We start from the raw sequence: 56,781 nt of genomic DNA, 5'->3' as shown, positions 1-56,781 counted from the left end.
GTATAGAAATTAGGGGTGAAATTGTGAAATTTCTGCGTGTCATCCCTATGCCAGATGTTTAAAGTCAAAAGTCAATCAATTTTGGATTTTGGAATTGCGGATTTTGGATTTGTTCCACCCACATTCGCTTTCTTGGCACATTCGCGGTAGCGTCTGGTAAAGAAGTGCGGGGCATCAACCGAAATAATTTTTAATCTAAAATCTAAAATCTAAAATCTAAAATTGGCACGGTCAAGGGAACACTTAAAACTGTAAACTGTATAAGGCTAGGCAGGGATCGCTATAACCTTACATTAAACTGGTTTTTGAAAAACACTTTATTTGAGATTTCCCTATGGATGCTAGGGCACTTTGGCAACGATACCAAAACTGGTTGTATTTCCACGAGGGATTGGGACTGTACTTAGACATAAGTCGGATGCGGTTCGATGATGCCTTTGTGGATTCGTTGCGGCCGAAGTTTGACAAGGCGTTTGCAGATATGGCTCAACTAGAGAAGGGTGCGATTGCAAATCCTGACGAGAACCGCATGGTTGGACATTACTGGCTGCGAAATCCTGATTTAGCGCCAGCTCCAGAACTTACACAAGAAATAGTTCAAACTCTAGAACAAATCGAAGCCTTTGCGGAAAAAGTCCAAACAGGTGCTATTCATCCTCCTAGAGCAAGCCGCTTCACGGATATTATCTCCATCGGCATTGGTGGTTCCGCTCTCGGCCCCCAATTCGTCGCAGAAGCTCTCGCTCCTGATTTTCCGCCCCTGAAAATTCATTTTATCGATAACAACGATCCCGCAGGTATCGATCGCGTTCTCAATCATCTACGGAATAGCCTCGCCAGCACTTTGGTATTGGTAATCTCCAAATCTGGGGGAACACCAGAACCCCGTAACGGCATGATTGAAGTTAAAAAAGCTTACGCCGGACACAATTTGGAGTTTGCCCAGTATGCGGTAGCAATTACCAGCGTTGATAGCAACCTCGATAAGCTGGCCAAAGAAGAAGGCTGGCTGGCCAGATTTCCGATGTATGACTGGGTAGGAGGACGCACCTCAGAAATGTCTGCTGTGGGGCTAGTACCAGCAGCATTACAAGGCATTGATGTTCGCGCTATGCTAGATGGCGCCAAAGAGATGGATGATGCTACCCGCGTCCCAGATATAAAAAATAACCCAGCAGCCTTGCTTGCTTTGTCTTGGTACTTTGCAGGTAACGGAAAAGGCGAAAAAGATATGGTTGTTCTACCTTACAAGGACAGCTTATTTTTATTCAGTCGCTATTTGCAACAGCTGGTGATGGAATCCTTGGGTAAGGAAAAAGACTTAGATGGCAACGTTGTTCATCAAGGTATTGCCGTTTACGGCAACAAAGGCTCAACAGATCAACACGCTTATGTCCAGCAGTTACGCGAGGGTGTAGCGAATTTCTTTGCTACCTTCATCGAAGTGTTGGAAGATCGTCAAGGCCCATCCACTGAAATAGATCCAGGAGTTACATCAGGCGATTATCTTTCCGGTTTTCTCCAAGGAACCCGACAAGCGCTTTATGAAAATCACCGCGATTCGATTACAGTCACGATTCCCCAAGTTAATCCTCGAATTGTAGGGGCATTAATTGCTTTGTATGAGCGTGCTGTTGGTTTATATGGTAGTTTGGTCAACGTCAACGCCTATCATCAACCAGGCGTAGAAGCTGGCAAAAAAGCTGCTGCTTCCATTCTTGATTTACAAACACGAGTGATAGCAGTGCTACAAAAAGAAAAAACTCCCCTTACTCTTGACGAACTCGCCGAGAAAGCAGGCGCATCAGACCAAGTTGAAGCAATTTACAAGATTTTGCGTCACATCCATGCCAATCAGCGGGGTGTAGTTTTACAAGGCAATCTTCAGAAACCCGGTAGTTTGACCGTTTCTGCTAGCTGATAGCTCTAATCTAAATCTTAGATTTTGTCTAGAATTGTTGTTGAGACAACAATTTTTTATTGTGAAGCATCCTAAATAGAAGATATATCTTCTGTCTAGGATGCTTCACCGTATAATTCGTAATACTTCTCTACGAGAGGCTGCGCCAACGGCTACGCTCAGTACAAGTTCGTAATTCGTAATTAAGTTTTATCGCTCAATACCGTTTCGTCTAAGTGTTGCTTTCTTCTCTTCCTTTGCCTAATTACGAATTATTTTAATTATGAATTGCCATCAGGCGTTGATTAAAGTAACTCTTGGGTAAAAAACAGCGATCGGGTAAAAAAGGATTGTTGAGATTTTGACATAAGAAAGTGCTGGGTTTATCCCGATGACAAAATGGTGGCACGATTCCCCAATGTTCTGCTAGCCAAATCCAGTATCCTGTTTCAATTCTGCCGTAGCTTGATACTGTGAGAATTTCTCCAACGCTGTTGTTAATAGATACTAAATCTGATGATGATTTGATGTCAATTAGCAGCCAAGCTAACTCATCAGCAGAAAAGTAATAGCCATTTTCGGCAGCAATATCGACGAATTGCTGCGGATCTTTAGCTATTAGTAATTCTTCTTTGAGAGATGGCGTTTTTTGGGCAACATCGAAAAGATCCCAAATCTGTCTTCTCGTAACTAGAAACCAGCCAAGTTCTTCTGCGGTCAAATTATAACCGTTTTCTCTTGCTAATTTGAGAAATGGCTCAAGGCTATCGGTTTCTGCTAGTTGACTTTTCAACTGGAAAGTTTGCTCTACTAGTGACAAGAAATCAATAATCTTTTGCCATGTCACTTTGTCAAAGTTTTTGTTAACTTTTATTTTTTCTTTCCAATAGATGTATTTATCTTCTTTAAGAAAGAAATTCCAAATTTGATAATACATGGGTCATCTTGCCTAAGTTGTAAACTTGGTAGAGGTTTATGATTAATGAACACCAGTGTAGTAAGTATAATGTGTTTCTTCGACAGTACTAAATCTGTAAATGAAATTACACAGTGGTTAAGTATGAACTTATTGTAAAGTTTGTCACCATAAATAATATTTACTGAGGGAAACATGAAAGATTACGATGCCTTGGGGCGGTCTGCAACTAAGATTTTTATTGCTTCTCATAAAATAAAATTAAGTCAAGAGATAGTATTAATTATTCATGAAGCAATTAATTGTAAAGCAATCTGTACTTTAGTTATTTTGAAGCGAATCAGATATTCCTACGGGGAAGAAAGCTAAGTATAGCATCTTGTAGAAAAAAGATTAAGTATATTTTAAATTTATGTACAGGTATAATTACATAGATAAATCAAGCGTTCGCCTTTGTCTTCCTCTAAAATAAAGTTAAGGCAGCATTAAAAAATGGGATTATTGAATTATCAGGCTGTGTATATTAACTTTGAGATAAATAGAATCGCGATCGCTCAAACTTCAGTTATTTTTAAACGAATCGCCTACTCCTACGGAGAAGCAAGCTAGCAAGAGCGTCTCGTAGAGAAGACGCAGAGAACTTAGAGGGAAGAAAAGAGATATATTGTACTATTTTTAGTTAATAAGTAAATCGCGGAGAAAGTAAAAGCGATCGCTATTCCCACTACTACCTTTAATTCGCCCCAAGTAACCTGTTAAAGGTGAGGAAAGTTCTATCAGTAAATCGTGAACAACTTCATCATTTAGGCGGGGATTATGAGTAGCATTGTAATGAACACGAATTTCTGTAACTGTGAAACTTGGATGTGTAGCTTTTGAAGTTTCGTTGTCTTGTTCAGAGAGTTCTTTGGCTGCTGTGATGATCTGCGATCGCAATTTAATCTCTCTCTCAGCTTTATCAATATATTCATCAATTTTATAGTCAATTTGCCCAGGTTCTAGATATTGCTGTAATTCGACTAAGTTAATAGCACCTGGATATTTTGCTTTTAATTCAACGAGTTTTTGTAAAGTCATAGCATTTATAATACTTACTTCCCATTCTTTAGCAGCTTTTAGTGTATCTGTCGATGGATTACCAGGGCCAATTACTAACTTAGCTGAAGTTAATACTTGAGTTTTACCTAAGTGCATTCCACCAAGTTTGAGTAATTCCTCAACAGTACGACTCGGAATAAGCTTACCCGCTTTACACTCACAAACAATAGCGTAAGGTTTTGAACAATATAAATCTAAGCCTCCAGCGCCACCTTTGAAAGCACTTTCAACTTTGAAGCCTAAAAACTCCAGGCTTTGACGTGCGATGTTTTCAAAATCTGTACCAGCTTGGTAGTTGCTTTTTTTCTCATCTTGTTCGATACTGCGATCGCCTAATTTTGCAATATTATCTATCCAAGCTAAATCTGGATCGGGTTGTTTAATTAACTTGTCACTACTCCAACCTAAAAATACTTTGATATCATCATCTAATTGTTTAGCTGCTGGTTTACTAATGGTTAACGAGGCGATCGCACTCTGCAATTCTTCTAATTCAGGATGCAGCGGGGGTTCTAGCTTTTCTAATTGGCGTTTGCGTTGGGCGAAGGTGCGATCGTTTAATATTGGTTTGGTATCAGTAACATCAATAAACTGTGGTAAAGGAATAAATTGGCTGTTTGAATTTATGGCAATTTCAATTGATTTAGGTAAATTATATACTCGCAGATATGCCAAAAAAATATTTTGACGTTGCGTTAGTATTTGCTGTAAACCTTCTTTTGTCCAAATAGTTAGCTGTGATAAATAAGCTAAAGATTCAGCATTATTCAAAATTTGGCACAGTTCACATTTTGCCCAAGCTTTTATCAAGGCTGTTTTATAAGCTAGAAGGGGCAGTTTTAACTGTTCCTCATCTGGAAGTAAGTTTATTTGCTGAGGTTGCATTAAAACACCCTGAATATTTAGCTGTGTGAATGCACTTTGGGCAATTGGTAAAAAACTTGGGCGATAGTACTGCTCAACTGGTAGTAAATTAGTTGATGAATCTGCTGGACAAAGGGCGAATTTCCGCCCTAGAGTAATAAATTTATTAGGCATTACTGCAATTATTCTTCCTTGCAACAATGCCTCAATTTCTGATGCTGGTAAACGTAACGCGGTATTAATCATTATCCCTGAAATAAATCATCTGCACTAATCTTTACAGTATTTTTAATCTCTGAACGAGTGACTTTGCTACCCTCAATTTCTTCATTAATAGCATCTTGAGGGACTTGCCCTGATGGATCGCTGAGAATTTCACGAATAAGATAATTATCAACTGCTATTTTGTTTTCGTAAATAAAATCAAGTATTTCTTCTTCACTCAATTCATAATCTTCACGTGCATAAAAAACTAATAAAATAGCTAAAAGTGGTTTTATATCCTCGCTTTTCAGCAATACCCATTCTCCACCAAGTTTAGGTGATAATAGTTGACTTAGGTATTCTTGAGCTTTAGCAGCACCTTTATTAACTTGCTTAGAACGAACTAAACATCCACGAGTCAAATCAAATTTTTTATAATCAATTAATCGCTTCAATGTTGCCTGAACGAACATTCCACCTGATTCTTGTAATACGGCTACTCCAATTTTGATTGTTTTACCGTTTTCTTTGCCAACTATTTTGAAGTCTATGTACCCTTTATCAGCTGCTTTAGCTGTAATTTCTGTAATATCTTCAATTTGAAATTTTTCTATAGTTTCTCCAATTAGTGCAGAAAAGCCTAACCATAGTGAATCAGCAAGCACAACTTTATCATCCATGTAATCTTGTATAGTGCTTGCAAGTCCTTCTAATTCTTTGATGTAAGCAGATTCTACTGGATTCTTGGATGATATTGAAGGTTGTGGCTCTGTGGGGACTTTAAAATTTTCAGCACACCACTTTAACACTCGTCTAACAATAGGTCTTTCTTTTCCTAGCTCTCTCAGTTTATCTTCGTCAAAAGGATATACTAGATGCGGCGGTGTTAGTCCTTTTTGATCGTAAAAATCTTTTAGCCACGTAGAAACTAAAGTTACAACATCATCAGAGTTGAGATATTTTAACTCCAGAACTTTCTCACCAATCCGATCTACTACTGCTTCGGCATAAGATAAAACTTTGACTTGATGAACCCATGTTTCAGCATACATAGCTGTTAGCAAAACACCACTTTTAATACTGTTGTACAAATCCTTAGCTATACCAGCAACAACTTGGGCTTTAGTAAAACCTGCTTCATTACATTCTGGTACATCTAATTCATCAAAACAAATTACTATTGGTTTATAGCGACCTATTAAATCAAGAATTTGACGAATAGTAGTAAAAGATTCTGCTTCTTTATCTTGGTTACTAGGATTTGCTAAACCCAGTTCGTCAGCTTTTGATTGTGCTAAGTTCCTTCCAGACAACCAGTTGATAGCAAAAGATTCATGACCGGAATCGGGAGAAAGTGTCCAGATAATAGCTGTAAGAATGTCAGGGTTTTCAATATCAGGCTTGATCGATAGTATCTTATCTCTCAAAATGTCAATCACTCGTGGATTTCTTGCCAAAGCTCCTGGAAATTGATTAACCAATTGTTGGGGTGTATGGTTTTTGTTAAAAGCTTCGTTAATCAGAGCGGTTGCTAATTCTCGCCATTGACTTACACCTTGACTACCAATTTGTTTAAGGCTATTAGCAAGGTTTCGCAAAAATTCAGTTTTAATTCGGTTTAAGTCAGCGCACTCACTCATATAGACAAACAATGCAGTCCCATCAGCCTGAAGGCGATGTCTAATCCTGCTAATGAGGTGGCTTTTGCCTAATCCTTTCTCAGCAGTAATGGTGACACCAAAGATGTGGCGCTGTCCAAGGCGAACTTTCTCAATAGCTTCAAAAATAGTATCTGAAACCTGAGCATTTAAAGAAGGTACATCAGGAAAACCCTTTCCCCAAACATCTTGACTCCTAACTACTAAAGGTCTATCAAAAGGATTTTGGCTTGCAATGGCATTAGTGATGTCTGTAATTGCAGATGAGGAACTATTCATAAATTCGGTGTGAGGCAGATATTAAATGGGGATAAGTCAAGAATCAAAAGTATTCAGAAAGTTGAGTTTATGAGTTCAAACGTTTGGCGTAGCAGCGCAATCCACTTACTTCTGTGGTGATAGAATCTTCTATCTGTGCTGGATCATTGTCTGGTAAGCTACCGCCTTGTAGTTGCAAAATATCGTTAGCCTGCATTTCTAGCAACCATTCATTGAAATTAGAACGACTAATGCGATCGCTTATTTCTCTCCTGATACGATAAATTGGTACCAGATCATCTAGGTTATAGTTTTGGTTCAGCTTGTCGTAGACTTCTAACGCCACAGATTTAAACTCGTCATAAGAAGCGATTCCTTTGGAAAGCTGCGCTAACGCACCCTTCCCATTAACTGGTACATCTGCACCAACTACCGCAACATCTATCTGACTAATCCACTTCAGCAACGCATTCGCCGCCCAAGTTCCGACAATCGTCCCTTCAAACTTAAACTTGCCACTCCTCAAACCCTCACCCAATACCTCTAAACCTTTGCCAGATGTCAGAGAATATCCCTTTTTGGAAATTGCGATCGCACCCTGCTTCTGTAATTCCTCGAATATGCCCTGATAATCTGCTACCCTCTGGCTTTTGGCTACAATTCGCTTAGTGAGTTGACTTTTCTTAACTTCCTGCTGCGTTCCTCCCAAATCCCACAAAGCCAAAAGAAGACGAGTGCTAGTATTTTTTGATGTCATATTGAGTGTACTTTTTGACAAAAAGCATCATAGTAACTGTATCTTTGTAAATTATTTATGCACAAAAAATAACCGAGAAATTGCTGAATATTTCAGCTAAATAGATTAATAAAGAATCAACAATATATTTCCTTAGGATGAATGCAGTTTCTCTCAAAGGCGGGATGGAATACTTGAGAAAATCGCCGATTATGAACAGAGAAACGCTGTAGCTGCGCAGTTGTAAATTGAGTGGTATATGTTTTTTCAATTCCCAGGGAAATAACAGGAATTCCAACTTTGTTTTTGCAACAGCAAGGCTTTTAGCAAATACAGGTGAGAACGAAATCCAATGAACACAATATATAAAGAACGTAAAATAGTTTCGCGTCTATTTGCAGTGCTGCTTTCGGCATTGCTAATGGTTCCCTTGCTGAGTAGCTGCGGAGGCGGTTCCCAAAAAGCTAATGTACCACCACCTGTTGATGATACCGTCGGTAGAACAGTGAGCGATCGCCAAACCGAAGCAAAGAAAGGCTTGTCTACAGGACAGAAAGTTGCTATTTTGGCGGGTGCTGCGGGACTTTATTACCTCTACAACCAACATAAAAATGCTCCCCAAGATGGAGCGCAAGGTAAGTACTATCTTTCCAAGAACGGGCGTGTATATTACCGTGATGCTGAACATCGCGCTCACTGGGTAACGCCACCAGCAGAAGGAATTCGAGTACCAGAATCTGAAGCACAAAAGTATCGGGAATTCCAAGGCTATAACCGGAGTGCTACAGGTCGCGATCTAACTGGTATAACTTCATCCGCAGCTCCAGCACTCTAGATCGGTGAAGCGTGTGTATAAAGCGGGTTTCCCGGAGGATAACGCCGATCGCGCCCGTCGGAAACACGAACTTAAATCAGGAGACAGATTATGGTAAATGAATTTTTCCGAAAGGCGAAAGACTTACTTTTGGGATCGAACAGCGAGCAAGCCGATCAAGATGCCGAATTCCGCGATCGCAATGTACGTCCAGCTAGCGAAGATCCCTACGGCGATCCCGCAGACCCCGGCATCTTACGGCAATGTTCGCCCAGCTAGTGAAGACCCTTACGGCGACCCCGCAGATATCGCATCTTACGGCAATGTTCGCCCAGCTAGCGAAGACCCTTATGGCGATCCCGCAGATATTGCGTCTTACGGCAATGTTCGCCCAGCTAGCGAAGACCCTTACGGCGACCCCGCAGACACAGGGGAGTTTGGTGATGTCCGCCCAGCCAGCGAAGACCCCTACGGCGACCCCGCAGATCAGGATTACCGCCGTTAACGCAAAACCAATCTGGTGATATTGGTTTTCATAAGGTTTGGAATAACAAATAAGGCAGTGGGATTAGAACCTACTGTCTTTTATTTTGGCTGCTATTTATACAAATTACGAATTACGAATGATTTCTTGCGATCGCTCAATATTTTGACGCACAGATCGAGCCGAAGTATGCAAACCCTCTCTTTCTTCATCAGTCAGCGTCAATACCAAAATACTCTCAATTCCACCGCATCCCAACCGACAAGGAACGCCAATTACAACATCTTCTAAACCGTATTCACCTTGCAGATACGCCGCCACAGGCAACAACCGCGACTGATTTAATAAATAAGATGCGATTTTTCTCAGCAATAATTCAGGAGTCAGAATAAATGCTGAATTCTGACTTCTGACTCCTGAATTCTTTTTACTTATTTAAACTCTTCGAGTTGATCCACACGTAACCAAATATTAGGTGTTGGCACTTTCCCAAACTTAATCAAGGCGTAATCACCTTTAATATCGACAATTTCGCCCTTGGTTTCAAACAAATATGAAGGAAAGCGAGCATCACTGGCTTTAGCCTCCAGACTGTTTTCTAGTTTCTCGCGCACAGCGCGAACCATATCTCCTTTTTTAACTGCCATAAGTTCCTCTCTCAAATTAACGTCTTTCACCTGCATTTTAAAAGAGTTCCGAGTTAGAATTCTTAACTCTTGTAAAGACCCGATTAATCGCGTCTCTTGTACAGACGCGATTAATCGCGTCTCCTAACTCCCCCTAGCGTTTGACACTCAAAGCAAAAATGACTAGATCGCCCAGCTAACCTGATCCGTTGAATTGCTGTACCACAAACTCGACAGGGTTCTCCAGCGCGGTTATAAACCCAGGCTACACCACCATAATTGCCATTAGTACCTTTAACATTCAAAAAATTACTAAATGTCGTACCACCAGCCTCAATGCTGGTTTCTAACACCTGAATTATCGCTGTTCGCAAACGTTCAATTTGCTTTAGCTGCAAATCTATACACAAGGTTTCAGGTAAAATTCCACTCTTAAATAATGCTTCATCAGCATAGATGTTACCTAATCCCGCCACCACGGATTGATCTAGTAGCGCAGTCTTAATCGGACGGCGACGGTTTTGGAGTTTGTTTGCTAGATATTCAACAGTAAATTCTGATGAAAATGGATCTGCTGCCAGTTTTGCCAAACCAGTGATAATGCTTTCTACAGCAACACCAGGCGGAACCCACCATATTTTACCGAAGGTTCGCTGGTCAACAAAGCGTAATTCTTGCCGATCCCCAAAGAATAATCTAACCCGCGTGTGCTTGTGTAATGGTTCATCTCTATCCAGCCATAATAGTTGACCGGTCATTCGCAAATGAACCCCTAGCCAGCCGGAAGACGAGGAGAGTTCGGCGAGGAGATATTTACCGCGACGATGCCAAGTAGCGATGGCTGCGCCAACCCCTCCGGGGTACGCATTATTTTTAATTCCATTAACAAACTCACCAACAGAAAACGGGTAGGCGATGGTGCGATCGAGCAACACATCTCCTCCCGTGATTTCTTGGTTGAGGGTCAATTGATTTAGACCTCTTCGGACTGTTTCAACTTCAGGCAGTTCGGGCATTCAAGCTGAGTTAAGCAAGCAATTGTGATTTATTTGAGGGTTCGAGGAAGAAGAGATGGGGTAGTAACTTACATAGCCGTAGATGGCTCGTATTACTACCCAAAAGAAACCGTAAATACCCGCAGGGCGGCTCTCGTAGATTAGGGTAGGCTAGGACAAAGAATGAATGAACTGAAATTTTCAGACTTCATACTTCAGACTTAAGACTACCCTTCATCATCGCATCAAACAACCCCCTTGTAGCTTTGCTGCTATTTTTTCGGTGCTTTAGCCTTTGGTGCTTCAACCTCGACTAATTCATCCTGGGCAAAGTTGTTGGTATTGATACCAGAGTAATTGACCTTTTCAAAGCGGACAATTACAGGGTATTTGATGCCGCTTTGGTCGATGGAAGCCACAGTTCCTAGATCCTGAAACCAGTAGGATTCAGGGCGGAGAATACGTACTTTAGAACCACGTTGAACCATGATTATTTTCCCTTTTAGTTATCAATCGCCAATCTAGAGGGCTAATTGATTTCACTCTACAACCTCAAGGTCGCAGCAAGAGTCTTTGTTAAGTTATTTGTCTGAATTGAGGAGTGGGCATTGGATTAGGGGAGAGGTTACAGGTGAAAGGTGATAGGGAATAATCTGTACCCTGTAACCTGTACCCTATTCCCTTCTTCACTCCCGACTCCATACCACATCCAAAATTACAAAAGGTATTAAACCATACTTGACAAGGTAAACGTTATAGTGTACCTTCATTCGCAAATAGCTATTTTGTAAAAGCTTATGTTTTAGTTAAGACAAACACACTTCCCTCATTACCTCTGCCGATCCGTAGGTCGTTATCTATATAAGTGATATCTAACCAGCCTTGCTGTTTGTCACTGTTTATGGCAACATCAATTCCGGGAAATTTTCTACCTGCTTCAATTTGTTGGATAAAAGTTACCGGAGAATTGTATTCTATTAAACGTTGTAAGCCGATAATAGAACGCTCAAATTTTACTTGGACACGCCGACCTGAAACTGGCTCAAATTTAGCAGCAACGCTGACTAATCCTTCTAAATAAGGTAAGCCATAAATCTCAGCTATGTTGTAAACACTGGTAGTATCTACCCGGATATACTGATAGATTTGACCTAGTTTACATAAAGGTAAACGATCTAAGTTTAAAAGAGCCTTGCTATTGGTGTATAGTAATCGCCAATTGCCATCTAGCAAATTACTAGCTTCCACCGGACGGGGTGTAGGATTAAAGTCTTCTAAATAGGCGATCGCGATTAAGATAGCCTGTTTCTGTTCTTCGGTCGCCAGTAAACCGCGATTAGTAAGTGCGATCGCATCCATAAGAGCCGCTTTTGGCATCATCGCCTGTCACCTCAAAAATCACTCACTTTCCATCAGCATAAACAAGATATTAATGACATATATGTACAGCCATAAAAATTACTAAGAATCGCTTGACTTAAGCCTTATGCTTATTAAATAAAAAAATTTCTATCTGAATGCGGATTTATCAACTAAAGGGTTGAAAAGATAACTAAATTAATCCGTGTCAAGTGATAGACTCTAAATGTCAACTTACGTAAACCTTTTCTTGTCCTCACTCGATATGTTGAACTCTCCATTACGTGAAGAACCCCGTAACCAGCGAGCCGATGTCATCCCCCTAAAGCCAGAATCTTCTTTGTTGGACTGGTTACAAAATAACGGTCGCATCATCGCGCGTGACCTTCACGAACCGGATTTTCAAGCTGACGAAGAAGGAATAGACTCCTTAATGGGTGTAGAAGATGGAATTGGCTACGACCTCGATGATGATGAAGATGATGATATAGGAATCGCTGAGAATTAGCCTTTTCAGGCTATGGAATTGGTAGTATCCCTAGTTAATGGTATTCAATTTTATAAGTGTGGAGTGAAGGGAAACTTCTGTGGACGCTAAATTATCTCCTGAGCAAGGATTAAACATTTCTGGAATCGCTCTAGCCTCTTTATTAGCCGTAGGGTTAGGTACAACAGCATTTTTCTTGGATTCGATGGCCAATCGGCTACCTTGGCAAAGTATGTCGTTAACCCTGCCATTACTGTTGTGTGCATTGGGTTCAGGTGTGGTGGGCTATTGGGTAATACCTTTACTTCAAGCACTTAAAACTGGACAAATAATTCGTGAAGATGGACCTCAAGCTCATCTCAAAAAGGCAGGCACTCCCACAATGGGTGGTATATTCTTTATACCTGTATCTGTGTTGCTTGCCTGCATATTGTCTAACTTTTCTAAAGAGGTGCTTGCAGTTTCGGCTTTGACCATCAGCTATGGATTGATTGGCTGGCTCGACGATTGGCAAATTCTGCGCCGGAAATCAAATAAAGGTATATCTCCACAAACAAAACTGGCTTTGCAGGTGAGTTTTGCGGCTATGTTTTGTCTATGGCTGATGTTTAATCAACCTTCTAATATTACAAATATTGCTTTGCCTTGGGTGAGCTTCACACTACCATTAGGATTTCTATTTTGGCCTTTAGCAGGTTTTGTGCTAGTTGCAGAAAGTAATGCGACGAATTTAACAGATGGTATTGATGGCTTGGCAGCAGGAACAGTAGCGATCGCACTTTTGGCATTAGGTGCTTTAGTCGCACCAACAGCACCAGGATTGATGGTTTTCTGTGCTGCTTTAAGTGGCGGGTGTTTAGGTTTCTTAGCCCATAATCGCAACCCAGCCCGCGTTTTCATGGGAGATACTGGTTCCCTGGCATTGGGAGGAGCTTTAGCTGCTGTAGCACTATTAACAAATACCTTAGTAGGGGTCTGTTTATTCTCAGTGGTATCTTCTTTGTAGAAACCCTTTCGGTGATGGCACAGGTAACTTATTACAAAGCCACGAAGGGCCCCGATGGCAAAGGCAAACGCCTCTTTAAAATGGCACCTTTACACCATCATTTAGAACTTACTGGCTGGTCAGAATTACAAGTGGTTGGAGTATTTTATATAATCGCTGCTATTTTGGCTACTATTTGTTTAGCGATCGCTCCATTCTAAATGTTTTAAAAACTGCTTGAATATAAAAAACAACTCCCACATCTTCAGGGAGTTGTTTTTTTATAGGCAAATTTATAAGTTTCTGATTTCTATGCCAACACAAGCGCAAAGGATAGTTATAGAGTCAATCGAAAATCTAAAATCTAAAACCTAAAATTGTTTGACTGCTTGCGGTATTCTAAATTCTTTATTCTTCAATTATAGGTATTTATATATTCTCTAACTCGATTCTTTCCTGTTCGCTTTGCCTCAAGCATCGCTTGATTTGCCCGATTTAGAAAATCTTTAACCGTAATTCCTGGTTCTGATACAGCTATTCCAAAAGAAGCGGTGATGCTTTCGAGGAGCCGATCGCCGTCCTTCAATTGCATTTGTTCAATATCTACCCTTAATTGTTCTACTCGCTTTCTGAGCGTTTCCAGTGTCATATTAGGCATGACAATCACAAACTCTTCACCACCCCATCTGCAAGCAATGTCAAAGGAGCGAATAGATTTTAACAGTAACTTTGCTAATCCCTGGAGAACAATGTTGGCAGTCACGTGTCCGTAGCGCGAATTGTAAGATTTAAAGTTATCGATATCAAGAAAAATAATACTAAGAGGTTGTCCCGATCGTTCTGCTTCAGCTAACCTTTGTTCCGTTATGGTTTCCATATAGCTTTGATTGAATAGTTGGGTCATCCCATCCCGCAAGTTTTCATAGGTTAGACGTTGTTTGATCGATAGATTATTCAGTGCAATGCCTAATGTTCTAGCAATAATCTCAGAAGTTTGTCGCTCTTCTGGACTGATTTCTTCAAGCGCATCGAGGTGTAAACTGCCAACTACTTCGCCTTGTGCAAACAATGGAATGCACAAATGTGTGCCGCTAACAGGCTGTATTAAGTGACTGCACATTAGTCCTGAATTACGAGGCGATAAAAGATTTAATTTTCCTCTCCGCAAAGCCCAACAATCAGATAGTGAAAATATTTCTTTACTTCTTCTTTCACCTCCCCAAAAACTATTCATCTGAACATAATTTTTAGAATTAGCAATTATATAAATAGAACCACTCATATTCGGAAATAGCTTGGAACACGTTAAAGCAACTACTTGATACACCTCATCTTCAGACTCGCAGGAATAAAGCATCTCCGCCATATCTGAGAGATATATAAGTTCTCGTTTTTTTGCTTCCAATTTCAGTGTCTTTTCTTCTAGCTGCCGATTTAAGTCAGTTAGCGATCGCTGTACTTCTATGGATTCTGTAATATCAATACTGATTCCCCCAATCCGGTAAGCACCCGTTGCATAATCGCTAAACGGAAACTTAAACGATAGCCAGTAACACGGCTGATTGTTACTAGATACTTTTACCTCTTCAATTAGCTTCAAAGGACGTAGAGTCTTCAAAACAACTCGATCGTTCTCCATAACCTGCCGCCCCTCTTCTGGATCTGGCAAGAATTCACTATCAGTTTTTCCCAACCATTCTTGTGAATCTACAGAAAATCTAGACTGTATTTCCTGGTTGTAGTAAAGCACTCTAGATTGTTCATCTTTGATATATGCTGCAAATGGCCCCTGATCTAGGAATAGCCGTTGCATCTGCTGGCTACGTTGCAGTTCGCGGGTATCTTCTTGATATCTGGCGATCGCCTCTACAATTTGATAAGCGGTTGGCATTAGGTAGAGTAAAGCAGATAAAGAAATAAATGCCATTACATCAAGCACACCTAAGTGCAGCAGGGGACACTGCCATATGTGGCTCGAAGATCGTCAGAAGGTGATGAAATCCGCAAAATAGTACGAATCCACCTGATAAGAAAAAGGCTAGCCAAAACTTAGGAGGGATAGTTGCCTTAGTTTTGGCAAAGAAAACCCCTATGATTATGGGGATACCAAAGTATGAAAATGCAGTAATGCTATGAGCAATTATGCAATTCCAGTAAATAGGTTCCATTGCTGACCTGATATTAAAATTTCATCCGTTTCACTATAATTCTGGGTAGTCTCAAGGTGTAAGTGGATAAAGGATGATTTCAGTGCTTCATACCTAAATTTTATGGTAGCTTTCTGAAAGGTTGCTCATTTCAACCCTTACAAACCTGACTTACCAGGTGAGTGAGTTCGGGTAAAATCAGTTTTTCCATCGCCAGTCGCACAGCATTACTGGAACCAGGAAGCGAGAAAATTAATTTATCTTGATAAACACCAGCAACAGCGCGAGAAGCGATCGCCCGCGAACCAATTTCTTGATAACTTAAAAAACGAAATAACTCACCAAATCCCGGCAAAGTTTTCTCTAGTAACTTCTCAATAGCATCATAGGTGGTATCTCTTGGTGCAATACCTGTACCACCATTAAAAATTACAGCATCCAAATTTGCGCTTTTGCCCAGATTTTCTATCTGCTCTTGAATTTGTGTCGGTTCATCTTTGATAATCGTGTAGGCTCCTACAGCATGGTTAGCACCAAGGAGTAACTGCTGAATTAGCTGGCCACTTTTGTCTGTTTCCAAAGTGCGTGTATCGCTGACAGTAACCACAGCACAAGTTACTAAAACTCCAGGCGAGTCTGGATGGGGTTGTGGCATTATATGTCACTCATGAACTTTTAATAATGAATAATTGGGCATGGTAAATGACGCATTGACAGTTACCAATGCCCGATGCCCGATGCCCTATGCCCTATGCCCTATGCCCTATGCCTCATTTTTACTCAATCCCAGATCGTTTTCTTCAGCATACCGCTCCATGAAGCGCATAAAGCGATCCCATTCTTGGGCAGATTTCATTATGTAAAGTGCTTCTAATTCTTCCGGTTTCCCGTTAATAAATTTAGCTTTAACTTCACGGGTAATTATCTCGCCTTCTTCGTCAATCAAGTACATTCCGGTAATATCTTCGGTAGTACCTTGATCTAAAATTTTCGGATTCGTAAAAATAAAGGTCGCTGTACCACTATCTCCAGTACGCGATCGCGTTAAGCGCACATCTGGAATTACCTCTTCGTCAAGACCTCTAGAAAACTGGATTTTCGCCATGATGAATGAATTTAAACTTTGGTGATGGTTAATTTAATATTCTCTCATCAATTAGAACACCACGGTCTAGAAGCTACTGTGATTCAGTTTTTAGTGTATATACTTAAATTGCTTCTTTTTCAAGTAACAAAGTTACGGGGCCATCGTTTTCAATGATAACTTGCATCATTGCACCAAATTTACCAGTTTCTACCTGCAACCCGCTAGCTCTTAACTTGATAACAAAACGATTATACAAATCTTCTGCCGATTGGGGAGCGGCTGAACGGTCAAAAGAAGGACGGCGACCTTTGCGACAGTCACCATAAAGGGTAAATTGACTGACTACTAACAAATCGCCGCCAATTTCTTGTACAGATTTTTGCCAACGGTCGTCTCCTCCTTCGTCAGGAAACAGCCGCAACTCTAAGCACTTACGCACCATCCAGTCAATTTCAGCATCAGTATCGGTATTGGCTATACCTACGAGCAAATTTAGCCCCCGCCCAATTTTACCGACAATTTCATCATTCACTGTAACTTGAGATGATTTGACTCGCTGGATAACAACGCGCATTTTAATCAGAACATTTATCAACGTTTTGATTTTAGAGCAATATATACAGTAGGGAATAGGGAATAGGGAACAGGGAACATGGAATAGGGAATGGGGAATAAGGTTTCAAGTCTCTTGGTATATGACTTTTTTATGAAATTTTGTACCTCATTTCCCTGAAATCTGCTGTAAAAACAACGAGTGTCTACCACCCGATAAAAATTCTTAATGTTCGATAAAACTTGTGAGTTTCTTGCTGAAACTTTCTGTATTCAGAAAGCGATCGCTATTCTCTCATTTTACTTAAAATTGATGGCGGAGCCATTGAGAATACATTCCCAGGTTCCACCTGGGAACGAGTAGTAAGTTTCTAACTTCTAACTTTTATTTGCCAAACCCTTTACCGCGAGAGGTTGAAGGTAGACAAATGCAGTTTTCGAGTTGACTAATTAAAGTCTCACGATCCAAATTTTGACCAATCAGTACTAACTGGTTTTTCAGTTGGCCTTTCCATTCATCATCATCCAAGGTGAAGCGTTTACCACAAAGGTGGAAAATATGACGCTTCGGGCTTTCATCAAACCACATAATCCCCTTGGCTCGGAAGATATTTGAGGGTAGCTGATTATCTAAGAAATACTGAAACTTCCTAATAGAAAAAGGCTTGTCACTTTGGAAAGAGATGGAAGTAAAACCATCATTTTCTAAATGGTGAGAATGATGGTGATGGCCGTGATGGTCATGGTCATGGTCATGGTCATGGTCGTGATGATCGTGACCGCATGTTGAGTGGTCATGGTCATGGTCATGGTCGTGACGATCGTGATGGTCGTGTTCATCCACCACTGTGTCAAAATATTTATCAGACTCAAACAGACCAACACTCAAAATTAAAGGAAGTGGCACTTGCGATCGCGTCGCGCGGATAATTCTTGCTCCTTCCTTGACTTCGTTAATTTTTCTTTCTAACTGGTTCAAAGTGGCTTCATCAACCAAATCTGCCTTGTTCAGCACAATTACATCACCATAAGCAATTTGGCTGTATGCTGCTTCCGAGTTAAATAAATCTAGGCTGTAATTAGCCGCGTCTACCACGGTAATAATTGAATCCAAGCGAGTTAAATCTCGCAATTCTGTGCCGAGAAATGTTAAAGCTACTGGTAGCGGATCTGCCAATCCAGTTGTTTCCACTACTAGATAATCTAGATTTTCTTGGCGTTCTAAAACTTTGTAAACTGCATCTACCAAATCATTATTAATAGTGCAGCAGATACAACCATTATTTAGCTCCACCATGTTCTCACCAGTGGAAACAATTAGCTCGTTGTCGATGCCAATTTCGCCAAATTCATTCACTAGAACAGCGGTTTTTAAACCCTGTTGGTTGTTGAGGATATGATTGAGTAAAGTCGTCTTGCCGCTACCGAGGAAACCCGTAATAATTGTTACTGGCATTCCTTGTTTGGGCGTATCCATTGCCGAAGATTCGGGTGTAACTGCTGATTGCATAGCGCTGTTATCAAATAGTCAAAAAAGAGTAATGTAGCGCAGATAGTCCAGAAAACACTAGCGCCGCTACGCAGAATTCACGCATTCAAAATTCAAAATTCAAAAACTCTTGATTTATGAGCTTTCGAGATTTTGTCCAATAGTATGTTGATTTCCGCCGTGACGTACTAGCATAAGGATGCTGGACTGTCATCCCAGCTGCTTTACCTTATTATTGCTTATCTCCCTATTCAGGATTACATCTGTTAAGCTGTTTCACCTTTGACTTCCACACAGTCAGCAGCCAGAATGCCCGCCAATAAGTGGTTTTCCATTTTGAATTTTGAATTTTGAATTTTGAATTGATATATGACCCTAACCCTTTACAATACCCTCACCCGTCGTCAAGAACCGTTTGAAACAGTCGAAACAGGCAAGGTTAAGATGTATTACTGCGGCGTGACGGTATATGACTACTGCCATTTGGGTCATGCTAGAGCTTGCATCGTTTGGGACGTAGTACGCCGATACCTCCAGTTTATCGGTTATGAAGTCCGATATATCCAAAATTTTACTGATATTGATGACAAGATTCTTAATCGAGCCTGTGTTGAACATTCATCAATGGATATGATAGCCGATCGCTTTATCAAAGCATATTTTGAGGATATGGCGCGGTTGGGGATTAAAGAAGCCGATGAGTATCCCCGCGCTACTCACACGATGAATGGCATTCAACGGTTAATTCATGAGTTGGAAAATAAAGGTTTTGCTTACCCATCTGAAGGCGATGTGTATTATGCAGTACGGCAGTTTGCTGAGTATGGCAAGCTTTCTGGACGCAAGTTAGAGGATATGCAAGCTGGGAAAAGCGAGCGCGTCAATGTAGAAGATCCAGAGTACCAGAAAAAGAAAGACCCCTTTGATTTTGCTTTGTGGAAAGCAGCAAGACCAGGAGAGCCAGCTTGGGAATCACCTTGGGGTGCAGGTCGTCCGGGGTGGCATATAGAATGCTCGGCAATGGTGCGCGATCGCTTGGGTGATACCATCGATATTCATGCTGGTGGTGCTGACTTAATTTTTCCTCACCACGAAAATGAAATTGCCCAATCTGAGGCTGTAACAGGAAAACCCTTAGCGCGTTACTGGTTGCATAACGGCATGGTGAAGGTAGATGGTGAAAAAATGTCCAAATCTTTGGGCAACTTTACCACTATTAGAGACTTACTGGATCGAGGAGTTGACCCGATGGCAGTACGGTTGTTCGTGCTGACCGCTCAATATCGCACACCAATTGATTTTACCGACGAAGCGATCGCCGCAGCAACCAATGGCTGGCACACCATTAAAGAAGGTTTACTCTTCGGCCACCAATACGGTGAAAAACTAGGATGGGGAGTGGAGACTACCTCACTACTTCCTGAAACTGTTGAACGCTTTCAAGAAACCGTAAATAACGACTTTAATTTTCCTGGTGGGTTAACAGTGCTGTTTGAATTAGCCAAAGAACTGCGCCGTGAGGGAAATATTCTTGTGCATGAAGGGAAAACCGAAACTTCCCCTGATGAGTTACAGCGTCAATGGCAAACTCTCGTCACTTTAGCTGGAGTCTTGGGTTTAGAAGCCGAGATAGAAGCCGAAACTCAAACAACTAATGGTTTAAGCGATGTAGAAATTGAGGCGAAAATTCAGCAAAGGCAAGAAGCACGTAAAGGCAAAAATTTTGCCGAAAGCGATCGCATTCGTGACGAACTTCAAGCACAAGGTATTACGCTAATTGATAGTCGTGATGGCACGCGCTGGCATCGGAATTAGGGAGAGTGGAGAGTAGGAGTAGGAGGGAAATATCCTCTCCTTTGTACCATTCCCCATGCCCCATGCCCCATTCCCCATTCCCATTCTTTATTCTTTATTCTTTATTCCCCATTCTTTATGTGGTCTGAACTCAAAAAAGCGATCGCTAGTTTCGATATTCCCGCAGATTGGATTGGTATTAGAGCCGTAAAGGAGACTTCTACTACCCGTTCAGTCCGTGACGCCTTACCCCAACTAAACGGCAAATCCTTCACTGTCGGAGCTATGCTGGAAGTTTTGGTGAATGGCTGTCTGGGTTACGCAGCTACTAACTCCCTAGAATTATCTTCCCTGCAAACTGCTGCTCAAACAGCCTATAACCAGGCACTAGCAGCCAGTGAATGGTGGATACATCCCTTCCGTGAAAGTGAGCGCCCTAAAGTCGTTGGTGAATATAAATCTCCCTTTCTTAAGCCATTGGATGCTCTAAGTCCAGGGGAAATCAACGATTTACTGGTTCGTATTTGCCAAACGCTCAAAGTTGACGACAAAATTGTGCAAACCATAGCTAGTGCTAGCACAACTGAGCGAGAATCTTGGTTTATTAGCAGTAACGGCTCAGAAGTCTATCAAAAAATCCTATCTATAGGCACGAATTACGGAGCTACTGCCCAAGATGGAGCGGTTGTACAACAGCGCAGCAACAACGGCTCGCAAGCAAACTGTTACCAAGGCGGACTCGAACTCTTAAAACAAGAAAACTTATGGCATCGGGTGCGGCAAATAGGCGAACAAGCAGTAGAACTATTGACAGCAGAAGAATGCCCAACCACCCGTACCAATTTAGTTTTAGCCCCAGATCAAATGATGCTGCAAATCCATGAAAGTGTTGGGCATCCCCTAGAAATTGACCGAATTTTGGGAGATGAGCGTAACTATGCTGGGGGCAGCTTTGTTAATAAAAGTGATTTTGGCAACCTCGTATATGGTTCGCCGTTGATGAACATTACCTTTGATCCTACCGTGGCTGGTGAATTTTCTAGCTACGGCTTTGATGATACCGGTGCTGTAGCAACGCGGGAGTATTTGGTTAAAGAAGGTGTACTGCAACGGGGTTTAGGCAGTCTGGAAAGTCAAGCAAGAGCAGGTGTAGCAGGAGTTGCCTGTGCCCGTGCTTGCTCATGGAATCGACCAGCGATCGATCGCATGGGTAACTTGAATTTAGAGCCTTTAAACGGCACTTTTGAAGACATTATTGGCGAGATAGAACACGGCGTTTACATGGAATCTAACCGTTCTTGGTCAATTGACGATCGCCGCTACAAATTCCAATTTGGTTGTGAGTACGCTAAATTAATTGAAAACGGTAAACTTACCAAAACCCTTCGTAATCCCAACTATCGCGCCACAACACCAGAGTTTTGGCATAGTTTAATTAAAGTCGGAGATGCCACAAACTGGCAAATGTATGGTACTCCTTATTGTGGCAAAGGAGAACCAAATCAGGCCATTTGGGTAGGACACGGTTCACCTGTTTGTGTATTTGCTAATGTCGAAGTTTTTGGTGGAGGAACTTGAAAAATACAATAGTTATGAGTTGGTAGTTAGGAGTTTTAAATTAAGTAAATAGGCATAATTAACATCAAATAAAATCCTAGCTTGTAGTAAGCGATTCATCCCTCAAAAAAATGATTATCAGGACTAAAGTCCTTACTCCAAACTTTAATTTATTTTCGCCTAGCTACTTCTAAAAATTCTTTTAACTCCTAACTCCTAACTCCTAACTCCTAACTTTCTCCCTCTCTTTATTCCCTATTAATTTTTAATATCCATGAAAATTGAAGAATTATCTGCGTTAGAAGTCAGCTTTAATCGACTGATTGAAAGTCTGCTGATCAAAAAAGCAGAAAATGAACAATTCACTGTAAGACTTAGTAGTGAAATAAGTCAATTTACTCGTTTTAATCATGCGAAAGTGCGTCAGACTGGTTGTGTTGCTGATGGTTGGATAGAACTAACTTTGATGCAAAATCAGCGCAATAGTGTTCGGCAGTTTCCTTTTACTGGAAATTGGGAGGTAGACTGGCAGTTAGCATATAGTGCTTTGCAAGAACTACGTGACGAACTTATTCTACTACCTGTCGATCCATATCTAGTTTTGCCATCAGGAAATAATCTCAGTAGAGAAATACATTCTGGAAATTTATTGGCGGCTAAGGCAGTAGTCCCGACTGTACTTGAACTAGTTGCTGAATTGGATTTTACAGGGATATATGCAGGGGGAGTGATAATTAAAGCTTATGGTGATTCTAGCGGTCAAAAACATTGGTTTGCTACTGATTCTTTTACCTTAGATTATTCTCTATTTTCCTCATCTGGACAAGCAGTTAAGGGCACATTTGCCGGGAGTAATTGGGATGAATCTAAATATATAGCCAAAATTAGCGAAGCTAAAAAACAACTAGAATTGCTTGCTCACCCAACAAAAGAACTGCCACGGGGACAATACAAAACTTATTTTGCACCTGCTGCTGTTGCAGATTTATTATTAATGCTTTCTTGGGGAGCGGTAAGCGAAGCTGATATCCAACAAGGAAACAGTGCTTTAGCTGCTTTATCGCGTCAAGAAAAACAACTTTCTCTAAGATTTAGTTTAAAAGAAAATTTTCAGCAGGGATTAGTGCCGCGATTTAATGAATTGGGAGAAATGGCAGCACCGGAGTTACCTGTAATCGAAAAAGGACGTTTGGTAAATACTTTGGTGAATTCTCGCACTGCTAAGGAATATCAAAAAATTGCCAATGGCGCTAATGGTTCAGAGACTTTACGAGCGCCAGAAGTGAGTCCGGGAAATTTAGTATTTGAGCAGATTCTTCCGAGTTTAGATACAGGATTATATGTATCTAATTTGCATTACTTGAATTGGAGCGATCGCCACACTGGTAGAATCACAGGTATGACCCGTTATGCTTGTTTTTGGGTAGAAAACGGAGAAATTCTTGCCCCCATTGAAAACTTACGTTTTGACGAAAGTCTCTACCGCTTTTGGGGAGAAAACTTAGTAGATTTAACCAATTTTCAAGAATTCATTCCCGAAGTAGGAACTTATGAAAGTCGTCAACTTGGAGGTAGTTTAGTTCCCGGTATGCTGGTAGAGGATTTTACATATACTTTGTAATCGTAATTATCTGCTGACAGGAAATCAAAAGCTAACAGGTATAAATAGGCTCTATCGCTCCCTTTATGGTTCCTAATATTAAATCCATGCTTTTTTAAACCTGTTATCCTTATGCAGAAAGGGTTTTGCAGTTTTCTAGCTTGGTATTTAATAATAGCGTAAGTCACTTTAGCATAAGGGGCGCGATAGAACCTAGAAATCTACTCTAACGGGGAGGTGACATTGGAGCCAATGACAAACAAACTATTACTTGTGAGAAGGGTGATCCTATTAACCTAGAGCGGCGTAGACATCAGTATTTCCAAAACCGACAATATCATTGTGGCTATCGCCGTTAACATCACCAAGCTGACGTGGATATTTGTCAAAGCTAGTCCATGCGCCATCTTTGACAGTAAAATTATTGTTCAGACCTGCAAACACCGAACCGAAAGTGCCATCGCTTTGACCTAAAGAGACCAAGACATTATCATTTCCAAAACCGACAATATCATCACGACCATCGCCGTTAACATCACCAAGCTGACGTGGATATTTGTCAAAGCTAGTCCATGCGCCATCTTTGACAGTAAAATTATTGTTCAGACCTACAAACACCGAACCGAAAGTGCCATCGCTTTGACCTAAAGAGACCAAGACATTATCATTTCCAAAACCGACAATATCATCACGACCATCGCCGTTAACATCACCAAGCTGACGTGGATATTTGTCAAAGCTAGTCCATGCGCCATCTTTGACAGTAAAATTATTGTTCAGACCTGCAAACACCGAACCGAAAGTGCCATCGCTTTGACCTAAAGAGACCAAGACATTATCATTTCCAAAACCGACAATATCATCACGACCATCGCCGTTAACATCACCAAGCTGACGTGGATATTGTCAAAGCTAGTCCATGCGCCATCTTTGACAGTAAAATTATTGTTCAAACCTACAAACACCGAACCAAAAGTACTCATGATAATGCTCCTTTAATGAACAATCTGGCAAGTAGTAAAACCACTTGCATCTCAGTATTCTGTCTTAGGTTCAGGAACTACGCAAATCATTTACAAACTTTTACACAGTAACATTTCTATGACAGATTCTAACTACCAGGCGATGACTGATGAAGAGTTGCGGGACTGGGTTCGCTACCATCCCAAAGATGTAGAAGCCTTCCACATTCTCATGGATAAATTAGAGCAACGTCCAAAAGTCTTTTGCAGCACAGATGAAGAAATTGAAGCCGAATTGCAAAAGCGAATTAACCAATCACGATCGCAGTGAAGGATACTGGGGACTGGGGATTAAGTAATTTTTCTAGTATCCAGTACCCATTTTTCTGAGTTTTTAAACACAAATATTAATGAGATTCTCCCAATATTAAAACTATCTATCTCTGTAAACTGCATTAATTACAATATCTTTGATGCTCAGGTAAAGAATTAATAGCAATAATAAAAATTGCTCAAATTGAAGAACTGGATCTAAACGCCAACCTTGATAATACAAGATTACTCCACTTAACAACATTATAATTGGCGTAAATATAAGTTGGATAATGTAAAGGGCTAAAGCCCAACCTCTAAGCCTGGTTACACGTTGGGATAGCCAAACTAATGTTAAAATTAAGTAATTAATTGCCCAAAGCAAATAAATAATTACAATTAAACCAGCTATATTTAATCCAAAATTCACTTGCGCAAAAGTAAGCATTTATTAAAAATCCTGCTTAATTACAAGCTAAAATTTTAAATTTATTAGTAGGTAGATTCCCTAAAATTATTCCTTCATGAAAATTGTTGGGTTAAGCAATAGCGAAACCCAACTGATAATTTTTCCTCATCTCTTATTAGAACCTCTATCTTTTTTTGCCAGGAGGTGAATTGCGCTGAGTGAGGTTATCAATTTGCAATTGTTGCCGACCGTTAGTGATAACTTGCAACATCTGTTTGAGATCCTGCTCGATATTTCCCAAAATGCCATCGGCATAAGCATCAGCACCATCTTCAATTTCTTGAGCATGAGCGATCGCATTTTGTCGCATCAGCTCTAACTCTTGCTGACAAGCATACCGCTTGCGGTCAATCTCGGCGAGGGTTTCTTGCATTATTCCCTCACACTCTTGTTGCACTTGTCGCCGCAGTCGTTCAGCTTCCTGTTCAGCCTGGTGAATAATATCGCTTTCAGCTAAAATTTGCGCTCTTTTGGCTTGTGCAGCCTCAACAACCTGCTGTCCATACTCTTCCGCTTCTAGCAGAATTTCGTCCTTTTGGTCGAGAACTGCTGCTGCTTCTTGAAAAAGTGATGGTAAAGCCAGCCGAATGTAATCAAGCTGATCTAGCAGCTTTTCTTCATCTATGAGTGTGCGTCCCGTCAGCGGAATTCTGAGACTAGAGAGAACCATTTCCTCTAGGCGGTTGAGTTCCTGCTGAATATCTATGCTTCCCTCTCCACCGAGATATTCTTGAGAGGGGGGATTGCTTCCGTTGAGATTGGGTTCAACATTGGAGATTTCTGATTGTAGCATTGGTATATATCTAGGGCAATGTGTGGGGGAACGAGATGATCGATAGAGCCACCAAACCTTGCAATCTCTTTTACCACACTACTACTTAAAAAACTATACTCATTTGAGGTTGCGAGAAAAACTGTTTCTATTTGGGTAGAAAGAGTTTTATTGGTGTGAGCCATTTGCAGTTCCACTTCAAAATCTGACACAGCCCGTAAACCCCGGATCAAAACTTGTGCTTGTTGCATTTGAGCATAATTGACGGTAAGACCATCAAAGCTGTCTACTTTTACATTAGGTAGATGTTCTGTAGAAAGACGGATTTGATTTAGCCGTTGCTCCACACTAAAAAGTGGCATTTTGTTAGGGTTCCGTAGTACGGCGACAATCACCCGCTCAAACAGCCGACTACCGCGCCCGATGAGATCGAGGTGTCCCAAGGTAATGGGGTCGAAGCTACCAGGATAAATAGCAATCACAATTTTAAATATATCAAAGTTGTTTAGGTGATTATATCGAAACTATTTTGTGTAACTTACTCAAATCTACCATCTTGCGCTCTCAGTAAGGATGGTAAACCCAATTGTTTTAGTGGCACAAGTTATGCTCAACTAAGCGTTAGGAACTAGACTCCTAAATATGAATACTGGATTTTTACCTACGTCCCCACAATATTGTGGAAGATTTAAGTGTAGTTACAGTATTCGAGACACAAGAAACTCCGTACTTAGCAAAGTGCGCGGGTAGTTAACGAACTTTTCTAGGTAATTTTTCATGGCACTGGATTTTCCCACTTTGCCCTTGGCGTTTCAATTTACTTCTCCAGGACCGATTCTGGTGAAAATAGGGCCACTAAGTATTCGTTGGTACGGCTTGTTGATTGCCACAGCAGTTTTAATTGGCGTCATCCTTTCCCAGAATTTGGCAAAGCGCCGCAATGTTAATCCTGAGTTGCTAGGCGATTTGTTCTTTTGGTTGTTGATTGGGGCAATTCCTGGCGCACGGCTATATTACGTTTTTTTTGAGTGGTCAAAATATGCCCCAACTCCAGGAAAAATTTTTGCGATCTGGGAGGGAGGTATTGCCATTCATGGAGCGATTCTTGGTGGCGTTGTGGCTGCGTTAATCTTTGCCAAAATCAAGCAGGTTTCTTTCTGGCAATTGGCAGATTTAGTAGCACCTTCGCTGATTTTAGGGCAAGCGATCGGACGTTGGGGCAATTTCTTTAATTCTGAAGCTTTTGGCGACCCGACTAATTTACCCTGGAAACTCTATATTCCAGCAGACCATCGTCCTTTAGAGTATGTTAATTTCGATTACTTTCATCCCACCTTCCTCTACGAATCTCTATGGGACTTAATGGTGTTTACGCTGCTAATAACGTTATTTTTCCGGTCTTTATCCGGTAAGCCACGTCTGAAGGTAGGCACACTGTTTCTCATTTACTGGCCAGCCTACAGCTTAGGACGCTTATGGATTGAAGGCTTTCGCACTGATAGCTTGATGCTGGGACCATTACGGATGGCGCAAGTAGTCAGTAGTCTAGGAATTCTATTGGGATTAGTTGGATTAGCTTGGCTTTACTTACTCAAACGCCCTTTACCCGATGTAATTCCTACTGCTAAGGGAAATGGGGAGAGGGGGGCATGAGAGGGACAAGGGGACAAGGGGACAAGAAGAATAACTATGCCCTATGCCCAATACTTCGGCTTCGCTCAGTACAAGTGCTCAATTCTCAATGACTAAAGAAGAAAAAATGCCCCAGAGTATTCTCTAGGGCTTAACCAGGGTGCATCTACCATTACTCTCTACTAGGGAAAGAGAGTTAATCCGGAAAGATACTGAGAAAATATCAAAAAAGTTTTTTGAGGGATTGCCGTGGGTTCTTTTAAAAGTGAATATACAGAAGACCTAAGCTATAAAAAAACACTGGATGCCATAGCTCCATCTGTGTATATTGTCGGTGCAGGCCCTGGAGATCCTGATTTATTGACAGTGAAGGCGCAGAAACTACTGGCTGTTGCTGATGTAATTTTATTTGCCGATTCTTTAATACCCGAACAGATTTTAGAACTTTGCCGAAAAGATGCTGAGATAATTAGGACTGCGAATCAGACTTTAGAAGAAATTTTGGCGATTACGATCGATAGAGTGCGATCGCAACACAAATCTCTCGTCCGTCTCCATTCTGGCGATCCTAGTCTCTACAGCGCCATCCACGAGCAAATGCACCTCCTAAGAGAGGCAAATATTCCTTTTGAAGTCATACCTGGTATTAGCGCCTTTCAAGCTGCTGCTGCCAAACTCAAAGTAGAACTGACTGTCCCTGGTTTAGTTCAAACCATTATCTTGACACGCATCAGCGGACGTACAGAAGTCCCCGCCGCCGAAGAATTAGCCACTCTTGCAGCACATCAGGCTAGCCTCTGCTTGTATTTAAGTGCGCGTCACGTCGAAAATGCCCAAGCAAAACTACTCCAACACTATCCAGCCGAAACCCTAATTGCGATTTGCTTTCGCATCGGCTGGCCTGATGAAAAAATCAGGGTTGTCCCTTTGAATCAAATGGCTGAATGTACTCATCAAGAAAAACTAATTCGCACAACACTTTATATAATTAGTCCAGCCCTCTCCACAACAAAAGGGCGATCGCGTTTATATCATCCCGAACATAGTCACCTATTTCGCTCATCTCATAACTAAATATTGGGCATGGGGCATGGGGGATAGGACATTTGAAAACTCCCCTCATCTTTTCTACGGTTCGGTAAACTTAACAGTGTCAATAGTTTCCAATTCGGTACTATGCCATTAATTAAAGTGCAAACTTCTACATCTGCTCCTCAAAAAGCTGAAATTGAGTCAATGCTTTTAAATCTATCAGCCAAGTTAGCGAAACATTTAGGAAAACCAGAATCTTATGTAATGACTGCTTTTGAGCCAGAAGTTCCTATGACCTTTGCGGGAAATACAGACCCAGTTTGCTACATTGAAATTAAGAGCGTTGGCACGATGAAGCCAGAGCAAACCGCAGCAATGAGTCAAGACTTTTGCCAGCAGATTAACCAAACTCTAGGCGTGCCGAAAAATCGCATTTACATAGAGTTTGCAGACGCTAAGGGTGCAATGTGGGGCTGGAACGGCACAACTTTTGGCTAATTCCCCATCTTCTTTGGTCAAGACTAACTCGATCTAGCAGGTGTAGGATAGAGATCCAACATCAACTCATGATTTTTTATGTCTGCTACGCCTCTTGTATCTCAGGTTGACTTCAACCCAGAAAAATCAGAATTAATCCCTCCCCTTCTAGGTGCTTCTCTGGCAGAGTTAACTACTTGGGTGCAGCAACAAGGACAACCTGCTTACAGAGGAAAGCAGCTGCATGAATGGATCTATGACAAAGGGGTGCGATCGCTAGCTGATATTTCTGTATTCTCCAAGCAATGGCGGCAAGAAGTGGCAGAAGTTCCAATTGGGCGCTCAATTTTACATTACCGCTCTGAGGCTCCCGATGGTACAGTGAAATATCTTTTACGATTAACAGACGGGCAGATTATTGAAACTGTAGGTATCCCCACCTTTGCAGAAAGAGGAGAAGGCCCAAAAGCCCGTTTGACAGTTTGCGTCTCTACTCAGGTGGGTTGCCCAATGGCGTGTGATTTTTGTGCTACTGGTAAGGGAGGCTACAAACGCAACCTAGCACGGCATGAAATTATCGATCAGGTGTTAACTGTGCAAGAAGATTTTCAGCAACGGGTTAGCAATGTGGTGTTTATGGGACTGGGCGAACCGTTGTTGAATACTGAGAATGTTTTAGCAGCTTTGAAATCTCTCAATCAAGATATCGGTATTGGGCAGCGATCGCTTACAGTTTCGACAGTGGGTATTCGCGATCGCATCCGTCAATTTGCACAAAATAATTTGCAAATCACTTTGGCTGTAAGTCTCCACGCCCCCAATCAAGCACTACGAGAAAAACTCGTCCCTAGCGCCCGTGCCTATCCTCTGGAAGATTTACTGGCTGAATGTCGGGAATATGTGGAAATCACTGGCCGCCGCGTTACTTTTGAATATATTCTCCTGGCTGGTGTTAACGATTTACCAGAACACGCATTGGAACTTTCAAAATGCCTGCGAGGATTCCAAAGTCATGTGAATTTGATTCCTTATAATCCTATCCAAGAAGTAGATTACAAACGCCCTAATCGCGATCGCATTCAAGCATTTGTCAACGTTCTTAAGCAACAAAATACTGCTGTTAGTGTCCGTTATTCCCGTGGTTTAGAAGCCGATGCTGCTTGCGGACAATTGAGAGCAAGTAAAAATTAAACTTGTTGCAGTCTATTCTATGAATGAATATCAAACCGCAGATAAACAGAGATATGTCTTCAGATACATCTCTGTTTATCTATGGCGTAAAACCGCTTGAGATCCCTTTGTTAACTTACCCACCGCAGGTAGATTTACGGTAATCCGGCAAACCATGTAAAAAATTTAAATGTATAATTTAATTAAAATGAATATCTAATGAATATCTAATAAGCAAGAGTTTTATGAAAAATCAAGAGAATGCACTGGATATAACCTTGATTTAGAAAGCTATTCCCAACGCACTAATATTTAGAACACGTCGCTGACTGAAGAATGTTGGCGTAGTCAGCCGTAAGTATCGCGTAAGCCCATAACGCTAAATAAGACATTAGCTTCAGTTAACTATTGCAAGCCCCTATATTGATGTATAGGGAAATTTTGTTGACATTTTAAGGGTTTAGCGATCGCTCAACCTAACTTATAACAATTGAGGAAATAATTGTATGTTGAATCGCTTATCGTTGGTTAAAGTATGGCTACCATTGATTGTGCTTGCCAAAGCTTTATCGATTAATTCTCCTGTTAATGCCCAAATAATTCGGACGAATCCCCAGACGCAAGATTCACTTCAAGAAAGAGTCAGACAACAACAGGATCGGCAAAATCAGCAAACACAAGAACGAATGAATGAAATATGGCTACGACAAAATTTTCAACAGCCACAACAACTACAACAACAACAGACAATACAACAGCAAGAATTTACACGACAACAGCAAGAAATCTTCCGCCAGCAACAATTGAGACTACAACAGGAAGAAACAAGACTACAACAGCAAGACTTTTCACGACAGCAACAACTAAGAATACAACAGCAACAACTTAGACAAGATCAACAAATTAGACAACAGCAACAATTTAGGTTACAAGAACAGATCCGACAGCAACAACTCAGATAACAGAATAATCTGTAAAGTCTTTAAAATTTTTGACAAGTAACTTTATTATTAGAAATTAGAGAAAACATTCTCTAATTTTTAATTTTTATTATCTAGCGCTGTGCATAAATTCCTGGTGCATAAGCCTCAATTACTTTGCCAGTGCGAGTGCAACTAATCATCAAGTAGTCACAACTAGAGCATTGTGTTCGAGTTAATTGACTATCAGTAATATAATAACGTTCTGCTTGGCAGCCGCAATTTGGGCAGTAAATCTTTTGTACTGTCTGCATTTTAAAACCCCTGGTTGTAAGTATTTTTTATTGGAGAGAACTGCCAGTTAAAGTAGCAATGATTTTGGTTTGAACCAACTTAACAAACGACTTTAATATTGGCTAATTATTTTAAACAAAATTTCAGATTTGAAAAAGTTTTCGATATCCTTTTTGATATCTTTGTATATTATCCTATAATTTAAGTGATTTTACCCTCTTACTTTAGATACATAAATTATCTTTAAATTAGATACTGCTTAGAGATTTACTGATCCCTATGACGAATGCCTTGAGAGAGGCTTATTTATAGTCATCTTGGGCAGATGCAAAAAAAAGCCGTTCTTGTATTCAAAAATTAAACTACAGAAAATACTGTATATTTAGTAACAAAATATTTATCTTAAGGATTAGTTAATATTTGCTAGCAAGATTAGACCTCTTGCATAAGTCGAATAGACCCCCCTTAATCCCCCCGATATATTGGCGGAAACTTAAAATCTTGCCCCCTCCCCAATACATACGGGGAGGGTTGGAGAGGGGTGATTCAAGGATTTTTGCAAGAGGTCTATTTATGAGGTGAAATTCTGGTATGAAAATTTAATCAAAATTATCATAGTTACGAAATACCGTAAATTTACGGTATTTACACATCTTAAATTCTCGCAGACAACCTTAACAGAATCCTCTGCGAGAGTGGAACTAATACTTTGTCAAGCTAGTTTGAAAGGTTTGTAGTAAGGACTTTAGCCCTTAGAGCTGATTCGTAAAGAAAATCTGAAGGATACTCAAGTCGTTACTAGGTCTGAGTTTCAGCGAATAAGTATTTTTTTGACTCAAATTCCTGAAATCCTTGCAAGACAAGTACTTTACTTGAGTTTACAAATTAGCTCTTACTACAAACTTGTTTATTCATACATCAATTGAAATTTGACAGACTACTAATCTCCTCAAGCAGGATGAAAATAGTCGTAAATTTCTTGAGCCAAACGCGGCCCGATTCCTGGAACCTCGGCAAGTTGCGGGGTTGTCGCTTGCCGAATATAGTCAACTGAGCGAAAATGCCCTAGTAGCTGCTTTTGTCGATGATGTCCTAAGCCAGGAATTTCATCTAAACGCGATCGCTTCAATTTATCACTGCGCTGTTGACGATGGAAACTCACTGCAAACCGATGCGCTTCATCCCGCAGCCGCCGCAACAACTGAACCCCAGGTTGTTCTGCATCAGTCGTCAAGGGTTTAGATTCTCCTGGTAAAAAAATCTCTTCTCGCTGCTTTGCTAAACTTACAACTCGCAAGTCTTCTAATAAATTCATCTCTTGCAAAACGGCAACAACTGATGATAACTGACCTTTACCACCATCAATCATGATTAAATCAGGCCAGTCAGGATTACCCAAACGCGCTAATTGCGGATCTTCCGCATATTTACGGAACCGCCGCTGGATAACTTCAGCAAGACTAGCAAAATCATCTGAGTGTCCCCTGCTGTCACCGTGGGGTTTTTAATTTTGTAGTGACGATAGTGCTGTTTTGCAGGTAATCCGTCAATAAACACGACTTGCGAAGCTACAGCATTTGACCCTTGAATATGAGAAATGTCATAACCTTCGATACGATGGGGTACATCTGGTAAATCGAGAATGGCGGCTAAATCTTGCATTGCTTGGTGATTGCGATCGCCAAATTTCTGCATTCTTTGCAATTCATACTGAGCATTTCGCTCTACCATCTCAATTAATTCTGCCTTAGTTTGGCGCAGAGGAGTCAAAATTGTGACTTTTTTGCCTTTACGTTGAGTTAAGACATCTGCCAATATTTCCGTATCTGGTAAATCATGCTGTACCAAAATCTCTAAAGGGATTTCTACGGAATCAGCAGTTTGATAATGTTCCTCTAAAGCTCGTTGTAAAATAGCTCCTGGTTCCGCGTGAGCATCCGCCACAAAGGCTAAACGTCCTACCAATTGCCCAGCGCGAATCTGGAATAGTTGAATGCAGGCGTGCTGTTCGTCAGCTGCTAGTGCGATCGCATCCCGCGAAACAGTATCATCTGGTAAGGAAACTTTCTGATCAGCTGTCAGCGACTTTAACCCAGAAATTTGATCGCGAATCCGCGCTGCTGACTCAAAATTCAAGTTCTCAGCGGCTGCGTTCATCTGTTGGGTCAAAATATCAATTAGTTCTTGGGTTCGACCTTGAAAAACCATCGCTATCTTTTGGACAATTTTGCGATATTCTTCTGGTGAAATCATCTGTTGACAGACACCAGGACAACGCCCTAAATCAAAATTCAAGCAAGGGCGGTCTTTAAAAAGTGGTTGAGGTCGTTGTCGTTGTGGAAAAATACGCTTGCAGATGCGGACAATTTCTCGCAATAAACCAGCATCAGTATAAGGGCCGTAAAATTTATCCTTTTCTTTACCAAATTGGCGTTTACGGGTAATAAAAATTCGCGGATAATCTTCTGACCAAGTAATGCAGAGATAGGGATATTTTTTATCATCTTTGAGCAACACGTTGAAATATGGCTGGTGCTGCTTGATCAAATTGGCTTCTAGCGCTAAAGCTTCGGCTTCAGTATCAGTGACGATGAATTCAATTTCTGTCACTAACTTGACCATCGTGGCGATCCGTTCAGTCTTGTTGTAGCCATCCCGGAAATAGGAACGGACACGCGATCGCAACTTACGTGATTTACCTATATATATGATGCGATCGCTCCTGTCCCGCATGAAATAAACCCCCGGTTCCGGTGGAATTTCGGCTAGACGGTTTTCTAGTCGTTCTGGCTCTTTAACCAGTGGTAATATTTGAGTAGATATTGTCACAACCAAAATTAGGTAATCTTTCTCTATTTTAAGAAAAATTATTTTTTCGTGCCGATTTAATAAATTATTTATCAAGTAAATATAAAGTAGTAGTCATGAGTGGCATCTACCAGAACAGATGAAAAAGGGGCTGGGGACTGTGGGAGAATAATAACCCCTAACTCAGCATTCAGCACTCTTTACTCATCACTCTCAAGCCAGGTAGGCTTTTAGCCCGCATAAAGAAAAGTCTGTTGTAGTCACTTCTTTGGCTTCCAAGGTAGAGGCTCACTTGCCAAAAAACTTACTGCAAGCAGTATAACTTTGGAGCGGACGAGAGTTTGTCTAGCTGCGGCCTTAGCCATTGGCTGCTACTGTCAGAATAAAAACTTTGCTTTTTGAATTTATAATTAATATTTTTAAATCGATCGTACTTTATTATTTGAAACTTTATAGTTTAGATTAGATGCTCGTATTTCTATATTGACTTCAGTTTTTTATTCATCAATAATATGTTTGTATATTGCTTGTATAAATATCACATAAAATTTTTATTTATTGATAATATTTATGTTTATTTATTGAATTTATAATATTAAGCGAATTAACGGATTTAGTCAGTTAATTTTACGATTATGATTGAAAAATATTTATTATGATGATTTCATACAAGAGCTAAATTATGAATTTACAAGACTTTGAAATCCAGTATCGTGAGGCTATGGCTGAAACTCTTAATGAACTGCAAACAGCAGTTTTGTTATTAGCGCAAGTACAACATAAAATCTCAACAATTGGCAGTTCTGTACAAAGTCTTAGCGAGTGCGTTGAAGAGTTTATTGCCGAACAAAAAGCGGAATAAACACACAATTAGCAAAAAAGTTTATCTGTGGCGACAAGAAAACTGTTCTTCAATTGCAAGGATGAGATCCTTGAGTTTTAAAGGTTTGACAAAATAGCTACATGCACCCAAACTCAGAGCTAGTTCTTGATCTGCTTTAAAAGCAAAGGCTGAAACCACAATGATAGGTATTTTTGACAAATCAGGTTTTTGCTGGACTTGTTTTAAGAGTGAATAACCGTCAATATCTGGCAATTTCAAGTCCAATAACATTAAATCAGGCTCGAATTTCTCTATGGTTGAGAAAAAAGCAGAACCTTCTGATAAACTTTGGACTTCATAACCACAGTAACTTAGATAGTCACTAAGCAACATCCGATTAAGGTAATGGTCTTCAACTAGTAAAATTCGTCTAACTTTGTGTGACTGCAATGGCTGATTTATATTGAGTAATTGTACTGTCATTGCTACCTATTATCTGATTATCTTAATTAAAAGCTAGTAATTATTACCATAAACTAAAACAGTAGTGCATTTAAAGAGTGAAACAAATAGAAATTGTACTTATACGATTTAAATCCAAAATATAAATCAATCAAATTTAGCTGCACTATAGGAATCCGCTTTGATTCCTGAAATTATTTGCGTAGGGAGGGAACGGGGAACAGCGAAGAAGGAATAAAAGTGTACTGAGTTTTTTTCAAAAATTAAATACGAGTCATATACAATACTAAAATGATAGTATTATTAAATGTAATTAAATCAAAAATTAATCTTTTTTTTACTAATTTTTTATAATCTAGAGTATTAAGTTAACTTCTGTTTTTACAAATTTACTTGCCTAAATTTTATGAGTAAAACTACTTAAGTAATACTGGTACTAATATTATGGTAATAGCCCTTCTTGAAGCCGTGAGGGTAAGCAATACTATTGTTGTGCAAAATCCATATTATAAACAAGTTAACTTGCTAGGGGTATACAGATGTAGAATTTTGCAACCGATTCATTTGTTGCAAGTATTTTTAGAAATAGTATAACCTAGAAGACTAAATTTATTATAGCTGCAAGGAATTATTCATCAAAAAAGGGAGCTAACAGCTCCCTTACTTATTTTTTGGAATGCAAACCGGAGTTTCAACCAGATACTTTTTTTAACTTGCGTTGTGTAACAAAGATACCAGCAACACCTAAAATACCAAATACTACTGAGGGTTCTGGTACTGAAGATGGAGAGACATACTTAGGTGTTGACCAAGTGTAAATTGCACTATAGGATACACCATCATCAGAAGCAGTAATACCGGATGCAGTGGGGTTAAAGCTATAGGCATAGTAAGTTTGACCGCCAGTAACGACCTTAGCAATTTCACTAGCCGCAATTTCACCTTGATATGCATTTAATGCAGCTTGCAGAGTCAGTACATCTTTAAATGATGTGAGTTGAGAGATTTGACCTGGTAGCTGATTTTTGAAAGTATTTAAGTCACTAATTTGACCCGTCAGTTGAGTTTTAGTGGTATTTAGTGAAGTGATTTGACCCGTCAGTTGAGTTTTGGTAGTATTTAGTGAAGTGATTTGACTCGTCAGTTGAGTTTTGGTGGTATTTAGTGAAGTGATTTGACTCGTCAGTTGAGTTTTGGTGGTATTTAGTGGAGTGATTTGATTCGTCAGTTGAGTTTTGGTGGTATTTAGTGAAGTGATTTGACTCGTCAGTTGAGTTTTGGTGGTATTTAGTGAAGTGATTTGACTCGTCAGTGTTTGCCTTGTTCCTGCATTGGCTGGAGTGTTAGGAATTGCGTTCAGCTGTGTTTGCAGTGATGCAATTTGTCCAACAGTTGTGTTCAGTTGTGTTTGTAGTGATGCAATTTGTCCGACAGTTGTGTCTAGTTGTTTTTGCAGTGGTGCAATTTGTCCGGCAGTTGTGTCCAGTTGTGTTTGTAGTGGTGCAATCTGTCCGGGAATTTTGTCTAGTTGTGTTTGCAGTGTGGTAGTCTGTCCGGGAATTTTGTCCAGTTGTGTTTGCAGTGTAGTAATCTGTCCGGGAATTGCATCCAGTTTTGTTTGCAGTGTGGTAATCTGTCCGGGAATTGCATTCAGTTGTGTTTGTAGCTGTGGAATTAAACTTTCAACTTGTGAAAGGGTTGGTGAAGTCGTTTGTTGAGGAAACTGTGATTTAATTGCATTCCACTTTTCATCAACCTTAGTAGAAATAGTTGTTGCAAGTTTAGTCTTTACATCCAAGTGACCAACTAACTTCAGTTCCACCCCGCCATTTTGACCGAATTGGAAACCACCAATGTTAGGATCTCCCATTCCCAAGGAAGGAAAATAACTAGTTACTAGTGATTTGCTGTCGGCTGAAAATCCATTCCAAACTGATTGAAATGGCGTGTAGCTACTCAATAAATCGCCTAGCCATTGCGAACCAAAACTATTCCAGTCATTAGCAGTGACACTACTAACGGTAGCACTGTAGTTTCCTTTTGTGGCGGTGAAGCCAACATTAGAACCTGGGGTTTCGCTACTATACCAAAGCTCAACGTTAGAACTGGAGTCGTTATCTGTCAAAGCTTTGATCGCAGCTTTAGTACCACCTTGGGCATTCCCTTTAATGAAGGTACCATTTGAGCCACCAGTGTAAGTGTTAATTTCTCCATTATTATCGAAGCTAAAAGATGTAGCGTGTGCTGGGGCAGTAGCAAGAGCGCTCACACCAATAGCCATTGAGGCACCAATTACAAGTGTCTGAAAAGTCGTTTTCATTGTTTTCAAGTCTCTGTCAGTTTGGAAGTTAAGTTTTAAACTACTGTCGTTTTTAGGCTTGGGCTTTCTTGACCACAGGTTTTTTAGCTATACAGATGCTTACCTGCATTGTTAGCCGTCTTTAGTATCTAAGCGTACAAACCCAGTTTAAGAAACGAGGAGACCTGATTGGGTAAAGTTAACGCTGATTATCAATAAAAAGATCAAGAATGTTTTGATAGTTTTATACGTTTAATTACGTATTTTTTATGAATATGCATAGTTACAAAAAATATCGTACAATCTTTTTCAGATCAGTACAATACGGTGATTAGTACGGATGTACAAATGTGCATTAATGCCAACTAAAGCTGAAATCTCCTGACTGTATGAGTTTTGCCCTCACCCTCAGATATTCTCCTTATTTTGAACGGGGGAGGAAATTCTCCAGCTCCCCTTCTCGCAAATTGAAAGAAGAAGTTAGGGGATAAGGGCAACTCTAGAACGTTTGCTAAACCTAACTTTTACTTTAAGTTGACACCAATGCACAAATGTGTATCCTACCGCGTGTTCCATTGATAGACTTTGGCGCCAAAAATCCTTGGCGTTCAGCTTGAGAAGAAATTTAATGAAGAAACTCAGCCATTCTTTCTACAGCAATTTCTAACAAAGGTGGCTCATGCACCAAAGCAAAACGGACATACCCTTCTCCAGATTTGCCAAAGCCAGCACCTGGAGAAACTGCTACACCAGTTTGTTTGACTAGCTGGGTACAAAATTCTACAGAGTTTTCACTCCAAGGTGAGGGCAATTTTGCCCAGATGTACATTGTGGCTTCGGGAGTAGGAACATTCCAGCCAATACGGTGTAAAGCATTGATGAAAGCATCACGCCGCTTCTGGAAGGTGATAACAGCAGATTTTACGCCAGATTGAGGGCCAGTTAAGGCAGCGATCGCACCATTCAAAATTCCCCGATACTGATTAAAATCAACGGCGGCTTTTACCTGGCGTAAGGCGTTAATTAACTGAGCATTACCGATGGCATAGCCAATGCGGAAGCCGCCCATATTGTAGGACTTGGAAAGGGTGAAAAATTCAATCGAGACGCTTTTTTCTGGATCGGCTTGCAGAATTGAAGGGACTAGGGATTTTGGATTTTGGATTTTGGATTTTGAATTGGGAAAAGAATTGCTCCACTCCCCAGTTTCCCCAAATACCAAATCTACGTAGGGAAAATCGTGAACCAACACGAGATTGTGTTGTTGACAGAAGGCGACAGCTTCTTGGAAGAAAGATAAAGGTGCGATCGCAGCGGTGGGATTATGAGGATAACTTAATACCATCATCCGCGACTGCGCCAAAACTGGGACAGGAATATCAGCAAAAACTGGTAAAAAACCATTTTCTGCCAGTAGTGGCATCGGGTAGATTTGACCGCTGGCTAGGTAGACTCCCCCTGCATGGGATGGATAACCTGGATCGAGCAACAGGGCAAAATCTCCTGGATTAAGTATTGCTAGGGGTAAATGGGCTGTGCCTTCTTGAGAACCAATTAGAGGTAGTACCTCAATTTGAGGATCGACTTTGATACCAAATTTTTGTTCGTACCAGTTAGCCGCGGCTTCGCGAAATCCAAGGGTACCGTTAAACAACAGATAACCGTGGGTAGTGCGATCGCCAAGAGACTGGGCGATCGCCTCAAGAACGTGGGACTCGGCTGGTAAATCGGAAGACCCCAAGGATAAATCAATTACCTCTCGGCCAGCGGCCAAAGCGACAGCCTTGGCTCTGTCCATATCAGCAAATACATTCGATTTTAGGGGTTGTAAACGTTTTGCAAACTGTATGTTAGTCATTTGTCCTTTGTCATTTGTTCTTTGTCATTTGTCCTACCCTGCGGGAAGCCGCTGGCGCGTCTATGTCATTTGTCAAATGACCAATACTTCTCTACCAGAGGCTGCATCAAGGGGAACGCTCAGTACAAGTGACCCATGACCAATACTTCGACTTACCTCGGCTTTGCTCGGCACGAGTCGCTCAGTACAAGTGACCAATGACTAATGACCAATGACCAATGACTAATTACTATTTAAGTGGGTATCTAGGAGAGCAAGTAATTTCTCTTTGCCGATGACTCCCTCGGTGGATATCAAAACTTCTTGGTCTTGAAATAATCTGAGGGCGGGTACACCTTCCACTTGATACTGCTTAACAGTCAGTGGGTTGGGGTCAATTTCCATTTTAACGACTTTGAGGCGATCGCTATATTTGCTAGCAGCTGAGTTAATCAGGGGCGACATCAATTGACAAGGCCCACACCAGGAAGCCCAAAAATAAACTAATACAGGCTGCTCGGCTTTTAACACTTCGGTTTCAAACTCAGCATCGGTTATGGTGATTACAGCCTTACTCATTGTAGTCTCCATCAGGTGGCGATCGAAGTTGGCACACACAATACTTTATCCCAAAGTTGTCAATAGTCCATAGTTAATAATTTATAGTTATTAGGATTGTTAACTATTGACTAATGACGTAAAATCCCACAGCCAACAGGTGTGGGACTAGCTCAAATAAGTTTTCTGTCAATTTTACAGTTGATCCAATTGCTTGCGTAAGGAATCTAACTCAGCATCAACCACCTCATTAGATTTAGGAGCAGTGGTTTGTTGTTGCGGTGGCAGTTGGGCTTGATTTTGGGGAGCGGCAGGTGGTAACATCTGGGCTTTTAAAGCTGCCAATTCATCATCAACATCGCTACTACCTTCCAATCTAGCAAATTGACTTTCTAAATCGGCACCTGCTAACTCTTGCCCTGCCTGGGCCCGGGCTTCTTGCATCAAGACTTTTTCTTCCATCCGCTCGAAGGCAGACATTGCACTACTAGTATTCATCCCACGCACCATGCCTTCGAGTTGCTCTTGGGCTTTGGCAGTGGTGATTCTAGCTTTGAGCATTTCTTTCTTGGTTTTAGCCTCAGAAATTTTGCTTTCCAGCTGGATTAAGTTGCGCTTGAGGGTATCAACTTGAGTGCTTTGTGTATCTAAACTAGCTTTGAGAGATGTGCTGCTGTCAGTATAAGTTTTCTTACGCTCTAGAGCTTGTCGTGCAAGATTCTCATCACCTTTTTGCAGCGCTAGTTGGGCATTGCGTTGCCACTTATTGATTTCATTTTGGGCATCATTGTACTGTTTCTCACTGCGTTTTTGGGCGGCGATCGCTTGAGCTACTCCCTGACGCAGCTGTACCAAGTCTTCCTGCATTTCCAGGATGGCTTGCTCTAGCATTTTTTCGGGGTCTTCGGCTTTGTTAACCAGGTCGTTGAGGTTAGAACTAACTACTCGCTTAATGCGATCGAATAATCCCATAACTTTGTTTTTCCTTGTGTGATTTACGCTCTTTGTTGGACAGTTAGCTTTTTTACTTTTTTATAGCTACCTATTTCAATGTAATCTTTCCAGTTTGAATCAGTACCTCCTAACAACTCTTAATTGTTAAGATATGCCAAACTGGGGTAATTAGTCGAACTTCAAGAATCCTGAGTTTTGGGTAACTGCTGTTGGGGAGGCTGCTCTGTCTTTTGGTCCTCAGTTAGGATTTTGTGCTGTGTGTTTTCTGACTGCTTGAAAACCTGCACCTTCATCGCTGCCAATTCGGTATCTACATCATTAGATTCCAAAGAAGTAAATTGTGTTTCCAAGTCGTCGCTACTAAGTTGAGCTATGGCTTCTGATTGAGCTTCTATCTGTGAAACTTTTTCTTCCATACGCTCAAAGGCACTCAGACTGTTATTAGCAGAAACTCCGCCGAGCATTTCTTGGAGGCGATAAGACGCTTCAGCAGAACGCGCGCGGGCAATATACATATCTTTTTTAGTTTTCGCCTCGGAAATTTTTAACTCTAGCGATCGCATATCCTTTTTTAGCCTAGCAACTATCTCGTTTTGCTGCTCTATCTGCGAACAGAGGGCTGTAGTAGTTTCTTTATAGGCTTGGCGCTTAGTCAAAGCTTCACGTGCTAGAGGTTCATTGCCTTGTTGCAGCGCTAATTGGGCGCGGCGATACCATTCCTCCGTTTGCGACTGAGCGGCCGCTGCTTGTCGTTCGGTGCGTTTCTGGGTAGCGATCGCTTGTGCTACACCCTGCCGCAACTGCACCAGATTTTCCTGCATTTCCAGGACAGCTTGCTCCAAAATCTTTTCTGGATCTTCTGCACCACCGATCAAACTATTGAGATTAGCGCGAATCACCCGCAGAATACGCTTGATTAATTCCATATCGGCTCTCCAACGAAATCCAGTTCTGAGTGCTGAGTAGGGAGTGCTGAGTATAATTATTCTTTTTTGTCACAGGGTAGTTATGAGTTATGGAGTACTGAGTGCCTAATTAAAGTTTTGAGTATAATATTTTTTGTTGTGAGGTCGTAAACAAACAATATTTTGTCTCTTTGTCTCTACCACTCAGCATGGGCTAAACCTGCTACCACTCAGCACTCAGCACTCCCTACTCAGCACTCAATTGACTCAGGACTGTTATCTCATGGTATCGTAGATTTTTGCAATTCATGGCTGCTGAACTCGTGCCTTGATTCCCTTCGCTTCTAACAGTTTCATCTGTTGTTTTACTTGCTCTTTAGTTTTAAAAGCACCCAGATAAATCAATTCTTTGTTAAGCGATAAATAAGCATCAGGAATTATTTGCCGTGCTGAGGCAAAAGCTGCTCCTTTATTATCTATCACTACATGATAAAACCCATCTGTTCCTGGTTTGATTTCTGTATCTGGCTTTGGTGACGTTGCGATTGGCTTGGGCGAGGTTTTTGTCGGTGAAGTGGGAGGTAAATTTACGGGAGGCAAGGATTGTAGTCTCGGTACTGGTGCTAAGGCGATCGGGTTGGTCGGTTGGGCGGTATTGGGGTTAGACAATGCCCCTTGAGGATTTGCGGGGTTTTGGGGAACAACTGGATTCACTACTGCGGGGGTTGGTTGGACTTTGGGTTTTAAGCCAACTACATCATTGGGATCTCTTACTTCAGGAAACTCTTCAGTAGCTAGATTGGGATATTTGGGTATAGATGTGCTTGGTGGCTGAATTTGAGGTTGGATATTACTCCCAACTTCCTCAGTATTTCCTGGTGTGGGAGAGGAGTTGCCGTTAAATAAGTTGCCTAAATTCCATTGTGGCAAGCTTTTGGGATTGAAGACTGCATAACCCAAGATCAGACTAGCCACCAATAGCAGCAACATGGAGCCAATACCCAAAGGTGATAGCAGACTGTCGCTATTGCTTGGTTTATTCTTGGTTTCTGGTTGTTCTTCTGTCAAACTTCGCAGCAGTGCTTCACTAGACTCTAAATAGTCATCTGGGTGCTTGGGGCTATCATCTGTCTGCAAGTGATTTTCGTTTTTAGTATTTTTAACGATTGCTGGCACGATACTGCTATTAAAGTTGGGTGGGGGCGGTGGAAGTTGAGTTTGTGTTTTGGCTGCATTGGAGGTAGAGGGCGCATTCAGATTATTCAGTTCCTCAATTGCCGTAGTTGGTGCTGGATTCATCTCAGGATTCACAGCTACAGATGCGGGTGAAACATCAATTTTTGCCGTAGCTGGCGCTGGATTCATCTCAGGATTCACGGGTACAGATACAGGCGATACGTTGGTTTTAATTTCCGTTGCTGATGACTGAGTTGCGCCCAATATTGTCGAAATGGTAGTTAACGGTTGGGGTTGTCCGCTGATGTAACTTGCAACACGGGACTGTTTAGATGACACCAAACCAGTTCGCGTGCGTCGGTATCGAGCTAACTCTTGATCTAGCGGCACCTCTAAACTTGCTAGTGCTGCTGCTAGTACTGGTTTCAATCCAGGTGTTTTAGACGATTGATGAGTGCTGGAGTCGTTCAGGGAGTTTTGAGTCATTGCTTTTTGCCTCAAACGTAGATTACTGGAATCAACTTTTAGATAGATATATTTTGTGATAATAGTAGCGGAAATTATTTAAATAGATAGAGTGGGCATTGGGCATTGGGCATGGAGAAGAGACAAGGTAGACAAAAAAGAGGGGGGAGACTTGGGAGAGACTTGTTCAATAATTTCCCCTTGTCCTCCTTGTCCCCCTTGTCCCCTTGTCTCCCCTGCTCCCGTGCTTTCCACTCCCACACTCCCCACTTTGAACGATGTCGTTGAAATCAATTAATGATGTTTTAAGGATTCTGGAAAAGCAATCGAAATGGCAGGAGCAACCATTTCAACGCCTGCTCAAGTGTTGGGCAGAAGTTGTTGGCCCAGTAGTTGCCGCAAATACTCGACCATTATTAATTCAGCGTGATGTTTTGTCGGTAGCAACTTCTAGTGCTGCTTGGGCGCAAAACCTGACTTTTGGTCGCACATCTCTACTTTTAAAGTTGAATAAAAAGCTGCCAACGCCTTTGGTTGATATTCGCTTCTCTACTGCTGGCTGGCAGAATCCGTTGGTGGAAAGAAAACAGCAACAAACGGTTTCGCCTCATGAGCATCCCAGTTACCTTGGTGATGAGATTAACCGCCCCGATCCTATACCTACCAAGGATGTAAATGCGGCTTTTGGATATTGGACAAAGATTGTGCGATCGCGATCGCATGGCTTACCCTTTTGTCCCCAGTGCCAATCTCCCACCCCTCCCGGTGAACTCCAGCGCTGGGAAGTCTGTTCTGTCTGTGCTGCTAAACAGTTTTCAAAGCAAAATAGTTGAGCGATTATTTGTTGAGCAAAGTTTATCCTGAAATAACTTGCTGCTATTACATCAAATTTTTATGATTCTTGAGAAAAAGTATAATTTGCCGCTGAAATATGCCAAATGTGGTATGCAAAGCAGACTATTTATGTGAAATTCTATGCCTTAAGCCATCCTTAAGGAGGAATTTAAAAGGCTGAATAAATCAAAAGCTTTAGTTTTAGTCTTGATCCCTAATAAGTTTTAGACGATACCTATATATAACTGCTTTAGGAATTATTTAAATATATAACAAGATTATAAAAATATCCTGAAGTTTATTTTTTACTTGGGATCGCTGAAACCTATAGAAAATAATGACTTTTTGGCTTTTCTCCGTCTTTATATATAGAAGCAGAATATAAAGATGAAATTCAGCCAGAAACAACACTAAAGATGAATCCGAATGAAACCCATTAAAGTTTTAGCATCTGCCTGTAGATATTGCCGTCATTACCAGCCAGAAGGTCGCCGTGGTGGAACGTGCCAGCAGTTGGGCGCACCAGTTCAAGCGACTTGGAAAGCTTGCTCTTTGGCGCTTCCACCTTTTGCACCTTCTTGGGAAACCTTAGAAGATGCTTGGGGTTTACCAGATGCAGCTCCAGTTTTAACATCTTGTCAATCTTTAGCTTCAGATTTCGATAATGCTGTTGCTCCTCTAGAAGAAATAGCTGCCTCCATATCTGAACAGGTAAAAACTAAAGCAGTGGTTATTTAGTCATCCATTATTACTGGACTGAGTTTGTAGTCTGCTTAAAATAAGATTTGTTTTTAAGATTTTTAGTGCTGTAAAAGTTGATATATACAAAAATCGCACCCTTTAGTAAGGTGCGATTTTTGCAATTCTAAGGTAGCCAAGGAAAAGAGCGAAAATCTGGTGGACGCTTTTCAAGAAAAGCTTGTTTGCCCTCAGCTCCTTCTTCTGTCATGTAATAAAGTAGGGTGGCGTTGCCAGCAAGTTCTTGTAAACCAGCTTGTCCGTCACAATCAGCGTTAAAAGCAGCTTTAAGACATCGAATTGCGATCGGACTTTTTTCTAAAATCTCTTGCGCCCATTGAATCCCTTCCGCTTCTAGTTGTTCTACTGGGACGACACAATTAATTAAGCCCATTTCTAAAGCTTGCTGTGCATCATATTGGCGGCAGAGAAACCAAATTTCTCTAGCTTTTTTTTGTCCCACGATGCGGGCAAGATAGCTGGCTCCAAAACCACCGTCAAAACTGCCGACTTTCGGGCCTGTCTGTCCGAAAATGGCATTATCGGCAGCGATGGTAAGGTCGCAAATTAAGTGTAGGACGTGTCCACCACCGATCGCATATCCAGCTACTAAAGCAATCACCACTTTCGGCATGGAACGAATCAGCCGTTGTAAGTCCAGCACATTCAAGCGAGGGATGCCAGTATCGTCCACATAACCCGCATGTCCCCGCACGCTTTGATCGCCACCAGAACAGAAGGCATATTTACCATCAGTGTGTGGTCCATATCCAGTAAATAGGACAACACCAATACTAGTATCTTCACGAGCATTATAGAAAGCGTCATACAGTTCAAAGACTGTTTCAGGACGGAAGGCATTGCGTTTATGGGGACGGTTGATGGTAATTTTCGCAATGCCATCAGTTTTTTGATACAGAATATCTTCGTAGGTTTTGGCAGTTTGCCAGTTAATTTGCATTGGTATGGAGTGCGCTGTGGTGCTTGAGAATTTTATCGCGGACGTAGGGACATGCGATACCTGCGGTGGTCACTGAGCTTTGCCGTTCGCGCAGCGTCTCGTAGAGAAGTGTGGTCTACACCTACGCTAAAATTGGGATCTCAAACCTTTACAATCTCGTAATTGTCTGGGTGTGGAGGAATCAAAATGCGACGTGACACCATCTTCTACAAATTATTTAAGCAATTTCCAGGTTTGTTGTTTGAATTAGTAGATGAACCACCTCCAGAAGCAGAAAACTACCAGTTTGAATCAGTTGAAGTGAAAGAAACGGCGTTTCGGATTGATGGAGTATTTTTACCTCCAGCTGATGCAGTTTCCAAAACCGTCTTTTTTGCAGAAGTGCAGTTTCAGAAAGACCAAGACTTATATCACCGCTTCTTTAGCGAATTATTTTTGTTTCTCTACCGACACTCGATTCGTTACGATGACTGGTTTGGAGTAATAATTTTTCCTTCTCGCAGCCTAGAACCTTCTTCCCCTTCGATTCACCGCGCTTTGCTGGAAAGTGGTCAAGTCAGGCGGGTTTATCTGGATGAGTTGGGAGATTTGCGACAACAACCTTTGGGATTGGGTTTGATGTTGCTGACAAATGTTACTTCTGAAACAGAAGCAGTTGAAGGTGCGCGGTTTTTGTTGGAGCAAGCACAGCAACAATCGGAGCAAGCGATAATTGATTTAGTGACGACGATAATTGTCTACAAGTTTTCTAACCTTAGTCGAGAGGAGATTGCAACGATGTTGGGACTGAATTTGGAAGAACCACGGGCTATTCGGGAAGCGAAGGAAGAAGGAGAAAGAAAGGTCGTTTTACGACAGTTAAAGCGACTTGTGGGTACAATTCCTGATGCGCTTCTGTTCCAGATTCAAGGGTTATCGGTGGAACAGTTGGAAGCTTTAGGTGATGCTTTGTTGGATTTCTCTACTCTTGCTGACTTAGAAGGATGGTTACAAGGTGAAGTAAGCGGGTAAGTTTCACGCACAGCAGAAGGGCGATCGCACCCGGTAAAATTCTCAAAGCTAAATCTGAGGCTGGAAGACACGCGGGTATATCAGGAAGCGGTGGAAGAAAGAGTGCGATCGCTTGTCCTGCGACTGTTAAAACGACTATTTGGTGAAATTGCTGAGGAACTTTGGAAGCGTTAGCTTTGGCGTTGTTGGAATTGAGATTGGGATCGCGAACTTGGAAGGATGGTTGCAAGGTCGAAAAGATTACTAAGATTGGTATCTCATGCAAAAGTCCTACAAATAAGGCAAGAGTGTATTCAAAAGCCTTGTTTAAAGGATGTATTTGTTGTATGGTTATAATTAATTTTTGTTTGTAAACAAATAATTATGAGTTTCATTACTCTTAAAGTAATTAATAATTCTGGCAAAGAAATAACCCTTTTGACAAAAGGAGTTGCCTCTGCTGACAACCAAAGTAGAGATTTTTATATTGGTGATAGATGCAGAGTTTCTTCATCTAGTCGAACTGGAACAATTCTTAGACGTTCTGATTCTCCAAATTCGGTAATTCAAACAGATGATGTTGATATCCAATTTGATGATGGGCATATAGAAGCCATTAATTTAGTTTATCTTTATCATTAAATCCAGATTATGCCGTTTGAAGGTTGATTATTAATGGTTTGATATTCTTGGGATCAAGTAATAACAGGTTAGTTATAATGAATTGAAATAATTCCTTCTATGACCGATAATTTTGACTCTAACTTTAATCCTCAAGTACCGCTACCAAACATTAATGACTCAACCACAGCAGAGTTGATTAGCTTAATCGCATCAACAAATTTTGCTGATAACTTTTATAGTCAATTAGTTCATTGGATTAATGAATTTAATAGAACTATTGATGATAATTTTGAAGTTGGAGTAGTTTTAGGAAACTTTGGTCAAACTTACGTGTTTCATCTGTTAGATATAGGTTTCAATAATCCTTCTTTAATAATTTTCTACGGACTTACAGAACAAAATGAACCTGTCCGTTTGATTCAGCACGTTAATCAAATAAGTATTTTGTTACTGAAGTTGCCACGTAAGGAACCAAACAAGCCAAAAAAAGTTTTTGGTTTTCAGGTTAATCCATAGCTTGATTACTGAAAGAATGTTGAAGTTAATTGGTATTATGAATCACCAATCTCTAAATGCCAATATCTGTAGCAAACTTCCTTAAATTATCCTGTCGCCACTTGGCATCAGCTTTACGATTTGTCTGCAACTCCAAAACCCGAATTCCCTTAGTTGGAAGTAAATTTAATCTTTGCTGCAACTGCTGCCAAGAAGTCATCAATTCATGCTGCACATTATAAGTAGCACACAATTGAGCAAAATCAATATCCTGTGGAGTGCCAAAAAACTCTTCAAATGGTGGGTCAAATTTGGCAATGGGTAACATTTCAAAAATTCCACCGCCATTGTTATTGATTAATACAATCGTCAAATGTCCGACAAACTTATTACGGATTAAAAAACCATTGGTGTCATGTAACAGAGCTAAATCTCCCGTTAACACCACACTACTTTGCTGGCGATGGGCAATTCCTAAAGCTGTGGATAATGTGCCATCGATGCCATTTGCACCTCGGTTAAAATGCGATCGCACTCCAAAATTATTTGGTTTCCAGAAATATTCCACATCCCGCACAGGCATACTATTGGCAATAAACAGAGGCGTTCCTGGCGGTAAAATCTGAGAAATTAACCAAGCTGCTTTACTCTCAATGACTTCATCTATTTTCCCCATCGTCTGGTCAATAACTAACCTAACCTTAGCTTCCGCATCACACCATTGCTTTGCATAGTCTGAGGATAAAGATACATTTCTCTCCTCTACTTTTATGTCTTCTACAGATATCCGTAAATGTGTCGTCTTCCCGTGCAAAGGGTCGAGGTTTTGATCGCTCTTATCAATTACCCAGCGTCGCGGTTGGGTTGTAGCTATCCAGCTACGCAGTTCTTTACTCGTAGGCATTTCTCCCACCTGAATCACCATTTCGGGCGCTAACTGCTTTGCTAGTTGCTGATTTCGCAAAATCAGGTCATAAGTGGAAATTAAATAGGGGTTGAGTTCGGCATAATTTCTGACTGGGGAGAGTCCCTCAGCTAGCACGGGCCATTTGAGAGTTTGGGAAAGTTGCGCGATCGCTCTACAATATTCCTCTGGTTGCTGTGGTTGAGCAACACCTGCGATAATAATGCCACGATCGCATTCTTTCCATTCTTGGGGCATGGGGCATGGGGCATAGGGCATGGGGGATGGAGTATTGTTTGCTATTCCTGCGAAAAAGTCTTCTGATTCCAAGTGCGATCGCAAATAACTCAAGTCAGTTCCATCAGGAACAGGCGCTAAGGGATCGCGAAAGGGAATATTCAAATGTACTGGCCCCTTTGTAGGATTTTGCGCCCTTTCCCAGCTATGAATTACCGTTTGTCGTAGATAAGCTAGCATTCCCAGATCGGCACAGGGTAAGGCTAACTCTGTTTGCCAATTTGGGTAGTTTCCATATAATCTCAATTGATCTACAGTTTGCCCAGAGTGACAATCTCGCAATTCTGGCGGTCTATCGGTAGTTAATATCAACAGTGGTACGCGACTATATGAGGCTTCAATGACTGCTGAATAAAAATTTGCTCCTGCTGTACCAGAGGTGCAAACTAGTACCACTGGCCGTCCGGTTGCTTTAGCTTGTCCCAAAGCAAAAAAGGCGGCGGAACGTTCATCGAGAATGGAAATTGCTTCAATCTCAGGTGCTTGTTGAGCAAAAGCGATCGCTAAGGGTGTAGAGCGCGATCCAGGACAAATGATGGCACAAGTCAATCCCAACCGCTTTAAAGTCTCTGTTAAAATATAAGCCCAAAGTTGATTAACATTCCTATAAGCGATCGGCATTAAATCAAACATAGCTATAAAACAATCTTAAATTTTAGATTTTGTCTAGGGAAATTCAATTTAAAATCCATCAATGCGGTGTTGAGTTCCATCACCGCCACGCGAGTTTCTGGGAAAGAAAATCTCCAAACAAACTTGCTGAACTTTCTACACAATGCACAATTTGCTCTCAAACTTTTATGGACTGCATTCATTTAACGGGAATTCGCGGCTATGGCTACACTGGGTATCTACCAGAAGAACAGGTGCTAGGACAATGGTTTGAGGTAGATGTGAGGTTATGGTTGGATATCTCCACAGCGGCCAAGACTGACGCGATCGAAGACACTTTAGATTATCGCAGCGTCATTAGCTTGACACAACATCTGATCAAAACGTCTAAATTTGTTTTGGTGGAGAAATTGGTAACAACGATCGCAGATTCTATCCTCCAAGAGTGCGATCGTGTAACAAAAGTCCAAGTCACTCTCAGCAAACCTGCCGCACCTATTCCAGACTTTGGTGGCAAAATTAGCATTGAACTGACTAAAATCAAGTCCAACCTTTAATTCACAAAATATGTTTTTTTCAATATCTATCAGATAGCAAAGAACGGGAGGTTTATGTGGAGCTTGGAAGTGTCTCACAATGAGAATCTTTCCTGCCATTGGCACCAGTACCTATTGATTACCAAAAAACTAAAAAATCCCGCGAGCGGCTGATGAACATTTAACTTACATATTTTCAGAGGAGAGGAATTGTGATTAAGTATTAACCAGAAGCTCTAGAGCTAGTATTTTATTTTTAAAATACGCTTAGTGGCGTGGCAAGGCTAAAATAGTGCATTAAAAATATCTCAGCTATTGATATTTGAGAAACCTAACTAATTTTATCTTGCACATATTTAGGCTTACCATGCTATTACAATAATCCTGATATTTTTTAATTATGATTATTGTATTAATCTTTCTAATTAATCCGATTTGACTGTTAATTAAATATTTCAGATAGCTTTAGACCGTAATCTAGACCTCATCTGATATAAAATATATTTGCAGGTAAAGCAGCATTAAACTTTTTAATTATAGGTGAAAATTAATTATTACTAATTAAGTGAATGTAGATTAATATATGACATCCAAAACACTCTAGATTTTTTTAAAAATATTAAAGTAATCTCCCGTGATTTTATGATAAATTTTCTTGATTAATTTGTATATAGATATTATACTTAGTATTTATACTTTCCCAAGAAAAATTCTTGTATACATTTTAAAATCAGTTTTTGAGTGCTTGATAATTGCATTCTAATTTTAATTTGATGTTAGTAGCATCATATTAGCTACATAAATTAATCAAAATTAGTTTTGATAAGCATAGAAATTTCCGGAGATTAATAACATGATGCTATTTACTCATTAGTCAGTATTAATATCAAGCAAGAATACAGGATAGTTAGAGATTGTTTATGATAAGATAAGCACTTTTGACTTGAGTTGACACTGACAACAAGAATCTGAACCTTAGCAAACAGGTTATTGTAACATGTTCGCCCGCAAAATCCTAGTTGTTGAGGATGAAAAAAACCTAACCTCAAATATTAGAAAAAGTTTACAAAAATTAGGTTATTTAGTATCAGAAATAACTGAATATGGTGAAGAGGTAATAAAAAAGGTAGCAGAAACTCATCCACATTTAGTATTAATTGATATCTGTCTAGCTGGAGAAATAGATAATCTCCACGTAGCGGATATTATCCAGAATCACTTTCATGTGCCTGTAATATATCTAACAGAGTGTTCGGAATATCAAACATTACATAAAAATCAACTAAGTGAGCCTTTTAGTTACATAGCCAAACCATTTCTTGAAAGTGATTTACATTTTGTGATTGAAATGACACTGTACAAACATCAGACAAAAAAAATATTAGACGAAGAAAAACAGAGGTTGATGACAATTATTAATAGTATGGGTTGTGCAGTGATTGTTACCTATGCAAATGGTTGTATTGAAATGATGAATCCCATAGCAGAACTAATCACTGGTTGGAAGCAAAGTGAAGCGTTGGGGAAAGATTTAATAGAAGTAGTTAACTTAGTTAATAAAGATGTAGGAGAAAAAATTGAAAATTTGGCCACTTATGCAATCGAAGCAGGTAAAATTTTAAATTTACCAGAAAACTGTACATTGATTACCAAAGATGGTAAAGAAGTAGCGATTGGGGATAATGTTGCACCTATCCGCGATCGAGATGGCAATATTACTGGCGCGGTTTTAGTTTTTCAAGACATTACTAAACGTAAGCAGACAGAGGCGCAACTGATCCGCAATGCATTTTATGATGGGCTAACAGAATTACCGAATCGTGTTTTATTTTTAGATCGGCTCAAACAAACTATTGAACGTAGCAAACGCAGAAGCGACTATTATTTTGCAGTTTTATTTTTAGATTTAGATGGTTTCAAAGAGATTAACGATCGCTTTGGGCATGGAATAGGGGATGATTTTTTAGTAGCGATCGCTAGACGTTTAGAGTCATGCTTACGTAGTGGCGATACTGTAGCACGATTTGGTGGTGATGAGTTTACTATTCTTTTGGAGGATATTAAAGACATTTCCGATGCTACCAATGTTGCCAAACGTATTCAAGACTCCTTAAGATTGCCAGTTAACCTGAATGGATATCAATTATCTGCTACCGCTAGCATTGGTATTACTTGGAATTTTAGTAATTATGAGGAGCCTGCAACTCTACTGCGGGATGCTGATATTGCGATGTACCAAGCTAAACGGCAGGGAAAAGCTACTTATGCCATATTTAGTTAAGAATAGAATATGCCACTCTAGGCGCTACTAAGGTTATGGTATGAATCGAGAAGCCCGATAATTCTGTCATGGAAAAAACCGAAAAACAGAATTCAGGAGTTAGTAGCCCATTCTGAATTCTGCATTCTTCTTCAAAACTTATAACCTCTAGCAATCCAATAGAGCCAGTCTGCGATCGCTTCTTGAGTTTCACTGTCAACATCAATGGCTGCTATTTCAGATAATTTCGCAGAATATACATCTTCATCCTTACCATTAATATAAGCCACTTCGACAAACATATCTTTTAAGCACTCGTCATCTGGGGCCATTCCCAATACTTCCACTTGTTTCTCCTCGACAGCACCTGATTTGCGTCCCTTCTTAGTCCATGTAGCCAAAAAGGGAAAATTCAGAGTCTCTTCGAGGTAGTAGTACCAACCCATAGCTCGGTCTTCTTTGTCTTCGGCATCTACAACGATCTCCGTTTTAATGCGATGCTCTCGGTTTTCGTCGGCTTCAACACTAGGCATAAGATAACACTTTGCGTATAATTCATTTTGATAATACTACCAAAATGTTTCTAAAATCATACTTAAATATATCTATGATGTCCCCGCTTAATTACTTATTAACCTCCCAAAACCCCACCCTTTAATCCCCTGTTTGCAAACTCTTGGGGCCGGGTGGGGTGAAATGGCTGTGGGAATCATAACTAATTATCTGGAAACGATCTAAACTCTACAAAAAACCGCTTGTCATTGACAAACGGTTTTCTAGTTATTGTTCTTAAGGGGAACTTATTCGTTGCACTAAGATGCAAAATTTCTCAGAGATTAAACAAGTCTCAAATCAGGATAATTCGCTAACACATCATCAGATGTGAGGGTATCATTTTCAGCTTGCGGAGTCCAAAGAACTTCAATTGCTAGAAGCTTGTCGCTAGGAATACTACCAATTTGCCGTAAAGCTTGACGCAAATCATCAGCACTATTAATAGCTGTGGGGATTTCAAACTTACCTAGTGTCGCCGCCAGTAAGGTGACAACAATGTATTCACCAGGGCCTTCGGTAAATAGACGGGTCGGGTTGTCGAGTTCGCCAGCCGGAGGTAAAGCATCCTTGGCAAGGGCTGCTCTTAGCTGGTTGTTGACATTAGAAAGAGTTTCTTCGCTAAACTTGCTGCGTTCTGCCAGTGACAGCCGATTAAACTGACCTTCAGCTGAATTTAAACTGGCTTGTTGAGTGCCACCGCCTGCATATACAAAGTATTCCGGATGGCGGAGTAAAGCTAGACTGGCTTCTTGGAGAATTTCTGCTCTACCTTCGGGGGTGTTAGTATCAGCAGTTTCAGCAATGTGGTTGAGTTCATTTTGCAATTCACGGGCTTGAGCTAACAAACCTACTTGCAAACGAGTTACAGAAACAGGAGAGTTACTGCTGTAATCTGCTTCTGCTGTTTCACCGCTAGAGACACGGCGGAAAGTTTGCAATAAGAAATTAGCGATCGCAAAGAAAATTAAAATGCTAAATAGACCACCAAATCCTCCGCCAATACCCCAGAAGGGAAGTAGGAAGGGAAAGCCAAAGCCACCACCAAAGCCACCACCATAACCACCGGGATAGTATCCGCCCCCGCCAGGAGGTGCATAAGTGCGCGGTGTATAGGTGCGACTAGAAGGCGCTCTAAAGGAGCCACCACCGATGCGACCCCCACTGCGGGCTGCTAATGCGCCGTCAGCGTGACCAAGAGCCAAAGCTAACACCAGGCTTAGGGCTAGGAAGGTTTTGAACAGCGGTTTGATGGTTTGTTGTAGTTTTTTACGCATAAGACAATCGCTTGAAAAACGAAGTTATTATTTATGATTTCTCCCGATGGTGGGAGCAGTGTTCCAGGATCTTGCTAACGCTAGCCCGTAACAAGCAAGTTTGTAGCATTCACGTAGTATTACCTTTTAGAGGCTACATATTCAATTTACCGCGTCTTATCTTGGGTAAGTAGCGATCGCAGGGGGGATTTCTCGACTGGGGAACCGTACCTGAAGACATGTTTATTTTCCCAGAAATTGCGATGTCTACGATGGTCACTGACTTGTACTGAGCGCAGCCGAAGTAGCTTGTCGTACTCCTTTCCTGCGGAACGCTACGCGAACAAAGAAGCAAGCTAGCAAGAGCGTCTCCAAGAGTTGTGCGGGCTACGCCTACGGGCAATGGTTTGCTATGCCTCAGACTAGTTTCAGACTACAGTTTTGAATTATACAGATGATTTTAATTTTTAGTGATTATTTTGACTAATTTTTTAATCCTTCACTGAATAAGTACTACTTCTGAACTTATTTTATGATTCAATATTTAGCACGGACAAAACGCCTAGCTAGCACCAACAGCACTCATTAATACATTTGGAGGCTTCTAATTTACGTGTGCGTAGAAAGCTAGGAAGTGTCTGTAATCCTTATAATTTTTCACAATAGACATCATGTTGCGACTAAGTAGTTAGAAAAATTTTGGCATTTTGGCACAGGAGTTTAAGTGTTTAGGATATTTTATTAAACGTAGCTAAATTTCGGAATTTTCGCCGCAGATGTTTACTGAGCATTTTCGCTACAAGTATTAGCTTTGATTTTTTGTTCATTATGCACAGAAACTCTCAAAGAATGAGAAATGTGCAACAAAAATAAAATTAACACAATAAAAAACAATCTTTCTGGCTAATCTTCTGAAATAGGCTTCAAATTTGTCTACCAAATTCGTTTTAAAAGAAATAAAATAATAATGATGGCTTTGAAAGTAATTCTAATTGTAAATATTAAAAACTATTTGAAATATAGTCATCAACTTGATTATGGAACATATTTCTCAACTAACAGCCGAAATCAGAGACAAAGCTGCATACCCAGATATCCTAGTCATATCCCGGATCTTTCTACCGAAAGAAGCTGTAATTGGGGAATATATCTACAATCGTTGTCTGCAAGATCCAGAACGAATAATTGTACTGGCAGCTAGTTGCTCAGGAGATCGAGTATTTGATAAGAGTCAACAGTTTCCTGTGTATCGCTGGTATTATCCTAAATATTGGCGTAGTGGCTATGTGGGAAATATCCTAAAACCTTTGGTCAATATCGTTTGCTCATTTGTCCTAGCAATTAAACTCTATTTTCGCTATCACTATCGTTACATAGAGTGGGGCCACGGTTATGATTTCCCTTCACTGTTGCTATTGAGCTATTTGTTACCTATTCGCTTTTTTATCTATCTGCACGGCAACGATCTTCTTTGCACTTTACACAATCCCGTGCTGCGATCGCTATTTAAATTAACACTTCATAGAGCTGAAGGCATTGTTTGTAACAGTTCTTATACAAGAGATTACCTAAGAACTGCTTTCCGATTAGATACTCCTACCCACGTCATTAACCCCGTAATCAGACCAGAAAAATTTGGTAATAATGTAGCCAGTCCCCCCCCCAGTAGCCTTGATGATTTACGGGTTCGCGTGCGTCAGACGTACAACATTCCCGAAACAGCAATAGTGATTCTCTCCATCGGCAGGTTAGTAAAACATAAAGGTTTCGACCGAGTAATTGATA

56 protein-coding genes and 2 pseudogenes (1 of these 58 only partly in view) are annotated in these 56,781 nt (G+C 40.7%); 25 read left to right on the top strand and 33 right to left on the bottom strand.

The window, feature by feature from the left end; genetic code table 11:
* Together NSTCB13_RS17245 and NSTCB13_RS17240 are read left to right on the top strand one after the other, a co-directional pair.
* Positions 1-62: the end of a cytotoxic translational repressor of toxin-antitoxin stability system gene (locus tag NSTCB13_RS17245; protein WP_251959737.1), read on the top strand. Its footprint begins 196 nt before the window's first position; the window shows 62 of its 258 coding nt (coding positions 197-258); its start codon lies beyond the left edge, outside the window; the stop codon is at positions 60-62.
* Between the two features lie 272 nt (positions 63-334).
* Positions 335-1,921: a glucose-6-phosphate isomerase gene (locus NSTCB13_RS17240; RefSeq protein WP_448267163.1), complete on the top strand. Its 1,587-nt coding sequence runs from the start codon at positions 335-337 to the stop codon at positions 1,919-1,921.
* Positions 1,922-2,177: 256 nt separating this feature from the next.
* On the opposite strand, the gene NSTCB13_RS17235 is transcribed toward NSTCB13_RS17240, so the two are convergent.
* From NSTCB13_RS17235 to NSTCB13_RS17220, 4 genes are all read right to left on the bottom strand, one after another.
* Entirely contained in the window at positions 2,178-2,837 is a 660-nt protein-coding gene (locus NSTCB13_RS17235; protein WP_445631524.1) for a Nif11-like leader peptide family natural product precursor, read from the bottom strand.
* Positions 2,838-3,491: 654 nt separating this feature from the next.
* Positions 3,492-5,024, bottom strand: coding sequence for a DUF1802 family protein (locus NSTCB13_RS17230; protein WP_448273277.1), 1,533 nt, complete (start codon positions 5,022-5,024; stop codon positions 3,492-3,494).
* Positions 5,024-6,919 carry a P-loop NTPase fold protein gene (locus NSTCB13_RS17225; protein ID WP_448273276.1) on the bottom strand — a complete coding sequence of 632 codons (1,896 nt, stop codon included), beginning with the start codon at positions 6,917-6,919 and terminating at the stop codon, positions 5,024-5,026. The genes NSTCB13_RS17230 and NSTCB13_RS17225 overlap by 1 nt, the downstream gene beginning before the upstream one ends.
* 67 nt (positions 6,920-6,986) lie before the next feature.
* Positions 6,987-7,655 carry a hypothetical protein gene (locus tag NSTCB13_RS17220; protein WP_448273275.1) on the bottom strand — a complete coding sequence of 223 codons (669 nt, stop codon included), beginning with the start codon at positions 7,653-7,655 and terminating at the stop codon, positions 6,987-6,989.
* A gap of 331 nt (positions 7,656-7,986) precedes the next feature.
* Here NSTCB13_RS17220 and NSTCB13_RS17215 point away from each other — a divergent pair, with 331 nt between their 5' ends.
* The 3 genes from NSTCB13_RS17215 to NSTCB13_RS17205 all read left to right on the top strand — a co-directional run bounded on the left by NSTCB13_RS17215 (position 7,987) and on the right by NSTCB13_RS17205 (position 8,953).
* Entirely contained in the window at positions 7,987-8,469 is a 483-nt protein-coding gene (locus NSTCB13_RS17215; protein WP_445631529.1) for a hypothetical protein, read from the top strand.
* Positions 8,470-8,559: 90 nt separating this feature from the next.
* Positions 8,560-8,727 carry a hypothetical protein gene (locus NSTCB13_RS17210; RefSeq protein WP_448273274.1) on the top strand — a complete coding sequence of 56 codons (168 nt, stop codon included), beginning with the start codon at positions 8,560-8,562 and terminating at the stop codon, positions 8,725-8,727.
* On the top strand, positions 8,651-8,953 hold the full coding sequence (locus tag NSTCB13_RS17205) for a translation initiation factor (protein WP_448273273.1): 303 nt from the start codon (positions 8,651-8,653) through the stop codon (positions 8,951-8,953). The genes NSTCB13_RS17210 and NSTCB13_RS17205 overlap by 77 nt, the downstream gene beginning before the upstream one ends.
* Before the next feature lie 105 nt (positions 8,954-9,058).
* Here NSTCB13_RS17205 and NSTCB13_RS17200 read toward each other — a convergent pair whose 3' ends face one another.
* The 5 genes from NSTCB13_RS17200 to NSTCB13_RS17180 all read right to left on the bottom strand — a co-directional run bounded on the left by NSTCB13_RS17200 (position 9,059) and on the right by NSTCB13_RS17180 (position 11,933).
* The gene (locus tag NSTCB13_RS17200) at positions 9,059-9,367 is read right to left on the bottom strand and encodes a hypothetical protein (RefSeq protein WP_448270209.1); all 309 of its coding nucleotides are present in this window, start codon (positions 9,365-9,367) and stop codon (positions 9,059-9,061) included.
* Positions 9,364-9,579, bottom strand: coding sequence for an NAD(P)H-quinone oxidoreductase subunit O (ndhO, locus tag NSTCB13_RS17195; RefSeq protein ID WP_194042991.1), 216 nt, complete (start codon positions 9,577-9,579; stop codon positions 9,364-9,366). The genes NSTCB13_RS17200 and ndhO overlap by 4 nt, the downstream gene beginning before the upstream one ends.
* A 110-nt stretch (positions 9,580-9,689) precedes the next feature.
* Positions 9,690-10,574, bottom strand: a complete 885-nt coding sequence (locus NSTCB13_RS17190; protein WP_448267158.1) for a DNA-formamidopyrimidine glycosylase — start codon at positions 10,572-10,574, stop codon at positions 9,690-9,692.
* Positions 10,575-10,825: 251 nt separating this feature from the next.
* Positions 10,826-11,041, bottom strand: a complete 216-nt coding sequence (locus tag NSTCB13_RS17185) for a photosystem I reaction center subunit IV (RefSeq protein ID WP_094349537.1) — start codon at positions 11,039-11,041, stop codon at positions 10,826-10,828.
* A 307-nt stretch (positions 11,042-11,348) separates the two neighbouring features.
* Entirely contained in the window at positions 11,349-11,933 is a 585-nt protein-coding gene (locus NSTCB13_RS17180) for a PAP/fibrillin family protein (protein ID WP_445631532.1), read from the bottom strand.
* Positions 11,934-12,177: 244 nt separating this feature from the next.
* Between NSTCB13_RS17180 and NSTCB13_RS17175 the strand changes: the two genes are divergently transcribed.
* Both NSTCB13_RS17175 and mraY read left to right on the top strand, forming a co-directional pair.
* Positions 12,178-12,420: a DUF3134 domain-containing protein gene (locus NSTCB13_RS17175; RefSeq protein ID WP_322711499.1), complete on the top strand. Its 243-nt coding sequence runs from the start codon at positions 12,178-12,180 to the stop codon at positions 12,418-12,420.
* A 79-nt stretch (positions 12,421-12,499) separates the two neighbouring features.
* Positions 12,500-13,605, top strand: a pseudogene (mraY, locus tag NSTCB13_RS17170) (phospho-N-acetylmuramoyl-pentapeptide-transferase).
* Between the two features lie 194 nt (positions 13,606-13,799).
* On the opposite strand, the gene NSTCB13_RS17165 reads toward mraY, so the two are convergent.
* The 6 genes from NSTCB13_RS17165 to NSTCB13_RS17140 form a co-directional block, all read right to left on the bottom strand.
* A complete protein-coding gene (locus NSTCB13_RS17165) occupies positions 13,800-15,311 on the bottom strand; it encodes a diguanylate cyclase (RefSeq protein ID WP_448273272.1) in 1,512 nt (503 codons plus the stop codon).
* A 4-nt stretch (positions 15,312-15,315) separates the two neighbouring features.
* On the bottom strand, positions 15,316-15,552 hold the full coding sequence (locus NSTCB13_RS17160) for a hypothetical protein (protein ID WP_448273271.1): 237 nt from the start codon (positions 15,550-15,552) through the stop codon (positions 15,316-15,318).
* A 130-nt stretch (positions 15,553-15,682) separates the two neighbouring features.
* Positions 15,683-16,186: a MogA/MoaB family molybdenum cofactor biosynthesis protein gene (locus NSTCB13_RS17155; protein ID WP_445631535.1), complete on the bottom strand. Its 504-nt coding sequence runs from the start codon at positions 16,184-16,186 to the stop codon at positions 15,683-15,685.
* Positions 16,187-16,294: 108 nt separating this feature from the next.
* Entirely contained in the window at positions 16,295-16,636 is a 342-nt protein-coding gene (gene psb28, locus NSTCB13_RS17150; protein WP_445631536.1) for a photosystem II reaction center protein Psb28, read from the bottom strand.
* Between the two features lie 103 nt (positions 16,637-16,739).
* Entirely contained in the window at positions 16,740-17,192 is a 453-nt protein-coding gene (dtd, locus tag NSTCB13_RS17145) for a D-aminoacyl-tRNA deacylase (RefSeq protein WP_445631537.1), read from the bottom strand.
* A 363-nt stretch (positions 17,193-17,555) separates the two neighbouring features.
* Complete coding sequence (locus NSTCB13_RS17140; protein WP_448267155.1) at positions 17,556-18,680, bottom strand: CobW family GTP-binding protein; 1,125 nt, start codon at positions 18,678-18,680, stop codon at positions 17,556-17,558.
* A 348-nt stretch (positions 18,681-19,028) separates the two neighbouring features.
* Between NSTCB13_RS17140 and cysS the strand changes: the two genes are divergently transcribed.
* The 3 genes from cysS to NSTCB13_RS17125 all read left to right on the top strand — a co-directional run bounded on the left by cysS (position 19,029) and on the right by NSTCB13_RS17125 (position 23,631).
* Positions 19,029-20,474: a cysteine--tRNA ligase gene (gene cysS / locus NSTCB13_RS17135; protein WP_448267154.1), complete on the top strand. Its 1,446-nt coding sequence runs from the start codon at positions 19,029-19,031 to the stop codon at positions 20,472-20,474.
* 117 nt (positions 20,475-20,591) lie between these two features.
* Positions 20,592-22,031, top strand: coding sequence for a TldD/PmbA family protein (locus tag NSTCB13_RS17130; RefSeq protein ID WP_445631540.1), 1,440 nt, complete (start codon positions 20,592-20,594; stop codon positions 22,029-22,031).
* A 253-nt stretch (positions 22,032-22,284) separates the two neighbouring features.
* On the top strand, positions 22,285-23,631 hold the full coding sequence (locus NSTCB13_RS17125) for a TldD/PmbA family protein (RefSeq protein WP_445631541.1): 1,347 nt from the start codon (positions 22,285-22,287) through the stop codon (positions 23,629-23,631).
* 270 nt (positions 23,632-23,901) lie between these two features.
* Here NSTCB13_RS17125 and NSTCB13_RS17120 read toward each other — a convergent pair whose 3' ends face one another.
* On the bottom strand, positions 23,902-24,441 hold the full coding sequence (locus NSTCB13_RS17120) for an FG-GAP repeat domain-containing protein (protein WP_445631542.1): 540 nt from the start codon (positions 24,439-24,441) through the stop codon (positions 23,902-23,904).
* Between the two features lie 270 nt (positions 24,442-24,711).
* Here NSTCB13_RS17120 and NSTCB13_RS17115 point away from each other — a divergent pair, with 270 nt between their 5' ends.
* Positions 24,712-24,903 (top strand): DUF6887 family protein, encoded by a 192-nt coding sequence (locus tag NSTCB13_RS17115; protein WP_445631544.1) that lies wholly within the window; start codon positions 24,712-24,714, stop codon positions 24,901-24,903.
* A 102-nt stretch (positions 24,904-25,005) separates the two neighbouring features.
* Here NSTCB13_RS17115 and NSTCB13_RS17110 read toward each other — a convergent pair whose 3' ends face one another.
* The 3 genes from NSTCB13_RS17110 to coaD all read right to left on the bottom strand — a co-directional run bounded on the left by NSTCB13_RS17110 (position 25,006) and on the right by coaD (position 26,607).
* A complete protein-coding gene (locus tag NSTCB13_RS17110) occupies positions 25,006-25,332 on the bottom strand; it encodes a Ycf66 family protein (RefSeq protein WP_448273269.1) in 327 nt (108 codons plus the stop codon).
* A gap of 145 nt (positions 25,333-25,477) precedes the next feature.
* Positions 25,478-26,146 (bottom strand): DivIVA domain-containing protein, encoded by a 669-nt coding sequence (locus tag NSTCB13_RS17105; protein ID WP_322696300.1) that lies wholly within the window; start codon positions 26,144-26,146, stop codon positions 25,478-25,480.
* A complete protein-coding gene (coaD, locus tag NSTCB13_RS17100; RefSeq protein ID WP_445631546.1) occupies positions 26,056-26,607 on the bottom strand; it encodes a pantetheine-phosphate adenylyltransferase in 552 nt (183 codons plus the stop codon). The genes NSTCB13_RS17105 and coaD overlap by 91 nt, the downstream gene beginning before the upstream one ends.
* Positions 26,608-26,902: 295 nt before the next feature.
* On the opposite strand from coaD, the gene lgt reads away from it, so the two are divergent.
* From lgt to NSTCB13_RS17075, 5 genes are all read left to right on the top strand, one after another.
* Complete coding sequence (gene lgt / locus NSTCB13_RS17095) at positions 26,903-27,778, top strand: prolipoprotein diacylglyceryl transferase (protein WP_448273268.1); 876 nt, start codon at positions 26,903-26,905, stop codon at positions 27,776-27,778.
* Between the two features lie 228 nt (positions 27,779-28,006).
* Positions 28,007-28,831: a precorrin-4 C(11)-methyltransferase gene (cobM, locus tag NSTCB13_RS17090; protein ID WP_448273267.1), complete on the top strand. Its 825-nt coding sequence runs from the start codon at positions 28,007-28,009 to the stop codon at positions 28,829-28,831.
* A gap of 102 nt (positions 28,832-28,933) precedes the next feature.
* Positions 28,934-29,287, top strand: a complete 354-nt coding sequence (locus tag NSTCB13_RS17085) for a phenylpyruvate tautomerase MIF-related protein (RefSeq protein WP_448273265.1) — start codon at positions 28,934-28,936, stop codon at positions 29,285-29,287.
* Positions 29,288-29,365: 78 nt separating this feature from the next.
* Positions 29,366-30,457, top strand: coding sequence for a 23S rRNA (adenine(2503)-C(2))-methyltransferase RlmN (gene rlmN / locus NSTCB13_RS17080; RefSeq protein ID WP_448273264.1), 1,092 nt, complete (start codon positions 29,366-29,368; stop codon positions 30,455-30,457).
* Between the two features lie 485 nt (positions 30,458-30,942).
* Positions 30,943-31,398 carry a hypothetical protein gene (locus NSTCB13_RS17075; protein WP_445631551.1) on the top strand — a complete coding sequence of 152 codons (456 nt, stop codon included), beginning with the start codon at positions 30,943-30,945 and terminating at the stop codon, positions 31,396-31,398.
* Positions 31,399-31,490: 92 nt separating this feature from the next.
* Here NSTCB13_RS17075 and NSTCB13_RS17070 read toward each other — a convergent pair whose 3' ends face one another.
* Both NSTCB13_RS17070 and uvrC read right to left on the bottom strand, forming a co-directional pair.
* Positions 31,491-31,670: a replication restart DNA helicase PriA gene (locus NSTCB13_RS17070; protein ID WP_322728673.1), complete on the bottom strand. Its 180-nt coding sequence runs from the start codon at positions 31,668-31,670 to the stop codon at positions 31,491-31,493.
* A 929-nt stretch (positions 31,671-32,599) separates the two neighbouring features.
* Positions 32,600-34,479 (bottom strand): annotated as a pseudogene (uvrC, locus tag NSTCB13_RS17065) (excinuclease ABC subunit UvrC).
* A 661-nt stretch (positions 34,480-35,140) separates the two neighbouring features.
* Here uvrC and NSTCB13_RS17060 point away from each other — a divergent pair.
* On the top strand, positions 35,141-35,320 hold the full coding sequence (locus NSTCB13_RS17060) for a hypothetical protein (protein WP_445631553.1): 180 nt from the start codon (positions 35,141-35,143) through the stop codon (positions 35,318-35,320).
* Between the two features lie 21 nt (positions 35,321-35,341).
* Here NSTCB13_RS17060 and NSTCB13_RS17055 read toward each other — a convergent pair whose 3' ends face one another.
* The 7 genes from NSTCB13_RS17055 to NSTCB13_RS17025 all read right to left on the bottom strand — a co-directional run bounded on the left by NSTCB13_RS17055 (position 35,342) and on the right by NSTCB13_RS17025 (position 43,958).
* Positions 35,342-35,764, bottom strand: a complete 423-nt coding sequence (locus tag NSTCB13_RS17055) for a response regulator (RefSeq protein ID WP_445631554.1) — start codon at positions 35,762-35,764, stop codon at positions 35,342-35,344.
* A 670-nt stretch (positions 35,765-36,434) separates the two neighbouring features.
* Positions 36,435-38,063 (bottom strand): NF038130 family PEP-CTERM protein, encoded by a 1,629-nt coding sequence (locus tag NSTCB13_RS17050; protein ID WP_448273263.1) that lies wholly within the window; start codon positions 38,061-38,063, stop codon positions 36,435-36,437.
* Positions 38,064-38,667: 604 nt separating this feature from the next.
* Entirely contained in the window at positions 38,668-39,900 is a 1,233-nt protein-coding gene (locus tag NSTCB13_RS17045) for an LL-diaminopimelate aminotransferase (RefSeq protein WP_448273262.1), read from the bottom strand.
* A gap of 222 nt (positions 39,901-40,122) precedes the next feature.
* On the bottom strand, positions 40,123-40,458 hold the full coding sequence (locus NSTCB13_RS17040) for a thioredoxin family protein (RefSeq protein WP_322696316.1): 336 nt from the start codon (positions 40,456-40,458) through the stop codon (positions 40,123-40,125).
* Positions 40,459-40,632: 174 nt separating this feature from the next.
* Complete coding sequence (locus NSTCB13_RS17035) at positions 40,633-41,409, bottom strand: PspA/IM30 family protein (protein WP_445631557.1); 777 nt, start codon at positions 41,407-41,409, stop codon at positions 40,633-40,635.
* A 161-nt stretch (positions 41,410-41,570) separates the two neighbouring features.
* Complete coding sequence (locus NSTCB13_RS17030) at positions 41,571-42,317, bottom strand: PspA/IM30 family protein (RefSeq protein WP_445631558.1); 747 nt, start codon at positions 42,315-42,317, stop codon at positions 41,571-41,573.
* 285 nt (positions 42,318-42,602) lie between these two features.
* The gene (locus tag NSTCB13_RS17025) at positions 42,603-43,958 is read right to left on the bottom strand and encodes a hypothetical protein (RefSeq protein ID WP_448273261.1); all 1,356 of its coding nucleotides are present in this window, start codon (positions 43,956-43,958) and stop codon (positions 42,603-42,605) included.
* A 257-nt stretch (positions 43,959-44,215) separates the two neighbouring features.
* On the opposite strand from NSTCB13_RS17025, the gene NSTCB13_RS17020 reads away from it, so the two are divergent.
* Together NSTCB13_RS17020 and NSTCB13_RS17015 are read left to right on the top strand one after the other, a co-directional pair.
* Positions 44,216-44,770, top strand: coding sequence for a DUF721 domain-containing protein (locus tag NSTCB13_RS17020; RefSeq protein ID WP_445631560.1), 555 nt, complete (start codon positions 44,216-44,218; stop codon positions 44,768-44,770).
* A 427-nt stretch (positions 44,771-45,197) separates the two neighbouring features.
* Positions 45,198-45,509: a hypothetical protein gene (locus tag NSTCB13_RS17015; protein ID WP_335234149.1), complete on the top strand. Its 312-nt coding sequence runs from the start codon at positions 45,198-45,200 to the stop codon at positions 45,507-45,509.
* A 127-nt stretch (positions 45,510-45,636) separates the two neighbouring features.
* Here NSTCB13_RS17015 and menB read toward each other — a convergent pair whose 3' ends face one another.
* On the bottom strand, positions 45,637-46,470 hold the full coding sequence (gene menB, locus NSTCB13_RS17010; protein WP_448273260.1) for a 1,4-dihydroxy-2-naphthoyl-CoA synthase: 834 nt from the start codon (positions 46,468-46,470) through the stop codon (positions 45,637-45,639).
* A gap of 186 nt (positions 46,471-46,656) precedes the next feature.
* On the opposite strand from menB, the gene NSTCB13_RS17005 reads away from it, so the two are divergent.
* Positions 46,657-47,481: a DUF2887 domain-containing protein gene (locus tag NSTCB13_RS17005; RefSeq protein ID WP_448273259.1), complete on the top strand. Its 825-nt coding sequence runs from the start codon at positions 46,657-46,659 to the stop codon at positions 47,479-47,481.
* Here NSTCB13_RS17005 and NSTCB13_RS17000 read toward each other — a convergent pair.
* A complete protein-coding gene (locus NSTCB13_RS17000; protein ID WP_448273258.1) occupies positions 47,432-47,746 on the bottom strand; it encodes a hypothetical protein in 315 nt (104 codons plus the stop codon). The two genes, NSTCB13_RS17005 and NSTCB13_RS17000, sit on opposite strands and share 50 nt — an antisense overlap.
* A gap of 98 nt (positions 47,747-47,844) precedes the next feature.
* Between NSTCB13_RS17000 and NSTCB13_RS16995 the strand changes: the two genes are divergently transcribed.
* Positions 47,845-48,102, top strand: a complete 258-nt coding sequence (locus tag NSTCB13_RS16995; protein ID WP_448273256.1) for a hypothetical protein — start codon at positions 47,845-47,847, stop codon at positions 48,100-48,102.
* A gap of 99 nt (positions 48,103-48,201) precedes the next feature.
* Positions 48,202-48,600 (top strand): DUF6173 family protein, encoded by a 399-nt coding sequence (locus NSTCB13_RS16990; protein WP_448273254.1) that lies wholly within the window; start codon positions 48,202-48,204, stop codon positions 48,598-48,600.
* 52 nt (positions 48,601-48,652) lie between these two features.
* On the opposite strand, the gene menD is transcribed toward NSTCB13_RS16990, so the two are convergent.
* Positions 48,653-50,413 (bottom strand): 2-succinyl-5-enolpyruvyl-6-hydroxy-3-cyclohexene-1-carboxylic-acid synthase, encoded by a 1,761-nt coding sequence (gene menD, locus NSTCB13_RS16985; RefSeq protein WP_448273253.1) that lies wholly within the window; start codon positions 50,411-50,413, stop codon positions 48,653-48,655.
* Positions 50,414-50,580: 167 nt separating this feature from the next.
* Here menD and folB point away from each other — a divergent pair, with 167 nt between their 5' ends.
* Both folB and NSTCB13_RS16975 read left to right on the top strand, forming a co-directional pair.
* A complete protein-coding gene (gene folB, locus NSTCB13_RS16980; protein WP_335006609.1) occupies positions 50,581-50,949 on the top strand; it encodes a dihydroneopterin aldolase in 369 nt (122 codons plus the stop codon).
* Between the two features lie 976 nt (positions 50,950-51,925).
* Entirely contained in the window at positions 51,926-53,209 is a 1,284-nt protein-coding gene (locus NSTCB13_RS16975) for a diguanylate cyclase domain-containing protein (RefSeq protein ID WP_448267140.1), read from the top strand.
* A gap of 131 nt (positions 53,210-53,340) precedes the next feature.
* On the opposite strand, the gene NSTCB13_RS16970 is transcribed toward NSTCB13_RS16975, so the two are convergent.
* Entirely contained in the window at positions 53,341-53,721 is a 381-nt protein-coding gene (locus tag NSTCB13_RS16970; protein WP_445631584.1) for a calcium-binding protein, read from the bottom strand.
* A gap of 303 nt (positions 53,722-54,024) precedes the next feature.
* Positions 54,025-55,017: a DUF1517 domain-containing protein gene (locus NSTCB13_RS16965; RefSeq protein ID WP_448273252.1), complete on the bottom strand. Its 993-nt coding sequence runs from the start codon at positions 55,015-55,017 to the stop codon at positions 54,025-54,027.
* A gap of 1,016 nt (positions 55,018-56,033) precedes the next feature.
* On the opposite strand from NSTCB13_RS16965, the gene NSTCB13_RS16960 reads away from it, so the two are divergent.
* On the top strand, positions 56,034-56,781 hold a 748-nt coding region (locus tag NSTCB13_RS16960; RefSeq protein WP_448273251.1), incomplete at its 3' end, for a glycosyltransferase.

The sequence above is a fragment of the Nostoc sp. DSM 114160 genome (genome assembly GCF_053470305.1).
This window is presented reverse-complemented; position numbering and strand designations above follow the sequence as displayed.

Excerpts from the sequence above, each read along its gene's own strand:
- NSTCB13_RS17240 (WP_448267163.1), top strand. The coding sequence starts at position 335 with ATGGATGCTAGGGCACTTTGGCAACGATACCAAAACTGGTTGTATTTC.
- NSTCB13_RS17235 (WP_445631524.1), bottom strand. The coding sequence starts at position 2,837 with ATGTATTATCAAATTTGGAATTTCTTTCTTAAAGAAGATAAATACATC.
- NSTCB13_RS17230 (WP_448273277.1), bottom strand. The coding sequence starts at position 5,024 with ATGATTAATACCGCGTTACGTTTACCAGCATCAGAAATTGAGGCATTG.
- NSTCB13_RS17225 (WP_448273276.1), bottom strand. The coding sequence starts at position 6,919 with ATGAATAGTTCCTCATCTGCAATTACAGACATCACTAATGCCATTGCA.
- NSTCB13_RS17220 (WP_448273275.1), bottom strand. The coding sequence starts at position 7,655 with ATGACATCAAAAAATACTAGCACTCGTCTTCTTTTGGCTTTGTGGGAT.
- NSTCB13_RS17215 (WP_445631529.1), top strand. The coding sequence starts at position 7,987 with ATGAACACAATATATAAAGAACGTAAAATAGTTTCGCGTCTATTTGCA.
- NSTCB13_RS17210 (WP_448273274.1), top strand. The coding sequence starts at position 8,560 with ATGGTAAATGAATTTTTCCGAAAGGCGAAAGACTTACTTTTGGGATCG.
- NSTCB13_RS17205 (WP_448273273.1), top strand. The coding sequence starts at position 8,651 with ATGTACGTCCAGCTAGCGAAGATCCCTACGGCGATCCCGCAGACCCCG.
- ndhO (WP_194042991.1), bottom strand. The coding sequence starts at position 9,579 with ATGGCAGTTAAAAAAGGAGATATGGTTCGCGCTGTGCGCGAGAAACTA.
- NSTCB13_RS17190 (WP_448267158.1), bottom strand. The coding sequence starts at position 10,574 with ATGCCCGAACTGCCTGAAGTTGAAACAGTCCGAAGAGGTCTAAATCAA.
- NSTCB13_RS17185 (WP_094349537.1), bottom strand. The coding sequence starts at position 11,041 with ATGGTTCAACGTGGTTCTAAAGTACGTATTCTCCGCCCTGAATCCTAC.
- NSTCB13_RS17180 (WP_445631532.1), bottom strand. The coding sequence starts at position 11,933 with ATGATGCCAAAAGCGGCTCTTATGGATGCGATCGCACTTACTAATCGC.
- NSTCB13_RS17175 (WP_322711499.1), top strand. The coding sequence starts at position 12,178 with ATGTTGAACTCTCCATTACGTGAAGAACCCCGTAACCAGCGAGCCGAT.
- NSTCB13_RS17165 (WP_448273272.1), bottom strand. The coding sequence starts at position 15,311 with ATGGCATTTATTTCTTTATCTGCTTTACTCTACCTAATGCCAACCGCT.
- NSTCB13_RS17160 (WP_448273271.1), bottom strand. The coding sequence starts at position 15,552 with ATGGAACCTATTTACTGGAATTGCATAATTGCTCATAGCATTACTGCA.
- NSTCB13_RS17155 (WP_445631535.1), bottom strand. The coding sequence starts at position 16,186 with ATGCCACAACCCCATCCAGACTCGCCTGGAGTTTTAGTAACTTGTGCT.
- psb28 (WP_445631536.1), bottom strand. The coding sequence starts at position 16,636 with ATGGCGAAAATCCAGTTTTCTAGAGGTCTTGACGAAGAGGTAATTCCA.
- dtd (WP_445631537.1), bottom strand. The coding sequence starts at position 17,192 with ATGCGCGTTGTTATCCAGCGAGTCAAATCATCTCAAGTTACAGTGAAT.
- NSTCB13_RS17140 (WP_448267155.1), bottom strand. The coding sequence starts at position 18,680 with ATGCAATCAGCAGTTACACCCGAATCTTCGGCAATGGATACGCCCAAA.
- cysS (WP_448267154.1), top strand. The coding sequence starts at position 19,029 with ATGACCCTAACCCTTTACAATACCCTCACCCGTCGTCAAGAACCGTTT.
- NSTCB13_RS17130 (WP_445631540.1), top strand. The coding sequence starts at position 20,592 with ATGTGGTCTGAACTCAAAAAAGCGATCGCTAGTTTCGATATTCCCGCA.
- NSTCB13_RS17125 (WP_445631541.1), top strand. The coding sequence starts at position 22,285 with ATGAAAATTGAAGAATTATCTGCGTTAGAAGTCAGCTTTAATCGACTG.
- NSTCB13_RS17115 (WP_445631544.1), top strand. The coding sequence starts at position 24,712 with ATGACAGATTCTAACTACCAGGCGATGACTGATGAAGAGTTGCGGGAC.
- NSTCB13_RS17110 (WP_448273269.1), bottom strand. The coding sequence starts at position 25,332 with ATGCTTACTTTTGCGCAAGTGAATTTTGGATTAAATATAGCTGGTTTA.
- NSTCB13_RS17105 (WP_322696300.1), bottom strand. The coding sequence starts at position 26,146 with ATGCTACAATCAGAAATCTCCAATGTTGAACCCAATCTCAACGGAAGC.
- lgt (WP_448273268.1), top strand. The coding sequence starts at position 26,903 with ATGGCACTGGATTTTCCCACTTTGCCCTTGGCGTTTCAATTTACTTCT.
- NSTCB13_RS17085 (WP_448273265.1), top strand. The coding sequence starts at position 28,934 with ATGCCATTAATTAAAGTGCAAACTTCTACATCTGCTCCTCAAAAAGCT.
- rlmN (WP_448273264.1), top strand. The coding sequence starts at position 29,366 with ATGTCTGCTACGCCTCTTGTATCTCAGGTTGACTTCAACCCAGAAAAA.
- NSTCB13_RS17075 (WP_445631551.1), top strand. The coding sequence starts at position 30,943 with ATGTTGAATCGCTTATCGTTGGTTAAAGTATGGCTACCATTGATTGTG.
- NSTCB13_RS17070 (WP_322728673.1), bottom strand. The coding sequence starts at position 31,670 with ATGCAGACAGTACAAAAGATTTACTGCCCAAATTGCGGCTGCCAAGCA.
- NSTCB13_RS17060 (WP_445631553.1), top strand. The coding sequence starts at position 35,141 with ATGAATTTACAAGACTTTGAAATCCAGTATCGTGAGGCTATGGCTGAA.
- NSTCB13_RS17055 (WP_445631554.1), bottom strand. The coding sequence starts at position 35,764 with ATGACAGTACAATTACTCAATATAAATCAGCCATTGCAGTCACACAAA.
- NSTCB13_RS17050 (WP_448273263.1), bottom strand. The coding sequence starts at position 38,063 with ATGAAAACGACTTTTCAGACACTTGTAATTGGTGCCTCAATGGCTATT.
- NSTCB13_RS17045 (WP_448273262.1), bottom strand. The coding sequence starts at position 39,900 with ATGACTAACATACAGTTTGCAAAACGTTTACAACCCCTAAAATCGAAT.
- NSTCB13_RS17040 (WP_322696316.1), bottom strand. The coding sequence starts at position 40,458 with ATGAGTAAGGCTGTAATCACCATAACCGATGCTGAGTTTGAAACCGAA.
- NSTCB13_RS17035 (WP_445631557.1), bottom strand. The coding sequence starts at position 41,409 with ATGGGATTATTCGATCGCATTAAGCGAGTAGTTAGTTCTAACCTCAAC.
- NSTCB13_RS17030 (WP_445631558.1), bottom strand. The coding sequence starts at position 42,317 with ATGGAATTAATCAAGCGTATTCTGCGGGTGATTCGCGCTAATCTCAAT.
- NSTCB13_RS17025 (WP_448273261.1), bottom strand. The coding sequence starts at position 43,958 with ATGACTCAAAACTCCCTGAACGACTCCAGCACTCATCAATCGTCTAAA.
- NSTCB13_RS17020 (WP_445631560.1), top strand. The coding sequence starts at position 44,216 with ATGTCGTTGAAATCAATTAATGATGTTTTAAGGATTCTGGAAAAGCAA.
- NSTCB13_RS17015 (WP_335234149.1), top strand. The coding sequence starts at position 45,198 with ATGAAACCCATTAAAGTTTTAGCATCTGCCTGTAGATATTGCCGTCAT.
- menB (WP_448273260.1), bottom strand. The coding sequence starts at position 46,470 with ATGCAAATTAACTGGCAAACTGCCAAAACCTACGAAGATATTCTGTAT.
- NSTCB13_RS17005 (WP_448273259.1), top strand. The coding sequence starts at position 46,657 with ATGCGACGTGACACCATCTTCTACAAATTATTTAAGCAATTTCCAGGT.
- NSTCB13_RS16995 (WP_448273256.1), top strand. The coding sequence starts at position 47,845 with ATGAGTTTCATTACTCTTAAAGTAATTAATAATTCTGGCAAAGAAATA.
- NSTCB13_RS16990 (WP_448273254.1), top strand. The coding sequence starts at position 48,202 with ATGACCGATAATTTTGACTCTAACTTTAATCCTCAAGTACCGCTACCA.
- menD (WP_448273253.1), bottom strand. The coding sequence starts at position 50,413 with ATGTTTGATTTAATGCCGATCGCTTATAGGAATGTTAATCAACTTTGG.
- folB (WP_335006609.1), top strand. The coding sequence starts at position 50,581 with ATGGACTGCATTCATTTAACGGGAATTCGCGGCTATGGCTACACTGGG.
- NSTCB13_RS16975 (WP_448267140.1), top strand. The coding sequence starts at position 51,926 with ATGTTCGCCCGCAAAATCCTAGTTGTTGAGGATGAAAAAAACCTAACC.
- NSTCB13_RS16970 (WP_445631584.1), bottom strand. The coding sequence starts at position 53,721 with ATGCCTAGTGTTGAAGCCGACGAAAACCGAGAGCATCGCATTAAAACG.
- NSTCB13_RS16965 (WP_448273252.1), bottom strand. The coding sequence starts at position 55,017 with ATGCGTAAAAAACTACAACAAACCATCAAACCGCTGTTCAAAACCTTC.